The sequence below is a fragment of the Mycolicibacterium iranicum genome, from assembly GCF_002101705.1.
GTDB classification, from domain to species: Bacteria; Actinomycetota; Actinomycetes; order Mycobacteriales; family Mycobacteriaceae; genus Mycobacterium; species Mycobacterium iranicum.
This window is the reverse complement of the sequence record NZ_LQPC01000054.1, coordinates 173015-224015: the sequence shown is the minus strand read 5'-3', so window position 1 is coordinate 224015 and position 51001 is coordinate 173015. Positions and strand designations below refer to the sequence as shown.

Below are 51001 nucleotides of genomic sequence, written 5' to 3'. Positions count from 1 at the left end.
ACCAGGGGCTGGGGGCAGCGCGGCATCCGGCGGCGGCGCGGCATCCGGCGGCGGCGCGGCATCCGGCGGCGGCGCGGCATCCGGCGGCGGCGCCGCGGGAGGCGCGAGCTCGGGGGGTGCGGCCTCGACAACCGGCGCCTCTTCCGGAATCGGTGCCGCCTCCACCGGAACCTGTTCGACGATCGGAGCGGGAGCTGCGGGCGCAGCCGGCGCGGGAGACATCCGCGCGGGCCGAGGAGCCGGGGCGGGGGCCTCCGGCAGCGCTTCGGCGGCTGGGCGTGATTGCGGGGCGGCCGGTTCGGGTGTCAGCTGCAGGGTGATGGCAGCCGATACGGATGCCACGAATGCGATCGCACCCGCGCCCAGCAGCGCAGCGGGCCAGAACCGGGCGAAGCGTCTGGCCGGGGGCTTCGTCGCTGGGCCGGCGTCTGCGGTGTCCCAGGTGGTGAACTCGCCGGGTTGCGCACAGGCCAGTGCCGCGCCGCGGGCGAGAGCAAGGCGAGCCTCGTCCGGTGAGTACACCGGCACGGCAAGCGCGTCTTCGAGAACAGGCAGGAGGCCGTCGAGGTCATCGGCGGAGCCGACGAGCACCAGGGCTTCCGGTGCCCAGTCGGCCCTGGCGAAGACCGAACTGAGCCAGCCGACCAGGTCATCCTCGGTGACCACGGCGTGATTGACCGCCGTCTGCACCGCGCTGGCACCGTCCGAATCGTCGCGCGATGAGACGACCAGAGCGATGAGCTGCTCGGGCTCGATGACGCACACGGCGGTGGTCCGGAAGCCGAGGACCTGGGCGATCCGGCGGGCCAATGCATCGGTGGCCTCGGACAATCGCACGGGAACGATGTTGTCGAACCCGGAGTCGCTGAGCGACTTCAGCAGCAGCGAGGCTTCGGTGTCGGCGTCGTCGCTCCAGGTCACTCCGATGGAATGCACCCGGCAGCCGAGGTCGGCGGCCACGGCCTCGGTACGCAGCACGGCCGCCGCAGCCTGCGCGGACGTCTCCACCGCGTTCGACCGGCCGCGCCTGCGGACCTCGAAACTCTCGCCGTCCAGGGTGACTCCGTCGTCGTCCTGGCCTTCGACCAGCACCACGCCCACGGCGGACGGCGTCACCGACAAGCCGAGAACAGCGTCCACGAACACACTCCTTCAGATCCCGGGTGACCCTACCTGCCGGGCCCCCGAAATTGCACACCTGTCTAATCCGACTCGGTCAAGATCTGCGCGAGCATCCGCGGTTCGACGTTGCCGCCTGACAGGATCGCCACCGTCTGACCCAGCGGCGTTCGAGCCTTCCGGTAGCCGGCCAGCGCCACCGCACCACTCGGTTCGGCGACCAGATGGCCACGCGAGGCGAGTTCCCGCACGGCCGAACGTATTTCGGCCTCGGTAACCGTGATGATGCCGTCCAAGACGTGCTGCAGGTGGGCGAACGTCAACGCCGACGGCTGTGAGCGAAGCCCGTCGGCGATGGTCCGGTTGCGGTCGTGTATCGACCAGTCGACCCGATGACCTACGCGCAGGCTCTCGGCAGCGTCGGCGGCAAGTTCGGGTTCGACGCCGAAGATCGCCGCCTGCGGACACAACGCGCGTACCGCGGTGCCGATCCCCGACGCCAGTCCTCCGCCGCTGACCGGGATCAGCACGGTGGCCACCGTCGGCAGGTCCTCGGCGATCTCCAGGCCGATCGTGCCCTGCCCGGCGATGATGTCGGGATGGTCGAACGGCGGGATCATGACTCCCGCGGTCTCGGTGAGGATCTCGTCGGCAACCTTCTCCCGCTGGCCCGCGCCACACAGCACGACCCGCGCACCGAGGTCGCGGGTGGACTGCACCTTGACGTTCGGTGTTTCCTCGGGCATGACGATGTGGGCCCGCAGTCCGAACGTCGCCGCCGCATAGGCCACCGCCTGCGCATGGTTGCCGCTGGAGTACGCGACCACATCGATGGGGCCCTCGGTCCGTTCTCGCACCGCTGCGATGGCGTTGAACGCGCCGCGCACCTTGAACGCCCCGATGGGCTGCAGGTTCTCCGGTTTGATCCACAACGGTCGCTCGGCATCACCCCAGCGTGCGGGCAGCAGTGGCGTACGCACCACGTGGGGGCGGATCCGTTGCGCCGCCGACCGGACATCGTCGATCGTCACGAGCTCCATGCACCCAAGTCTGATGCACTACCGCCGGCGCGCTGTGGACTGGTCCGTAGGGTGTTGCGCGTGAGCGAGCTCTCCACCCCTTTCTCGCTGCCGATCGTGCCCCGCTACGCCGAGGTGGACCAGCAGGGCGTCGTCTTCAACGGCCACTACCTCACCTGGTTCGACGAGGCCTGCACCGGTTTGCTCGACGCGCTCGATGTCGCGTATCCGGACCTGATGGCCGGCGGCTACGACTTCCAGGTGGTCCACAGCGACATCGACTTCGTCGCATCGGTTCGATGGCGAGACACGGTGCGGGTCACCGCCGAGTGCGCCCGCATCGGTACGACGAGCTTCACGATCGAATTCGAGGTCCTCACTCGCCGTGTTGGGACGCAGGAACACGTCGCGGTCCGCGGACACAACGTATACGTCGTGGTGTCGACCGACGATTGGCTCAAGCGCCCGGTCCCTGAGGCGTTGCGGATCGCATTGGAGGGGTCAGGAGACCGGTGAGCGAATAGGGTCGTCCGTATGGGTCACGATCACGGACACCAGAGGGATCTCCCTCCGGGAATGCTCGAACAGCTGGAGCTCGCGTACGCCGGCGTCGCATCCTTCGGGCACCGTCCGTTCCTCACGGAGGCCGAGCAGTTGGACACGTGGAAACCCGACGTCGCGATCGTCGGGGCCCCGTTCGACATCGCGACCACCAACCGGCCCGGGGCGCGCTTCGGGCCTCGGGCTATTCGCGCCACGGCGTACGAGCCCGGCACGTATCACATGGACCTGGGGCTGGAGATCTTCGATTGGCTCGAAGTGGTCGACTTCGGTGACGCCTACTGCCCGCATGGGCAGACCGAGGTGTCGCACAACAACATTCGTGAACGCGTACACACCATCGCCTCGCGGGGGATCGTCCCGGTGATTCTGGGCGGCGATCACTCGATCACCTGGCCCGCAGCCACCGCAGTCGCCGACTACCACGGTTACGGCAATGTCGGCATCGTCCATTTCGACGCCCACGCCGACACCGCCGACGAGATCGAGGGCAACCTCGCCAGCCACGGAACGCCGATGCGAAGGCTGATCGAATCCGGCGCGGTCCCCGGTTCGCACTTCGTGCAGGTCGGGCTGCGGGGCTATTGGCCGCCGCAGGACACCTTCGAGTGGATGCTCGAGCAGAAGATGACCTGGCACACCATGCAGGAAATCTGGGAGCGCGGCTTCAAGGCAGTGATGGCCGACGCGGTCGGTGAGGCGCTGGCCAAGGCGGACAAGCTCTACGTGTCGGTCGACATCGACGTGCTGGACCCTGCGCACGCCCCGGGCACGGGCACACCGGAGCCGGGCGGCATCACCAGTGCCGACCTGCTGAGGATGGTGCGGCAGCTCTGCTACGAGCACGATGTCGCGGGTGTCGACATCGTCGAGGTGGCGCCTGCATACGACCACGCCGAACTGACGGTCAACGCCGCGCACCGGGTGGCGTTCGAGGCGCTTGCCGGCATGGCGGCGCGGCGACGTGACGCGGCCGAGGCGGAGCCGGGACAGCCCGCCAAGTCCTATCGGGACCGGGGCGTCACTTCTCCAGAGTGAACTGGCAGATGTCGGTGTAGCCCTCGCGGAACAGGTCCGCGCAGCCGGTCAGATACTTCATGTACCGGTCGTAGACCTCTTCGGACTGGATCGCGATCGCGTCGTCCTTGCGCTTTTGCAGCGCGTCGGCCCAGATGTCCAACGTCTTGGCGTAGTGCTCCCGAAGCCGCTGCTCGCGGGTCAGGCGGAAGCCTGCCTTGCTGGCGTGCTCGGCGACGGTGGTGGGCTTCGGCAGATCTCCGCCGGGGAAGATCTCGTCCATGATGAATTTCGAGAACCGCAGGAGCTTCATCGTCAGCGGCAGCCCGCGTTCGGCGAACTCTTCGTCGCTGGGCTTGATGATGGTGTGCAGCATCATCACGCCGTCATCGGGCAGCACCTGGTAGGCGCGCTTGAAGAACTCGTCGTAGCGGTCGCGGCCGAAATGCTCGAACGCTCCGATCGACACGATCCGGTCGACGGGCTCGTCGAATTGCTCCCAGCCCTCCAGCAGCACCTTCTTGCTGCGCTTGCTGTCGCTGGCCTCGAGCGCTTGTTGGACATGTGCCTGTTGATTGCGGCTCAGGGTGAGGCCGATGACATTGACGTCATACTTTTCGATGGCGCGCAGCAAAGTCGCACCCCAACCGCAGCCGATGTCGAGAAGTGTCATTCCGGGTTCGAGGCCCAGTTTGCCCAGCGACAGGTCGATCTTCGCGCGCTGAGCTTCTTCGAGCGTCATGTCGTCGCGCTCGAAGTATGCGCAGCTGTACGTCTGCGTCGGATCGAGAAAAAGTCGGTAGAAGTCGTCTGACAGGTCGTAATGCGACTGGATGTCCTCGAAATGAGGTTGCAGATCCGCAGGGCCGCTCGGAGTTTCTGGCAAAGTACAGACCTTTGGCATTGAAGATACTGGTCGGTTTACAGGACCCCCGGGTTTGGAGGCCTAGTCAGTCCCGCTGTTCGCGCAGTTTACGCAGCGTACCCGAGAGGTACGTGAATGGGTGAATCCCCGGCTCACACCCGTAGCAACGACAGGAGACGACGAATGGGAGAGGCCACCCGGCTCTGCGACAGTACTGCCGGACTGGATCGTGCCTATCGTGTGACGTGCTGCCCCAACAACGGAGGTTCCCGATGACGACACCTGACCGCAGCCCCTACCGCGACGTGCCGGACGCCTCCGAGGCCGACCTCGCCGAACAGCAGCGCGCCGTCAGTGACGTCGACGAGGATTCCTGGCAGGACGCCCAGCGTGTCAGCCTGGACCGCGACTGGCAGGCCAACGAGGCCGATCTCGTCGAGCAGGCTCTGGTCGTGCCCGACGACGACACGGAGTTCGATCGCTGACGGCAGCGGCCGACCGCTTGCTGAAGGAGCGCGATGATGCAGGGAATGCACGGCGCGGTGACGGTGTCGATGGCGGCTCCCCCGGAACGGGTCTGGGATCTGATCGCAGATGTCCGCAACGTCGGGAAGTTCTCGCCAGAGACTTTCGAGGCGGAGTGGCTCGACGGTGCCACCGGCCCGGCGCTGGGTGCGCGGTTTCGCGGGCATGTGCGCCGCAACGAGATCGGGCCCGTCTATTGGACGACGTGCCGAGTGACGGCGTGCGAACCGGGCCGCGAGTTCGGTTTCGAGGTCCTCCTCGGCGACCGGGCGGTGAACAACTGGCATTACCGGCTGAGCCCCGCAAATGGGGGCACCGACGTCACGGAGTCCTTCCGGCTGAACCAAAGTCCGCTGATGGCGGCGTACTCGTTGCTCGGCGGCCAGTTGCGTCGGCGGCGCAATCTCAGGGATATGAGGAGGACGCTGGAGCGGATCAAGGCGGTAGCCGAGGGCGGAGCCCCAGAGTAGATGCGGCCGGGTCCGGAGCTCGGGACTAGATTCGAAGCGTGATTGCCGCGCTGTCGGGGTGGGTATCTCGCATCGGTGACTGACGCGAGTGATGCCACGGTGGACGCCGTCGGCAAGGTGACCGAAGCGCTGGAGTTCGTGGAGCGGGCCCGCGGCCATCTGTATTCGTTCCATCAGTTGATGGGCCACGCCGACCTCCTGCTCGGCGAGGCGTGCGACGCGCTGCGCGAGGCGGGCAACGAAGCGGTCGCGGAGAGGTTGAGCACGGAACTGGTCGGGCGCAACGTCTTGCAGGGTCGGTGGACGTTTCAGGTCGTCGAGGAGTTCGACGACTCGTATTGGTCGGTCTTCCGTGAGCACGAGCGCCGAGTACGCGACGAGTTGCTCGACGGTGCCCGCCATCTGCACGAGGCGCGGATGAAAGAAGACCGCCGGACACACGGCAGAAAGGGGCATGAAGCCCGGCCGTGAGGCCTACGCTTGTGCCGCATGGGTGTGGAATTGGGTGGTGTCACCCGTGTAAACGGGATCGCCCCGCCGCAGGTGCCGCTAGCCGATGTCGATCTGGGGTCTTGGGACTTCTGGGGTCAAAACGATGACATGCGCGACGGCGCGTTCGCGACGCTACGCCGCGAGGCGCCGATCTCCTTCCATCAGTCCTATGTCGCCGACCCAGAGGCCGAGGTCGCCGGGCATTGGGCGCTGACTCGCTACGACGACGTGTTCTACGCAAGCAGGCATCCCGAACTTTTCAGCTCGGCGCTCGGCATCACGGTGGGTGACCAAACCCCGGAACTGGCCGAGTATTTCGGTTCGATGATCGCGATGGATGATCCGCGGCACACCAGGCTGCGCAACATTGTCCGCAGCGCGTTCACGCCCAGGGTCCTGGCCTTGATCGAGGACTCAGTGCGCCTGCGAGCCCGCAGCCTGGTCGAAGACATGATCGCCGCCCATCCCGACGGCCACGGCGAGCTCGTCGCCGAACTGGCAGGCCCGCTGCCGCTTCAGATCATCTGCGACATGATGGGCATCCCGGAGCAGGATCATCAGAGGATCTTTCACTGGACCAATGTGATCCTAGGCTTCGGTGATCCCGACATTGCCACCGATTTCGACGAATTCGTCTCCGTGGCAATGGGTATCGGCGCATACGCTACCGAGCTCGCCGACGACCGCCGTGTCAATCCCGGCGATGATCTGACCACCGCGTTGGTGGCGGCCGAACTCGACGGTGAACGGCTGACGTCTGCCGAGGTGGCGTCGTTTTTCATCCTTTTGGTGGTGGCGGGCAACGAGACGACTCGCAACGCGATCAGCCACGGTGTGCTGGCGCTCAGCCGTTATCCCGAGGAGCGGCAGCGCTGGTGGTCGGATTATTCAGGCTTGGCGCCGACAGCGGTGGAGGAAATCGTCCGGTGGGCCTCCCCCGTCGCGTACATGCGACGCACCGCCACCGCGGACATCGAAATGGGGGGCGTGAAAATCGCTGCCGGGGACAAGGTTTCGCTGTGGTACGGGTCAGCCAACCGTGATGAATCGAAGTTCGCCGATCCGTGGCGGTTCGACGTGAGCCGCCACCCGAATCCGCACGTGGGATTCGGGGGCGGCGGCGCCCACTTCTGCTTGGGTGCCAACCTCGCACGCCGGGAAATCACGGTGGCGTTCGAGGAGTTGCACCGACTTGTTCCCGACATCCAGGCGACCGCCGAGCCGGATCTGCTGCATTCGGCGTTCATCCACGGCATCAAGCGGTTGCCGGTGACCTGGACGCCCCCGGTTTAGCGCGTGCCGAGGTCTGGGCGCATGCGCTCGGCGTCGGCGTTGCGGTAGTTCCCCCGTCCGGCAGTGTCTTCTCCGACGCCGTCACGGACGTCCTTCTGTCCGTTCGTGTCGTCGTGCTTGACCCGGGGGTCGAGCTTGTCGGCGTGCTGACGGCGTTCGTCGAGATGCTCCTGCGAACTGGTCAGCGCATCGCGGCGGCTGGCCGCGGTGTCGGCGAGCCGGGCGGCCTCGGCCGCCTTCGCCTCGGCTTCAGCCTGGGCCGCACGGGCTTTCGCTTCGGTCTCCTCGACGATCGTGGCCTGACGCTCGACACGCTGGGTGTCGTGGTGAACCTCTTCCCGGATGCGATCCGCCTCCTGCGCGCGGCGGCGGTTCCGACTCTTGCGCCCCGCAAACACGACGGCGCCGATCAGAATGATCGCGACGACAGCGACCACGATCCATACGACGGTGTTGGTGTCCATGCCGATTCCTTCGCTCGCGGGGGCGGTCGCGGTTGACGACCCCGTCGATCGCCGGATGCCCGGGCCGTGATGTGCCTAAACCGGAGCAATCACAGCGTGGCGGTGAGCGGTCCGTTCTCGTTGCAGACCGTTTGCGGCGGGTTTCCCGTCGACGCACATCCGCGACCGGTCGCGGTATAGGTGGCGCCCGGTCGGTAGGGCTGGAAGAAGACCTGCGCGGGCCGGATGCCGCGCCCTTGTGTGCATTGGCCTGGGCCTTCGGCGCCCTGCATCTGGATGCAGGCCGCCGTCTCGAAGGTGGTGGCTCCGTTGCACGCCCCGATGTTGAGGATGGCGGTGACCATGTCGGTGCCCGAGACGTTCACGACGCTGGGTGCTGACAAGTTGTAGGTGCATCCCGAGGATGCCGGTTGCGTTGGCTCCGGCTCGGCGCCTGCGGCCACGGCGGTGGTTCCCAGCAGTGACGCGGCGGCGGCCAGGACGGCGAACGTGCGGAGCATTCCTGGATCGTAGAGCAGCGTCGGGCGCGTCAACCGGCGAATCGGCCGGGCTAGCGGACCTGCAAAGCGCTGAGCATTCCCGCGGCCGAGCGCGGCCAGGTGAACTGTTCTGCCCGTCGTCTCGCGGAGTGGCGCCGGTGGGACTCGGGCCGGGCCAGCAGCGTCGTGACGGCATGCGCGATGGCGCGCGGGTCGTTGTCCGCGGTTGCGCCACTGTCGTGGGTGAGGATCTCGGCGAGTGCCGAGGTCCGCGAGACCACGGCGGGTGTGCCGCAGGCCAGCGCTTCCAGCGCCGCCAGGCCGAACGTCTCATGGGGGCCTGGGGCCAGCGCGATATCCGCGCTGGCCAGGATTCCCGCAATGGTGTCGCGGCAGCCGATGTAGCCGGTGAAGTCGACGGGCAGTCGCCCCGCCTGCCGTTCCAGCCGGGCCCGCAAAGGGCCCTCCCCCACGACGACCAGTCTGGCGTCGACGCCTGAATCACGAAGTGCGGCAACGGTATCGATGCTTCGATGGGGATGCTTCTCCACCGAGAGCCGGCCGCAGTGCACCAACAGGAGTTGATCCGGCCCCGCCCACCGTTCGCGTACCGCCGCCGACCGCCAGCGGGGGTGGTATTGATCGAGGTCGACTCCGAGTGGCACCGTCATCAGGTTGGTTGCGCCGATCCGGTCGAACTCTTCGCGCGCGAACGCCGTCGTGCACACCACGGCGTCGTAATTGGCCGCCGTGCGGCGGTTGGCCACGTCGGCAACCGCACGCGCCACCGACATCGGAAGGATCTGTGCGGCAAGGCGATCCAGCCGCTCGTGGGAGATCATCACGGTGGACACGCCGTGTCGCTGTCCCCACGGCCCCAGCGACCGCAGGGTGAGCCGGTCGGAGACCTCGAGCGCGTCGGGCCGAAGCTGTTCCAGCAGATCTGTCACGGGCCGTGGATGCACAGCGCGATAGCCGCCCGTGAACGGGATGAGGCGTGCGGGCAGGCTGACACGAACGACGCCCGACGGCAGTGTGGTCCACTCGTGGTGTCGTCCCGGCACGATCAAGAAGACCTTGTGACCTGCGGCGCAGTACTCGGCGCCCAGTCGGTCCACGGCGGTGCGCAGTCCACCCGAGCGGGGGCCGTAGAAGTTCGCCACCTGAACGACCCGCATGGCTGCATCACAGCCTGTCGGGGTGTGCTGAGGGCAACGGCGAGTCAGCGGGTCGCTGAACAGGAGGTTGACGGCAACCGTGAGCGCGCGTGCGAGGGGGCTGCTAGCCCACGTGGGTGGCCAGCCAATCGATTGTCCGCGTCCACGCGTCGGCGGCGGCGGTCGGGTCGTAACGGTCGCCGGTGTCGTTGAAGAACGCGTGGTTGGCGCCAGGTTCGGTGACGAGCTCGTGCACGAGTCCCGCCTTCTCCAGTGCGGCCTTGGCGACGGGTTCGGTGGCGTTGACCCGCTGGTCGAGTTCACCGTAGAAGCCGAGCACCGCGACGTCCCTGGACCCGGCGAAATCGGGGTTGTCCGGCGTTGACCCGTAGTAGGGGAAAGCCGCGGCGAGTTCCGGGCTGCCTGCTGCCAGTAGTCGCCAGACGAGACCGCCGCCCATGCAGAAGCCGATCGCGGCGACTTTCTGGCCTGGCGTGCGGTTCTGCACTTCGGCGATGCCCGACTTCAGGTCCGCAACCATGTCTTCAGGTGCCCGGTTGCCGAGAGCAGCGGTCGCCTCGGCCGGATCGGCGAACGTCGCGGTGCCGCCCTGTTCTGACAGCAGGTCGATCGCCAGGCTCGAGTACCCCGCCCCGGCCAGCCGGCCCGCCACCGATCGCACCCAGTCGTTGAGGCCCTTGTTCTCGTGGATGACGAGGATCCCGCCCCTGGGGCTCGCGGCCGCACTCCAAGCTCCCTGCAGCTCTCCATTGGGACCCGTCCATGTCACCGGGGCGGTGGGAAGCGCCTTGTCCATGCCGGGCGGAGGCCCGGCGGGCTCCGTGGCCGACGGCGCCGGGGACTGCGACTCGGTCGAGGCCGCCGTGGTCTGGGTCTGTTCCTTGTTCTGGCCGCATGCAGCGATCAGCGCGGTCGCGGACGCCGTTCCGATACCGAGCAGCGCAAGCCGGCGCAGCGCTTCCCGCCTGGACAGCAGGCCGTCCACGTGGTCGGTGGCGATTTCTTCTGCGATGTAGCGCTGCAGTGGCGTCACGACTCAAACGTACGCGCCTCTGTCCTGCGTGCAGCCAAGAGTAGACAGACGCGGAAATCTGTTCACCGATTTCGTTGACACGTGACTTCGTGGACTGTTCGATGATGTTGTGACTTACGACACGATCATCCGCAACGGCCGCTGGTTCGACGGCTCGGGCGCCCCGTCCGCGGTGCGCACCATCGGCATCCGGGACGGGCACGTCGCCGCCATCGTCGATGGCGAGCTCGACGAGGCCGGCTGCCCGCAGGTGATCGACGCCGAGGGGCAGTGGGTGCTGCCCGGCATGCTCGATATCCACACGCATTATGACGTCGAGGTGCTCGGCGGACCGTCGCTGTCAGAGTCGCTGCGCCACGGAGTGACCACGGTGCTGCTCGGGTCGTGCTCGCTGTCCACGGTGTACGTCGGCGGCGAGGACGCCGGCGACATCTTCGGCAGGGTCGAGGCCATTCCCCGTGAACATGTCATCGCCGCAGTCGATCGGCACAAGACCTGGTCCAACGGTGAGGAGTACATCGCCGCGCTCGAATCCCGTCCGCTCGGCCCCAATGTCGCGGCGTTCATCGGCCACTCCGACATGCGGGCGGCGACGATGGGACTCGATCGCGCCACACGTAAGGACCAGCGCCCGACCAGGGCTGAACAGGCCCAGATGGAGCGCATGCTCACCGAGGCGTTGCGGGCCGGATTCGTCGGAATGTCGTCCCAACAGTTGCTTTTCGACAAACTGGATGGCGATGTGTGCCGCTCGCGAACCTTGCCGTCCACCTACGCCAAACCTCGCGAACTGCGGCGTCTGAAGTCACTGCTGCGCCGATCCGGACGCATCCTGCAGTCCGGGCCCGACATCGAAAACCCGCTGAACGTGGCGTCTCAGGTGTTCCAGTCCCTGGGCATCGTCCGCAATCCGCTCAAGACGAGCCTGTTGTCGGCCGCCGACGTGAAGTCCAATCCGTTCGCAGTGAAACTCATGGGACCTCTTGCGCGCCTTGCCAACCGGTTCGGTGGCGACTTCCGATGGCAGCACCTGCCGGTGCCGTTCGAGGTGTATGCCGACGGCATCGACCTGGTGATCTTCGAGGAGTTCGGCTCGGGAGCGGCCGCATTGCACCTCAAGGACGAGGTGGAGCGCAACGAGCTGCTGCGCGACGAGAACTACCGCCGCGCCTTCCGCAAGGACTACGACGCAAAATTCGGGATGCGGGTATGGCATCGCGATTTCTTCGACGCGACCATCGTCGCCTGCCCCGACGCATCGGTGATCGGAAAGTCGTTCGGTGAGGTCGGTCGACTCCGGGGTGGTGTGCATCCCGTCGATGCGTTCCTCGATCTGGTGCTCGAGCACGGTAAGGAACTGCGTTGGCGCACCACGATTTCCAACCATCGACCCGACGTTCTCAAAAAGCTGGCACGCGATCCCGGCATCCAGATGGGCTTCTCCGACGCCGGCGCCCACCTGCGCAACATGGCGTTCTACAACATGGGCCTGCGCCTCCTGCGTCACGTGCGGGATTCGGGGAGGGCCGGGCAGCCGTTCATGACCGTCGAGCAGGCAGTGCACCGGCTGACCGGTGAGCTGGCGGATTGGTACCGGATAGATGCGGGCCACCTTCGCCTCGGCGATCGCGCCGACATCGTGATTCTCGACCCCGAGCGGCTCGACGCGACGCTCGACGACTACGCCGAGGAGCGCGTGGACCAGTACGGCGGACTATCACGGATGGTGAACCGCAATGACGACACCGTGACGGCGGTGTTCGTCGGGGGCGAGGCGGTGTTCCTGGACGGGGAACTGACACCCGTTGTGGGATCGCAACGGACCGGCCGCTTCCTGCGCGCCGCCCACAAGGCCCCGGCGCTTGCCGCACGGCCACCGGTACGGAAAGAGGTACTCGCACATGTCGGTTGACCAGATGACACGGACCGGCGAGGTCGAAGCCGTCGTCCACGGCATGTGGGAGGCGCTCTCAGCGCGCGACTGGGACGGGCTCAAGACGTTCCTGGCGCCGGAATGCATCTACCTGGACATGCCGGTGGGCCCGTCGGCCGCCGCGCGGGGACCCGAGGACATCGTCAAGCGGCTGAAGATCGGTATCGAACCGCTTGCCTCATACCAGAACTTCACGGGCCTGATGGTCAGCAACGGTGTCGATGTCATGTACGAGCACCACGAGGAATGGCATTGGACCACAGGCGAATCCGCCGTGCTGCAATTCGTCACAGTGCATCGCGTCGAGGGCGGCAAGATCACGCTGTGGAAGGACTACTGGGACATGGCGGCTCTGGCCAACCACGCCCCACCCAGCTGGTTGGACGACTTCGCCAACGCCGACATGTCGTGGGTGTTCGACGCGACCGGACTTGTGTGAGGAGAGATGCATGCTTGACGTGAAGATCACCGGTGGCACCGTGGTGGACGGCACCGGCGCCGACCGTTTCCGCGCTGACATCGGCATCAAGGACGGCCGCATCGTCGAGGTCCGCCGCCGCAGTGAATCCGGGGTGGACGACGTCGGCCTGCAGACCGAGGCGGCACAGGAGATCGACGCGACAGGACGCGTCGTCGCCCCCGGATTCGTGGACGTCCACACCCATTACGACGGGCAGGTCAGCTGGGATGCGACGCTGGAACCGTCCAGCCTGCACGGGGTCACCACGGTGGTCAGCGGCAACTGTGGCGTCGGCTTCGCGCCGGTACGGCCAGGCAAGGAACAGTGGCTGATCGAGTTGATGGAGGGCGTCGAGGACATCCCGGGTTCCGCGCTCGCCGAAGGGATCACGTGGGAATGGGAGAGTTTCCCGGAATACCTCGACGCCATCGGCAAGCGCGAACTCGCCATCGACTACGGCACGCAGATCGCCCATAGCGCCGTCCGCGGCTACGTGATGGGTGACCGCGGCGCCCGCAACGAAGATGCCACGGCTGAGGACATCGACGCGATGGCGCGCCTGGTGCGAGAGGGTATCGAGGCTGGGGCGCTGGGCTTTTCGACGTCGCGCACTGAAGCCCACCGTGCCCTGGACGGCACCGTGATGCCGGGAACCTACGCCGTCGAGGCAGAACTGCTGGGCCTCGGCCGCGCGATGGCCGCAGGTGGTCAGGCGGTCTTCGAGTGTTCGCCCGCGGGTACCGCCGGTGAGAACGATGCCGCGTCTTTGACCGAACTCGACCTGCTCACGCGCATCGCCGAGGACATCGACCGGCCGGTGTCGTTCACACTGCTGCAGACCGGTGGGGCTCCGACGCTCTACCGCGAACAGCTCGACCGGATCGGGAAGGCCCACGACAACGGGATCGCGGTGTACGGCCAGTTCGCTGCGCGCCCGTTCGGAATGCTGTTCGGCTTCCCGGGCTACCACGCCTTCACCCACCGGCCGACCTATCGGGCGTTGAAGGCGAAGTACACAACCGACGAACTCGCAGTGAAGCTGGCCGAACCAGCGGTGCGGGCGGCGATCCTGGCCGAGGACGATCTGCCGCCGCAGCCGGTGCCGATGTTCGACGCGCTGTTCGCGCTGGTGCAGAACGCTCTCGACCGCATCTATCCCATGGGGAATCCGCCCGACTACGAACCGACACCGGACATGACGGTGGCCGCGATCGCAGAACGCACCGGCGGCGACCCCCTGGCGACTCTGTACGACCTCATGCTCGAGGACAACGCGACCGCGATGCTGATGCTGCCGTTCTTCAATTACGCCGACGGCAACCACGACGCCATCTACGAGATGATGTCGCATCCGGGCACGGTGTCGGGCCTGTCCGACGGCGGCGCGCACTGCGGTCTGATCTGCGACGCGTCCTATCCCACGTTCCTGCTCACGCACTGGGCCCGCGACCGCCACCGCGGTCCGAAATTCTCGCTCGAAACCGTGGTGCGCAAGCAGACCCTGGACACCGCAACGCTTTTCGGGTTGTCCGACCGGGGTGTGATCGCTGTGGGCAAGAAGGCCGACATCAACGTGATCGACATGGACGCGCTGCGCTTGGATGTGCCTCGAATGGTGTACGACCTGCCCGCGGGCGGGCGCCGGCTCATCCAGGGCGCCTCCGGTTATGAGGCCACCATGGTCAGCGGTGTGGTCACGCGGCGCCACGGGATCGATACCGGCGCCAGGCCGGGCCGGCTGCTGCGCGGAGTCCGCTAGTCTCCTTCGCCGAAACTGCATTCCGCGCGCACTTTTCACGATTTTTACCGCGCGGAATGCAGTTTCGGCGGGACTAGAGCTGGTAGACGCGCGTCGCGTTCTGATGGGCGATCAGGTCGACGACCCGGATCGCGTCGGCCTCGCTCCACTCGCCCGCGTCGACAAATTCTTGCAGTACTCGTCCTACCCCGTTGCGCCACAGGCGGGCTCCGAGGTAGTGCAGCTCGGCGGGCCCGAAGCCGTCGGAGGAGTACAGAATCTTGCGGAACGGCGCCATCTCCAGCAGCCGGCCGATGAAGGCGGTGGAGCGGGCGCCGAGGTAGTTGATGGACAGCCCGCCGTCGAGATAGACGTTGTTGAAGGCCTGGGCCAGGTAGCCGGCTTCGCGCTCGTACGGGTAGCAGTGCAGCAGCATCACCGGGGTCTGACCGCTGACGCGCAGAAAGTCCAGCAGGTGAAGGGGGTTGGCGGCATGCAGGTCGCAGTCGCGGTCTCCGAAGCCGACGTGGAACTGCAGCGGCTTGCCCAGCGTCAGCGCCCTGTGTAAACCGAAGCGAAGCAGAACCCGGTCCATCAGCCGGGTGCCGCCGGCTTCGCGCCAACGTGCGGCGGCATGTCTGACTTCCGCCGGTGACGGTTCGGAGAGATCTCCGTTGAAACCGCCACGGTAAGCGAGCACCGACTTGGTGGCGACCGCGGTTCGGGCGTGCCGCGACAGTGCTTCGTCGAATGCCGCGGCGTATTCCCCTGTTGCCGCCGCGGCTTCTTCGGCGACCGTCTCCAGCCGGACCACCTCGTGCACCCGGCCCGCGCCGAGTCCGGCAAACTCCCCCAGATCAGCAACCCCCGCCGCGAATCCGGTGTCGACCAACCAATCCGAGACGTTTGCACCGCCGAGCAACCGCCGCGCCAAATCTGCTTCCGGGATCGCGCTGCGCGCAGCCCAGTACGTGTCTGCATCGGTGTGCCGCTCGAGGCTGATCGCAGGGGCACAGTGCGCGCGGACCGCGAACCCGAGCTGGGTGTCGAATGCGGTATCCAAGTCGGCGATCGGTTCGGTGTTGGCCTCGTTGAGCGCATTCTCGAACCGCGCGCGGTTCACCGGATTGAGCCAGCAGCCGTGCACGTGGTGGTCGATCAGCGGCACTGTCTCGACGTGTTCGCGCAGCGCCGTCACTCACACACTCCCGAACATCCAGATAATCCGGAACATTCAGACGCTCCAGGCGAGCCGGAACTTATCGGCGAGTTCGTCTGGTGTGAGCTCGCCGTAGTTCTCGATCTCATAGCGGCGCACTGCAAGCACCGCGTCGACGACCGCATCGCCGAGGATGCCACGCATCTTGGTCGACGCGTCGAGGGTGTCCAGAAGTGCCGACTGATCGGTGCCGAGCACGGTGATCCCCGCCTCGGCGCGCGCCGTATCGGTCAGGCTCGACGGGTCGACGGCGACCTCGTCGGGCAGTGTGAGGCCGCTCTCGATGCCGTCGAGCGCCAGCCCGAGAATGGCCGCCGACGCGAGGTAGCTGTTGGCGGACGGGTCGACGATCTTGACTTCGACGTTGGCGCCGTAGGGGTTCGCGTCGCCACCGGTCAGGTACCGTACGGCCGCTTCCCGGTTCTCCGTGCCCCAGCAGGCATACGCACCCGCCCAACTTCCCGGCTGCATGCGGAGACCGGACAGAATCGACCCACTCAGCACGCCCTGGGCATCCTCCAACCCGGCCAGCACGCCCGCGACGGCGGCCGCGCCTTCCGAGGTCATCCCAGCGGGGCCGTCCCCACCGGAGAGAAGGGGAACGCCGTCGCGGACGAGCGAAAAGTGTTGATGAGCACCGGAACCGACGCTTCCGGCGAACGGAACGGGCGACATGCTGACACGCATGCCGTACTTTCTCGCGACGCGGCCGATGATGATGCGCATCAACGTCAGCTGATCTGCGGCTGCCACCGGGGGCTGCGGTGCGAGTGAAATCTCGAACTGATTCATCCCGTACTCGGGATGGAATTGCTCGACCGCGACCGCCGATGCCGTTGCAGCCGCGGTGACGTCACAGACAAATCCCTCGTGCTCCAGTACGCCGGCCAACCCGTACTGCGCCCACAGGTGCGCGGGCAGTCGCGCGCCGTCGGGTCCGACTAGCACGAACTCGATCTCGTGTCCGACTACGGCGCTGAGTCCGGCGTCGGCCAATCTGTTCTCAACTCTGCGGAGCGCGCCGCGGCTGCAATACGGATCGGGGTTTCCCGCCTGGTCGAAGAATGACCCTGGCGCCCAAGCGAATCCGTCTCCGAGAATGCGCAGGGCGCCGAGGTCGATGCGAATCCTCTGGTCACCGACCACGCCGGTGGAATCGCCGAAGACGATGCCCGTCTGGTCGATGGTGAACACGTGCCACACCGGACTCGCCCCAAGCCCGGGGTCGGCGAACGACCCCATTCTGCGTAGCGGAACGGTTTTGGCATGGGTCAATCCCGCCGGATTGACGACGGTGCCGATGAGTGTGGCGACACCGTCGGCCTCGAGTTGGGCGATCGCTGCGGCGGCGAGTGGTTTGGCGGCCATATCAGCCATTCTGCCGCCGAGCGACTCGCCTTACAGGGTGATCTTGCAGCTCTGCCCGATGTCGAGGGTCCGCAGCATGCGGCCCATACCGACCCACATCGCACACGAGATCGCCAGGTCGGTGAGCAGTTCGTCGTCGAAATGCACGGCGGCGCGCTCCCAGAAATCCTCATCGTCACGAAGCCCGGTGTGGTCGGTGGCGAAGCGGTGTGCGAACTCCATCGCGATCCGTTCGGCGTCGCTGTACCCCGGCCACGTCCGCCACTGGGTGGCGTAGTCGTAGAACTCTTCGCTGATGCCGTTGGCTTCACCCTGGGAGTCACGCGTGTTCTGGCACACCACGCATTCGTTGGCGTAGGCGATGACGATCCGCGCCGCCTCCCGCGTCCGCATCGGCAGGCGGCTCTTGGTGTACACCGCGTTCGTGAATTGGGCCATCGCGGTCCCCAACTCGGGCGATTTCACCGCGAAGCCGGTGACGTCATCGTCGGCGAAATTCCCGATTCGGCTCATGGGGGCAAATTGTAACGTGTTTCACTTTCCCGCCGTGGCGAGTTCTGTGCGGTCGTCGTTCCAGTCGCGCTGGACCAGGAGCCGCTGCGCGATCCGCTCCAGCGCCGCCTCCACGTCGGCACGATCCGGGCGTCCCTCGAACGTCGGCGAGGTTGCCAGCTTTTCCACGATCCTGCCCACCAGCGCCGAGGTCGCGCACGACACTTGCCGTGCACCGGACTGCGTCAGCCAGAGCTGGTCGCCGGTGCGCAACGCGTGCCCGCATTCGACGAGCCGGTCGAACGTCGGCGCGAGCACCTCGGGCGGCACCCGCAGGCGTTCGGCCATCTCGGTCAGCCGGGCCGAGCCGAAGACCTGGCTCTGCCGATAGATCTGGATCAGCGCCCACAGCAGCGCGATGTCCGATTCGCAACCGTGGGTGCCCGCGATGCTGCGCAGCTTGATCTCCGGAGAGTGCCGCACGAGTCGACCCACGGCCGTCTCCAGCAGCTTCTCGGGGTCTTCGGAGGACGGCATGCCGAAGCCCTCACCCATGTCCAACGCGGTGGTGGTTTCGATGTCGCGCAGTGGCACTTCCTTGAGCGTCAGCGCCACGAGAAAGCCGATCACCGCGACCGGTGCCGCGCACAGGAACACAAGACCCAGCGAGTCGGAGTACGCCTCGACGATCGGTGCTGCGACGGAATCGGGCAGCTGGTGGAGCACCTGCGGCGATTGGGCGGCCGCGGGCGGAGCCCCACTCGCGGCCAACGCTCCAGCGATCCGGCTGTCCAGGAAGTTCGCAAACAATGACCCGAAAATCGCTGCGCCGAAAGAACTTCCGATGGTCCGGAAGAACGTGACGCCCGACGTCGCGACGCCGAGGTCGGAGAAGCTCGCCGTGCTCTGCACGATGAGTACGAGAACCTGCATGCACATCCCGATGCCGGTCCCGAGGATGAACAGATACGCGCTCTGCTGCAGCACAGGGGTGGTCGCATCCATCTGCGACAGCAGGACGAAGCCGAGCGTCATCACCGCCGTGCCCACGACCGGGAAGACTTTGTAGCGACCGGTCCGGCTCACCAACACCCCGCTGCCCATCGAGGTCAGCAGCAGCCCTCCGACCATGGGCAGCGTGCGAAGGCCGGATTCGGTGGCCGAGACGCCGTCGACGAACTGCATGAACGTCGGCAGGAACGTCAGCGCCCCGAGCATCGCGAAACCCACGATGAACGACAGCACGCAGCAGACGGTGAAGACGGGGCTGGCGAACAGCCGGATCGGCAGCACCGGCTCCTCGGCGCGCAGCTCCACGCGAACGAACGCGGCCAGTGCGATTACCGAGCCGACGAACAATCCGATGATCACCGGTGATGACCAGGCGTAGGTGCTGCCGCCCCAGCTGGTGGCCAACGTCAGGCCTGAGGCGCCGAGACCGATCAGGACGATCCCCGCGTAGTCGATGACCGGTTTCCCGCGCTGGCTCAGTGACGGAATCGTCGCGAGGGCCACCCCGAGCACGACGATGCCGATGGGCACGTTGATCCAGAATGCCCAACGCCACGTCAGATGGTCGGTGAAGTAGCCACCGAGCAGCGGCCCGATGACCGTGGTGACGCCGAAGACGGCGCCGAGGGCACCCTGGTAGCGGCCGCGGTCGCGCAGTGGGATCACCTCGCCGATCAGCGCGGCGGCCGTGACCATCAGCGCGCCACCGCCGATTCCCTGCAGGGCACGCGCTGCGACCAACATTTCCATCGACGAGGCGATGCCGCACAGGATGGAGCCGACGAGGAAAAACAGCACCGCCGCGGCAAAGATGACCTTGCGACCGAACAGATCACCGAGCTTGCCGACGATCGCGGTGGCGATCGTCGAGGCGAGCAGGTAACTGGTCACGACCCACGACTGGTGCCCGGCACCGCCCAGATCGGCGACGACCGTGGGCAACGCCGTCGCGACAATGGTCTGATCCAGCGCCGCGAGCAACATGCCGAGCACCACCGCGACAAAGATGACGTTCCGGCGCTGGACGCTGACGGGTGCCGGCTCGGAACGCGCTGAGGCTTCGCTGGTCTGAGGACCTGCTGCCGGCGACGCTGTCATACCTGCCCTCCCGGTGAACCGTTTACTCCCTCTACATCATCGTTAGACGACCTATGGAAGTTACGGTACTCGGGGCACGGCATTCCCCCGGCTGAGGGACCTGAACCTCTGTGGTTACTGCGGCGGCCGCGACACGCACTGCGCGAGGTAGAGCTCCTCGCCGAGCTTGCCCATCAGCTCCAGCTGAGTCTCCAGGTAGTCGATGTGGAGTTCCTCGTCGGCGAGGATCTCCTCGAACAGGTTCGCCGAGGTGGCATCGCCCTTCTCGCGGCACATGATTACGCCCGGCTTCAGGCGCGCGACGACCTCGTACTCGATGGCCAGGTCGGCCTCGAACTGCTCGCGGACCGTCTGTCCAACGCGCAGCGAGAACAGACGCTGGTAATTGGGCAGACCGTCGAGAAGCAGAATTCGATCAGTGATCTTTTCCGCGTGAACCATTTCCTCAAACGATTCTTTGCGGGTGTGTTCAGCCAATTCGGTAAAGCCCCAATTGTCCTGCATCTTGGAATGCAGAAAATACTGGTTGATCGCCGTCAATTCGCTCGTCAATTGCTCGTTGAGCAATTTCAGAACTTCGGGATCGCCTTGCATGGCTTGCTCCTAAGAACATCGTTGGCTGATGGCGTGCGCTATCTGCACCGACTGCGTGCAGGCCCTCTCAATCTAGTCCATGAAGGGCTGTGAAAGGTCGTCGGTAAGCCTGTCGGAGCCGGGTTTTCGGAAACTTAGTCCACCTTGAGTGCCAGATCAGGCCCACACTCTGGACTGCCTACGCTAAGTAAGGTTAGACTGCGCTAACTGTTTGGCCGGGTTGATAGGTAAGGGTAACCGATGGGTGAGTACGACCTCCACTCATTCATCCTTGCCTGCGATTTCCGGGTCGACGATCTCGAGGCCATGTGGGAATGGCTGCAAAAACACCGCGACGGGCTTTCTTCCATCGGCGCGCACCACGTAGTTCTGTACGAATCGATCTGGGAGCCGCGCCGCGTCCTGGTAACTATTGGAATTCGGCAGGCCCGGTCCATTCGGGACGTCTTACGGTCCCCGGCGATTTTCGAATGGTTCAATATTTCCGGCGCGGACGACATTCCACCGATTTTCGGAGGGGAGGTCGTCGAGAAGATCGATCTCGACGGCGCCACTCCCGAGGGTCACGTCGGGCGGGTCGTCGTCGGCATCATGTCATCCGTCGACGACGTCGCCACGCTGATGGAGAAGGTCCACGACGGTCTCGAACGATTCAAGCGCGGCGGCGTGCGCAAGATTTGGGTCTACCGCGCCCTCGACGACGGCCATGAAGTCCTGATCCTGCAGGAGATCGCCGACGAGTCCAGCGCGCGGCAGTGGATCGAGCATCCGGACGCCGCCGCGGAGTGGATGACCAACGCGGGTATGGGTGCCTACCCGACCCGCTTCGTCGGCAGGTTCGCACACCTGATGAGTGTCGGCGGGGGTGATTAGCGGTGTTCGTCTGCCTGTGCACCGGCACTACGAGCCACGTGGTCAACGAGGTCGTGGCCAATGGGGCACGCACATCCAAGGAGATCGCCGAGGCCTGCGGTGCCGGCGGGGATTGCGGTCGGTGCCGCCGCACTCTGCGCGCCATCATCGAAGCGCATTTCAGAGTCGTCGACAACAGGCGCGAAAGCGTGCGCTGATCCTCGTGCCGTACGAGCGTCAGCTCTTGTCGGTGAATGCGGCCAGGGCGGCCGCATTCGCGGCACCGCCGAGCAACTCCTGGAAGTGCGCGTTCTCCCTCTGGGTGGCTGCGGCAATCTCGGCCCGGTAGGGCGCCACGATTGTCTTCTTCACGGCGACCAGGCTCGGAATCGAGCGCGAGGCAAGGATATCGGCGTGCCTGCGAGCTTCCGATAACAGATCGTCAGGCTCACAGACCTTCCATGCGATGCCCATACGCTGGGCTTCCTCGGCATCGACCCACTCCGACGACAGCAGCAGCCATGCCGCATTCTGCCTGCCGATCAGCTGCGGAAGCAGGTATGACGATGCAGCTTCGGGCGCGACGCCGAGACTGGTGAACGGGCACTTCAGCCGGGCCGTCGTCGACATGAAGACCAGATCCGCATATCCCAGGATCGTGGTCCCGATGCCGAGGCCGACGCCGTTGACCGCGCAGATCAGCGGCTTCGGCAATTCGGTGAGTGCGTCGATCATGGTGGTGAAATGACTTCCCTCGGAGGTCAGCGACCCGTCGGCGATGCCCGCCTGCATCTCCTTGAGGTCGTTGCCCGCGCTGAACGCCCGGCCGGCGCCGGTGATGAGCACGACTGCGACCTCGGGGTCGTCGGCTGCCTCACGGATCGCCGTCGCGGTGGCCAGGTAGAGCTCCTGGTTGAAGGCGTTGAGTGCTTCCGGCCGGTTGAGGACGAGGGTGCGGACCCGGTTGTCGTCGCTGATCTGCAGAGTCACGGCTGCACTGTATCGAAGGGATCGCGCAATACGTAGCGGCTCGTCGGCACGGTGTCGACATTCTTGTTGGCGCCGAATGCCGTTGTGCTGGCGACCATCTTGGTCATCCGATCGTTGAGGTCGGCATCGTCGGCCGCACCGAAGAAGGCGTGCAGATCGGAGATTGCCTCGATCGGGAAAAGTTCTTCGACGATGGCATCCACCCGGGGAGCGTCGTCGGTCAGCGCACGCACCACGGTGTTCTGCACGTAGCCGAACGTTGACTGCGTGTCGATCGCGACCTGGGTGTGGTCACGGTGCCAGCGATGCAACCACGTCCGCTCATCGAGATCCTCGGGCCTGCGCAGCAGCGCGACATTCGCAAAACCCGGGGTGCGTTCCCCCGGTTCGGTGCGCGGGGCTGCAAGTGGTACCGACTCGGTCACCAGATATGCGGCGAGTTGATCACACGTATCGCCCAGAACTTTTGTGGCCGTGTTGATCTGGTCGCCGTAGTACTGCGAGGTCCACACGCTCACCAACGCGATCACCGGCGGGTCCAGTGTCGTCAAGGTCATCAGTGAGTCGGAGACTGCCGCGTCGCGGACGTTGACGGTCAATCCGAAGACGCCGGCGTCGAGCAAGCTACGGGCGGCGTCGGTGCGCAGCCGGGTGCACCAGGCGTCATCGCCGGGCGCGCCCCGCAGAGCGATGATGACTTTCTCCACTCCGCGAACATAGCCGGGTCAGAATGGAGTGATGTTGAAGGGTCTGGCGCTACGGCCGCTGCTGCCGGACCTCGTTGCGCTCTCGCGCAGTCTGGCCGCCGTCGCAATTGTCGCCGTGGTCGCCGTGCAGTGGGGTCCGACGGGATCGGTGCCCGCGGTGGTGGGTACGGCCGCGTTCGCGGCTGCGACCGCGTTTCAGGACAGTCCGCGCTCGCGGGTGCCGCTCGTGTATCTAGTGTCGGCACTGTCCGGCGCGGCGGTGCTGCTCGGAGCCTTGACGTCCGCATACCCGGTGCTCTTCGTCGCGGTGGTCGCCCTGTGGTGCTTCGGTGCGGCGATGCTGTGGGTGCTCGGGCCTAACGCCGGACTGATCGGCGCTGCGTCGGCGGCGCTGCTTGTGGTGGCGCCCCCCGTCGCTCCGACGATCGCGACCGCACTTGTCACGACAGCCCTCGCCGTCAGCGGCGGGTTGATCCAGGCGCTGGTGATCTCGTGGTGGCCGCCCCAACGCTGGCGCACCCAGCGCGATGCTCTCGTCGCCGCATACCGCTCGCTGGCCGCCGACGCCCGAAAACTGGCCGACGGCAGCACAGGTGAGGGATGGGCGGTCGACAGCGAACCGCTGGTCGCGCTGCGCGAGGCTTTCACGACCGGCGACGGCGTCAACCGCCGGCGTTCGGCTGTCTACCGTGGTTGGTATGCGCTACCGGAGCGGATCGCCGCCACACTGACCGACGCAGCCGGGGTGCCGCGATCGGATGCACTGTCCCGCGTATTGCAGGAAGCCGCCGACACGATGGTCGCGGTGGCCGACACCGGCCGCTCAGGTCGCGTTGGCACCGACGTGGCGATCACGCGTTTCGACAGCGTGGCCAAGGATGCGATCGGCTCCGAAGCAGGAGTGGTGCAACGACTCTCGGCGCTCCTGCACGAAGTCGTGGCGATGCGGCTCGGCGATTTCGTGCCGTCGACACCCGACGCCGTCCGGTTGCGGCGCCCCGAGCTGCCGACGTCGGTCCGGTCGGCAATTCGCGGGGTGCGCGGCCATCTGATGTGGCACTCCCCCGTGCTACGCCACGCGGTGCGGCTCTCGGTTGCTGTCGCGCTCGCGTGCGCTATCGATCGCTATTCCGGCGGCGACTACGGCTACTGGATCCCTCTGACGGTTCTGATGGTGCTCCGCCCCGAGACCGCACACACCTACACCCGCTGCGTCGGCCGGGTGGCGGGCACTGTTGCCGGGATCGTCGTCGCCTCGACCCTGCTGTTCGTCGTCGATTCCTCCGTCGCGATGGCGACAGTGTCGGCCGTGGTCGCCATCGGCATCGCCTATGTCGTATCCGGTTTCGGCTACGTCGCGATGTCCGCGGCGGTGACCACGTCGGCGGTGCTTCTTCTCGACGCGGGCCGCGCCGGTGTTCCGGCATCGATGAGCGATCCGCTGTTGGCTGCTCTCGTGGGCGGTGGGCTGGCCGTGATCGCCCATGTGGTGCTGCCCGACGACGAGCTGACTCGACTCGCTCAGCGGGCAGGAGAGTTGCTCAAGACCGAGATCGATTACGCCGCAGCGGTGATCAAGGGCTACGTCCACGAACTCGACAGCCCGGCCGACGAGGTGGCGGCGGCATGGCAGCGCGCCTATCGGGCGCGGGCGGCTTTTGAGGCGACGACGGGGGCGATGCGGCTGGAGTCTCGCGAGCTGCGTCACTGGCTGCGGTCCTACCGCACCGCGCTGAATGCGGTCACAAGTTCGTGCACGACCCTGGAGGCGCACCTGCCGGTTCGTCCCTCGACAACCGAGCGCGAGTTCGTGCTCACCGTTGACGAATACGTCGAGGCGCTGTGCGGGGATCCGCCGACGGCCGCGTCGCCGTGGACCGTCGACGCAGCCGAATTAGGGGCCGCTGAGCAGCGGTTGCGCGAGGCCATGCCTAGGAACGGCTCCGACGACGGGCCGATGCGCGTCCTCGTGGCCGAGGTCGGCGCCATCACGCGCAGTCTGTCGGCGATCTCGGTCAGCCCCGCGCCCAGCGCGGCTCGATGAATACCGCCTCGGCTTCCACGGTGATGCCTGTGTCGTCGGCGATGTGGCCCGTCGCGTAGGTCTTGAACCCGTCCGTGTGGGTGATCCGGGCTTCGGAGTGCAGCCGGCCCAGCGGAGTCAGCCGTCGATAACGCACTGTGATCGTTCCTGTCAGCCGGTGCACGCCCGGCTTGCTCGCCGCGTCACCGAGCACATGGTCGAGGATCTTGGCCGACACGCCGCCGTGCACGTGCCCCGGCGGACCCTCGAACGCAGCACCCAGATAAAAGTCACTCCAGGCCGATCCGTCCGGCTCCTTGTGGATCACCAGCGGTGGCGCCGTGGGATTGCGCACGCCGATCACTGCGTTACCCCATGGCATCGACTCCCCCTCCGCGCCGAACTGGATTCCGAAGGAGCTTTCGCGCTGCACTTCGCGCAGTCGAGCGGTCGCAGATTCGATCTCGGCCTTGGCGGCGGCCACGACATCGGCGTCCACCTCGGTTCGGATCGTCGCATCGATCAGTTCGCGCACCGACCCGGTCAAAGGTTCATAGACGGCTCGCAGCCGGGCGATGTCCTCGGCGCTCAACCCGTCGACGTGGGTGTAGTCCAGCACCCCTCGACTAGAACACGCGTCGAGTTTCGCGTCACTTCGGGGGTGGTTCGACCGCGAACGACGAAAGTCACCGAGTGTTGACATCTCCGTGCGAAGGGCTAAATTGGAAGTCAACAGTTGTTGATTTACCGGAGGAGCTCCAGTGCACGATTCCAAGGAAGTCCCCATTCCTGTGCTCATCGTCGGCGCAGGACCGACGGGCCTGACCGCGGCGCTGGAGCTGTCCCGCCTCGGCGTAGCGGTGCGCATCGTCGACCGAGCGGCCGCCGCGTCGCCGGAGTCGCGCGCGCTGGCGGTGCAGGCCCGCACGCTCGAGCTCCTGCGCGTGCGAGGCGTCGGTGAAGAGATGCTGCCGCTGGGCAACAGGGCCCGCGCTGCGGCGCTCTACGCCAATAGGCGTCGGCTCGCTCCCATCGAATTGCACAGGATGCCAAGCGATTTCAACTACATTCTGATGCTCGCCCAATCGGAGACGGAGCGGTTGCTTGCCGAGAGCATGGCCCGCCAGGGAGTCAAGGTCGAACGCGGCGTCGAGGTTACCGCGGTGCGCGAGCTCGCGGATTGCGCAGAGGTGAGGTTGCGCAGGTCTGACGGCTCAGAGGAGTCGGTGCGTGCGTGCTATGTCATTGCTGCCGACGGCCCGCACAGCACGTTGCGGAAGGCCCTGGGCCTCCCATTCCCGGGCCGGACCCTTCCTCATCACTACGTGCTGGCCGACCTACACATCGACGGCGACATGGTCGAGGATCAAGTGTCGATATTCCTGGCGGCCAAGGGATTCATCGCACTGTTCCCGATGGGTAACGGTCGCTTCCGCTTGATGGCCACCGACCCGGCGCGCGTCTCCGGGGCGGGTGAGCCGACAGTCGAGCACATTCAGTGGCTTTATGACCGGGTGGTCCACATTCCAGCCCGATTGCATTCGCCGAACTGGAGCTCGCGCTTTCGGATCAACAGCAGACACATGAAGGCGCTGCGATCTGGGCGGGTCTTCTTCGGTGGCGATGCCGCTCACGTGCACAGCCCCGCGGGCGGCCAGGGAATGAACCTTGGGATCCAAGACATGGTCAACCTGTCGTGGAAGCTTGCGATGGTGCTCGACGGACGGGCGAGGCCGGAACTGCTCGACACGTATTCATCGGAGCGCCTGCCGGTGATCCGAAAACTGGTCCGTATCACCGAGATCGGAACCCGGGTGTTCAACTCGACGAACCCTCTCGTACACGCCATCAGGATACGTATGGCGCCGAAAGCATTGGGGAGGAACCGGATACAGAATGCCGCGGCATCGATGTTCGGTCAGCTGTCGGCCGATTACCGAGGCGGCGTCTTCGGTGACGGTGACCGAGTGCCCGACGACGACGGGCTGTACGACGCGCTGGACCTCAATGCCCTGACGCTGTTCAGTGACGACGGCGCTGCCCTCGAGGTGGCGCGGCGGTGGGACGGCGCGGTGTCGGCACGAGCCGGCCGCGGCGACGGATGGCGCCTCGTCCGGCCGGACGGATACCTCGCGGCGGCGGGCGGCCCCGGTGACGTGTCCGCGCTGGAGCGGCTGCTCCAGCGTTGGTTCATTCCGCCGTTGTGAGTCACTGGAATTTCTTCTGTCACTCGGGTTTCTCTGGTCACTTTTTGAGGCCATCCTGTCAGTTCTTCGAACTAGTGTTCGATATGTGGATGTGGTGTCGGAGGCGGTGGCCGGGATGAGCGAGCAGATCGCCGTTCTATCGAAGGCGTGTGACGAGTTGTCGCACCGGGAGCTGATCGGGCTGCTCGCCGAATTGGCGACAGTGACGCGGTCGGTTCCGACTCTTGAACACAAAGTGCTGGCGCGGCTGCTGGCAGAGACTGAGCCGCACCGTCTCGGGGAGGCGACGTGGAAGAAGGTCCTCACCACAGCACTACGGGTGTCGGGGCGTGAGGCGACCCGGCGGTTGGTGCGGGCCAAATCGCTGGGGCCGCGCCGCTCGCTCAGTGGTGAGCCGTTGGCGCCGCTGTGGGAGGCGACCGCCACCGCCCAAGCCGACGGGCTCCTCGACGAAGAGCACGTGAGCGTGATCGCGAAGTTTCACAAGGCGCTGCCCACCTGGGTGGACGCCGTAACGCGGGCCCAAGCCGATGCGGCGTTGGCGCGTCAGGGTGGGGGGCTGGATCCAGAGAATCTGGCGGCAGCGGCGCGGTATCTGCTGATCAAGATCGACCAGGATGGGCCGGAGCCCTCCGAGAAGGAGCGCGGCCGCAAGCGCGGCCTGACGTTCGGGCGCCAACAAGCCGATGGTTCCAGTTTTCTCTCTGGCTGGGTGACAGCCAAGTTCCGTGCGGCAGTGGAGGCGGTGTGGGCGAAAGAAGCCGCACCCGGCCACCACGTCCCCGACTACGAACTCGACGAGCCTGCCGACGAGGCACCAGTCGCCGACGAGGCCGCCGAGTCTGCCGCCGATCACGATCCGCGGCCCGAGCCGCGCGGCTCTGATCCGCGCACCCAGGAGCAGCGCAACCACGACGCCCTCGAAGCCGTGGCCTTCCGTGCCCTGGAATCCGGCCAACTCGGCACCCACAACGGCCTTCCGGTCACCGTGATCGTCTCCACCACCCTCCAAGACCTCGAAAAAGGCGCCGGGGTCGCGGTCACCGGCGGCGGCACCCTGCTGCCGATCCGCGATCTGATCGCCATGGCCGCCAACGCATTCCACTACCTGTATGTCTACGACAAACACACCGAACAATCGCTGTACCTGGGTCGAGCCAAACGGCTGGCCAACGCCGCCCAACGCCTGGTGTTACACGGCAAGGAACGCGGCTGCACCCGGCCCGGCTGCAGCGTGCCCGGCTACTGGGCCCAGGTGCATCACGCCGCCGCGGACTGGAAAGACGACGGCCAAACCAACATCGACGACCTGACCTTCGCCTGCCCCGCCGATCACCGAATGCTCGACAAGACCAGTTGGCGCACCCGCAAAAACGCCAAAGGCCAGACCGAATGGCTCCCACCGCCCGACCTCGACACCGGCCAACACCGCATCAACGGCTACCACCACCCCGAACGCTACCTACTCCCCCACGACCAAGAGGACGAAGATCCGTGAGAGATGTTGCTGTGCAGTCGTTTACGCGACGTCAAGTCGCTCGTGGGGCGGCGGCGTCAGCGCGTCCGCCGGGGCGCCTTGCTGCGCGCGTTGCCTTTAATGCCTACCCTGGGGTGCCATGGCAGCACCGACGGAAGGGCCCTCGAGGCTTGTGCTGCCCGCGACCCTGGTCGAAGTCACCGCCGATCGGCTTCGAGATGCCATCCTCTCGGGCGAGCTCGCGCCGGGCGAAAAGATCGTCGAGGAGCAGCTGTGCGCAGACATCGGGATCAGTCGGGCGCCGCTGCGGGAGGCTCTCCGGCTGCTCGCGCAGCAGGGCCTTGTCGAACACCTCCCGCGGCGCGGATCCCGAGTCGCCGAATGGTCACCCACCGACATCCTGCAGCTGTTCGAACTGCGCAATGTCCTGGAACGCCACGCCATCGAATCCGCCATTCCCCTGCCCGACCCCGGCCGCGACCTTGAGCCGGTGCGCGCTGCCCTCGACCGCATGAACGCCGCGACTGACGCCCTCGAGCGCGACGACGCCCACCGTGCATTTCATGCCGCCGTCGTTGGGCTCGCCAACAACCGCCAGCTCGACATCGCACTCGAACCCATCCTGCTCAAGCTGCAACTGCCGATGGCGAGAAACCTCCGCGAAGAAGCACGCCTGCACGCCGAGGACGATGGAATCGGCCGCCACAAAGCAATTCTCGCCGCCTTGGAAACCAACGAGCCCGGCGTGGTCGTCGAGGCGATTCGAGACCATGGGCACCTGGACTACCTGGAGCTCGACTAGCGCCACCTCTGCAGCGCTAACACGATCGACACACGGTTGACAACAGTTCGCCACGATTCTGTCGACAATCGACAGATGTGTCCACCAATTTCCTCGGACCGGCAATCGGGCCCTCTGTGTCGGAAATCCTTGCTTCGCACGCAAGCGGAACGGGTTCGCCCACCAAGACCGCCGCCCGTGTCGCCGACACCATAGCCGCCAGAGGTGACGACGGGACCTGGCTGTCCACCGTTCCTCGCGACGAGCTGATTGCCGCCGCCGAGGAGATCGAACGCCGGCCCGGGGCCCACGCTGCCGCTCTACGGAGTGCCCTTCGGCGTCAAGGACAGCATCGACGTCGCGGGCTACCCCACTACACTCTCCTGTCCCGACTACTCCTACGTCGCCGCCGCCACCGCACCTGCGGTTCAAAGACTCATCGACGCCGGTGCGCTGTACGTCGGCAAGACGAACCTGGACCAATTCGCCACCGGCCTCAACGGCACCCGCACGCCTCACACCATCCCGCGCAGCGTGTATGGCAACGAAACGATCTCTGGTGGTTCGAGTTCGGGCTCCGCCCTCGCGGTCGCGCTGGGCGAGGTGCCCTTCGCGGTGGCCACTGACACCGCCGGATCCGGCCGCGTTCCCGCCGCACTCAACGGTGTCGTCGGTTTCAAGCCCTCGCGCGGGCTCATCAGCACCGTCGGACTTGTCCCGGCCTGTAAATCCCTCGACTGCCTCAGTGTGATGGCCGGCTCCATCGACGACGTCGACCGGGTGCTCGACATCATGATCGGCCGCGATGACGGTGACCCGTGGTCCCGCGACCGTGGTCCACGATTCGCCGGCGGCGAGATTCGCGTCGGTCTGCCACTCGAGTCTGAGCTCGAATTCTTCGGCAACGACGACATGCGCGATGCACACCTGGCGTTTCGCGAACAGTTGTCCCGCACCCACACGACTGTCGAAGTATCACTCGAACCCTTCTTGGCGGCGGGAGAGCTCCTATATCAGGGTCCGTGGGTCGCTGAACGACTCGTCGAATTCGGTGATTTCCTGGCGCAGCAGCCCGAATCGATCCATCCGGTGGTCCGGCAGATCTTCGAAGGCGGGCACAAGTACACCGCCGTCGACGCCTTCGCAGCGCTGCAAAAGCTGCAGGAGCTCAAGGCGTGCGTCGGTCGGCTGTGGCAACAGATGGACGTGCTGGTGGTGCCCACCATCGGCACCACGTTCACCGTCGACGAAGTGCTCGCAGCGCCGATCGACTGCAACACGATGCTCGGCCACTACACCCACTTCGGGAATCTGCTCGACCTGCTGGGCGTTGCGATACCGCTCGGTGTCACTGCAGCGGGAAGTCCCTACAGCGCAATGCTTCTCGGCAACGCGCTCACTGACGACACGGTGCTCCAACTGGCCGCCCAACTCCTCGACGAACCACGTCCCATCCGAACCTCTCAACCGGCCGTATCGCCGTCCACCGTTGATTCCCACGCTCAGGAGCGCCTGTGAACCACATCGTCGAGATCCCCGCCGAACCGTCCTCCTTTCGGCTCGTCGAGGACAAAACCGCGCTCGTCGTCATCGACATGCAGCGGGACTTCCTGCTGCCGGGCGGCTTTGGCGAGAGTCTCGGCAACGACGTCGGTCAGCTTTTGAAAGTGGTTCCGCCCCTGACTACGCTGATCGCGGCGGCCCGCGCGGCCGGCATCATGGTCGTCCACACCCGCGAAGGCCACCGACCCGATCTGTCGGATTGCCCACCGGCGAAGCTTAACCGCGGTGCGCCGTCGAAACGCATCGGCGACCCCGGCAAGTACGGTCGCATCCTGATCCGCGGCGAGTACGGCCACGACATCGTCGACGAACTCGCGCCAATCGATGGTGAAGTCGTCATCGACAAGCCCGGTAAGGGCGCCTTCTATGCCACCGAGCTATCCGACGTTCTGACTGGGGCCGGCATCACCCAACTGCTCGTCACGGGGGTGACCACCGAGGTGTGTGTGCACACCACCACGAGGGAGGCCAACGACCGCGGCTACGAGTGCCTCGTCGTATCCGACTGCGTCGGCTCGTATTTCCCGGAGTTTCAGCGGATCGGCCTCGAGATGATCAAGGCCCAGGGCGGCATATTCGGCTGGGTCGCCGACACCTCCGCCGTGATTCCCGCACTCTCCAACCTCACCACGACAGCAGCCTGAGAGGACCCCGATGAGCACCGACGTCACCACTCCGCCTCCTGCCGATCCGATGGAACCGCCTGTGGCCAAACCGGTCTCGCTCGCCTGGTGGACCAAGGGCGACACCAACGCGTTCTTCGGGCTGGGCTTCAACATCCTTGTCAACGTCCTGACTCTAACCGGCTTGATGATCGGCGTGATCGCGGTCCCTGCCGACGACGTCCTCGGTACGGTGCTCCCGGCGCTCGGGGTCGCGCTGATACTCGGCAATCTCTACTACACATTCCTCGCCCGGCGGCTGGCCAAGCGGGAAAGCCGAACCGACGTCACTGCGCTGCCGTACGGCCCGAGCGTCCCGCACATGTTCATCGTGGTGTTCGTGGTGATGCTGCCGGTGTATCTCGCCACCGACAACCCGATTCAGGCGTGGCAGGCAGGACTGGCGTGGGCTTTCCTGATCGGCGTCATCGTCATGATCGGCGCATTCGTCGGACCCTACATTCGCAAGCTGACGCCGCGTGCTGCGATGCTGGGCACCCTCGCGGGCATCTCGATCACGTTCATCTCGATGCGCCCCGCCGCTCAGATGTGGGAGGCGGCCTGGATCGGTCTGCCCGTCCTCGCCATCATCCTGATCGGCTTCTTCACCAATGTGAAACTGCCAGGCGGCATTCCGATCGGCCTGGTGGCGCTACTGGTCGGCACCGCGATCGGGTGGGCAGGCGGTTACATGTCGGCGCCCGATGTCGGGGCAGCCTTCAGCAACATCGCCATCGGTATCCCCGACCTGCGAATCGACATGCTGTTCAACGGTCTTGCCGATCTCGCGCCACTACTCGGTACAGCGATTCCGCTGGGGGTCTACAACTTCACCGAAGCGATGAGCAATGTCGAGAGCGCCGCGGCCGCCGGCGACAACTACTACCTGCGCAGCGTTCTTCTCGCCGACGGGGCGGGTGCGGTGATCGGTTCGGCGTTCGGTTCGCCGTTCCCGCCGGCGGTATACATCGGCCACCCGGGCTGGAAGGACGCCGGAGGGCGGGCCGGCTACTCGCTCGCCAGCGGTGCGGTCATTGGGATCTTCTGTTTTGTCGGTCTTTTCGGTGTCCTGGCTGCCTTACTTCCGGTGCCTGCCATCGTCCCGATTCTGCTCTACATCGGTCTGTTGATCGGCGCACAGGCTTTCCAGGCGGTCCCCAGGCTGCACGCCATCGCGGTCGTTGCCGCGCTGCTGCCCAATCTTGCCGAATGGGGCAAGACGCAGATCGACAATGCTCTTTCCGCTGCGGGGACGACCGCCACCGAGGTGACAGCTGAGGCCCTCAACGGTGCCGGCGTCGTCTACGAGGGTCTGAAGACACTGGGCGAAGGCGCGGTGCTGAGCGGAATGCTGCTTGGCACCATGGTCGTGTTCATTTTGGAGAAGAAGTTCCTCTACTCCGCGACCGCGGCGGCTGTGGCGGCCGTGCTCTCGTTCATCGGCCTGATTCACGCGCCTGAGGTCACCTGGGCGGCGAGTCCGTCGGTTGCGCTGGGCTACCTGTTCTTCGGCCTTGTGTGCGTGGCGTTCTCGTTCCTGCCTGGCGCGAAGGACCCCGTGGATGTCGATGAGTCAGATGTAGTGGCGGGCCACTGATCTGATCACAGTGGCGGGCCACTGATCTGATCACAGTGGCGGGCCACTGATCGGCTACTCCGGCAGTCCGGCCTCAATGGCGGCCGCCTGCTTAGTGGCGATCTCGGTGGCGATGTCCGGCTGAACAGGGTCACCGGGTGCGCTTTCGAAGCTCAGGCTCACCAGCGCCGTGCCCTGAGTGAAGAGGATGACCGTCACCTCGGGCGCCATCGGGAGATGTGCCCCCGGCCATCACGCCCTGGCCCCGGAAGGAGCAGAGAGCCGTCATCGCTGGGCTCTGCCGGTGCGCTCGTCTCGTCGGCTGCCGTCGTCTCGTCGGCTGCCGTCGTCTCCGACGGAGTGGCGTCGGCGGACGTGGTCGAGGACGCGGCCGCGATGTCCACAAGAGCCCTTCCTCTGACTGGCCCGCGTCGGGACCCAAAGACTCCGTTATTGGCACAGTCGTAGACGAAATGGTTCGAAGGCGGAATATCTGCCCGGTCACAGCCCGGCGCGAGGGTGTCATAGATAACCTAATCTTTCGTATACAAGTGTAAACAAAGTCTCGTAGGCTCGTGCCCATGTCAGAAAGAGGTCGCAGTGCGGATCCCCGCGCGGAGCGGGTCAGAAGCCGCCTCCGCCAGGCGGCGCTCTTCCTCGCCGACGAACGACCGGTCGACGAGATCTCCGTCGGCGACCTTGTGTCCCAGGCCGATGTCAGCCGTCAGGTGTTCTACCGTCATTTTCGCGACCGCGACGACGCGATCGCCGCAGCGTTCAGCCACCTCTTCTGCAAGCGACCCGCTCAGGCCGAGGATGCGAAGGCCCGGATCCTCGAGCTGTTCGGATTCGCCGCAGAACACGCAGCCCTGTTCCGGCACGTCGTTCCCAGCACCGTCAACCAGTACGTTCTGGTCACCTACCGCGACGCACTGCGCGCGCCCTGCGAGCAGATCGCCCGTCAGGGCATGGCCGTGCTCGACACCATCACATCCATCTCCGCAGATGCCGTAACCCGGTTTCTGGTCGGCGGGTTCACCGAGGTCCTGCGGTCGTGGATGGAGGACCCGGAAGCCACCGACCTGTCCCTCCGAATCGGCGCCGCGCTCGACACCGTTGATGCGCTGCTCGGCATCACGTCAGCTCAGAAAGGACCCTCCCGTGGGTAGACATCAGACCCAAGACATTCCGGCGTTCCGTAACCGCTCGACCATCCGCACCACGGTGCTTGCGCTGGCCGGTCTGACCGTGTTCGTGCTGGCAATGGTCGCCAGCTATTCCGGCGCCTTCGCCAAGCCGACACTGCACCATATGACCGTCGCAGTGTCGGCGCCCGCGCAGCTTGTCGACGGGCTTCGCGAACAAAATGCGTTGACTGTCAACCCAGTTGGTGATGCTGCGGCGGCAAGGAACCAGGTGCTCGAACGGACGGCCGACACCGCGTTCGCCGTCACGCCGGACGGGCACATGACCGTCTACGTGGCAGGCGGCGGCGGACACAGTGTGGCCGCGGCCGCCGAAGTGGTCGGCCGCACTACGGCCGAGCGCGCAGGCCTGACACCCGTCGTCGAGGACGTCGCGCCGACGTCTGCGGGCGATCCGTCGGGCACCGTCGAGTTCTATGCCGTCATCTTCATCTCGATCGGCGCCTCATTGGGTGCCGCACTGCTCGGGCGGTTGATGGGCAGCGTCCGCACGCCGACGACCCTGGCGCTGCGCACCGTCTCGCTCGCCGCGTTCTCCGCAGTGCTGGCCGGCGCGGTCACCGTCTACGTCGGTCCGGTGTTGGACGCGCTCACCGGCCATCCTTGGCAGGTGTTCGGCGTGCTGTGGCTCTACGCGATGGCCGTCGGCGGCGCCGTCACCGGAGTCGCAGCCGCGTTCGGCACTGCCGCGTCGGTGGTGCTCGGCCTTTTCCTCGTCGTCGTCGGCAACGCCGCGGCCGCCGGTCCGGTCGGACGGCCGCTGCTGTCGGGCTTCTACTCGACTTTCACGACGATTGTGCCGCAGGGCTCGGGGGTGTCGCTGCTGCGCAGCATCTCCTACTTCGGCGGCCACGGCGCGGCGACCCCGCTGGCCACACTGGCGATCTGGGCGGCGTCCGGGTGTTTCCTCGCAGTTCTCGCCACTGCCGCCCGGGTGAATTATCGTCCCCTCTATGAGCGAGTCCTACTACGACCTCGGCTCCTATCACCGACCGACTGACTCACCGTCGGAAGCGGCGCGCGTGTGGTTCGACCGCGGAATGGTGTGGTCGTATGCCTTCAACCACGAGGAAGCGATTCACTGTTTCGACCGCGCACTCGAACTCGACCCCGACTTCGCGCTTGCACGCTGGGGTGTCGCTTACGCCATCGGACCGAATTACAACAAGGGGTGGGAGGCCTTCGACCCCGTGGACCTCGGCGCGTCGCTGGCCCGAGCGCGGATGGAACTGCGACTCGCGGCCGCTGGGCGGGCTTCCGCCGTCGAGCAAGGGCTGATCAACGCCCTGGCAGCCCGCTTCCCCACCGACGATCCCGAAGACGCGCACGCTTTGACTGAAGGTCACACTGCGTATGCCGACGCGATGGCGGCGTTGGCGACCGCCTATCCGGACGACATCGACGTGGTTGCGCTTGCCGCCGACGCTCTGGTCAATGTCACCGCGTGGGCGTTGTGGGACAGCAGAACCGGTGAACCCGCTCCCGGGTCGCGCGTCGTGGAGGCCAAGCGCCTCCTCGACGACGCGCTCGCCACCGGCGTCGGACGTGAGCATCCGGGAATTCTGCATCTGTACATCCACGCGATGGAGATGTCGACCACTCCGCAGGCCGCGCTGCCCGCCGCCGACCTGCTACGCGGCCTGGTGCCCGACGCCGGGCATCTTCAGCACATGCCCAGCCACATCGACGTGCTGTGCGGCAACTACCGCGACTCGGTGGTGGCAAATCAGTCCGCGGTGCGCGTCGATCGACGTTTCGTGGAACACCAAGGCCCGCTGAACTTTTACTCGCTGTACCGCGCGCACAATCTGCATTTCATCGTGTATTCGGCGATGTTCGAGGGCAATTCGGCCGTCGCCCTGCAGGCCGCCGACGAGCTCGCCGAACAGCTGACGCCCGAATTGCTCGCCATTGAGTCACCACCGATGGCGGACTGGCTGGAAGCGTTCGTGCCGTTGCGGATACACGTGCTGGTGCGGTTCGGTCGATGGGACGAATTGATCGCGACACCGCTGCCCGAAGACGCCGAGCTGTACTGCACGACAGCAGCGACCATTCACTACGGGCGCGGGGTGGCACACGCCGCGAGCGGGCATCTCGATCAGGCCAAAGCCGAACGGGATCACTTCGTGAGGGCCTACGAACGGATCCCGGACAGCAGATACCTGTTCAACAACACCAGCCGCGACATCCTCGCCGTGGCGGCGGCCATGCTCGACGGCGAAATCGAATATCGCGCAGGTGAATTCGACGCGGCATTCGCCCATCTGCGGCGTGCTGTCGAGCTGGACGACAATCTGCCGTACGACGAACCCTGGGGGTGGATGCAACCCACGCGGCATGCGCTCGGGGCGCTGCTGCTCGAGCAGGACCGTGTCGAGGAGGCCGCGCAGGTGTACGCGGCCGACCTCGGGCTCGATCCGACGCTGAGCAGACCGTGCCAGCACCCGGGCAACGTGTGGAGTCTGCACGGGTACCACGAATGCCTCACCCGACTGGGCCGCGATGCCGAAGCGGTGATCGTCGGCAAGCAGCTCGAACTGGCTTCCGCGCGGGCCGACGTGCCGATCACGGCGTCCTGCGCATGCCGGATCGACGAGCGCTCGCGCGAGGAGTCGGCCGCCGAGCACGCACGGTGCTGCGACTGAGATCAGGCGAACGCGACCCGTTCCATCCAGAAGTCGACCAGGTCGGCGTCCCCACGGATCTGCACCGTCGACACGGGCTTGCGGCGATACAGCACGAGCAGCACATCGGTGACCGGCCCGCGCAACTCCGCGGCGGTGGGCTCGGGCCCCCGGCGCCAAGCCAGCGCGTCGCCTGTGAAGTCCAGTAGCCAATCGTCGTTGGTGTCGGTGGTGTGCAAACCGATGGTGCGTCCGGGCCCCAGCAGCTCCCGCATCCACGGGTGTACCTCGAAATGGAAGGGCATACAGCCCAGTTCGAGCCACTCCTGCACCCCGTCGACGGCGAGGAAGTTCGGCAGCGTGTAGTCGACGTCGAGTGCGAGGGCGGCGTCGGCTCTGTGCATCGCCGTCTCGTGCGCGAAGCGGCGGGCGAAAAACCCGCTGCCACCGCCGGGCACCGGACACCACATCTGCTCGGCCGGCCCCGCTTCGCGCAGTGTGCGCGCCAGTCCGGTCGCAGAACCGCGCAACGCCGCCGCCAGCTCTGCCGCGTCCTCGTCATCGACCCCCGCCAGGTCGCGCAGTTCCGTGTCCGACGGCGGGGACTCGGCGCGCGTCTCGACGACCTCCCGCGCCCAGCGCAGCCCGGCCTCGACGTGACAGGCGAGCTGTGCGACGGTCCACCCCGGACAGGACGGTACGGCCGTCGTCAGGTCGGCCCCGTCCAGATGATCTGCGAACAGGTCGGCCTGAGCCTCGATCTCGTTGCAGTGCCATACGAACTCGCGCATGTCCCCTCCCGCCTGCTGCGTAGACTCCGCCGTGTGGCAGTCACCGATGTCGACCTACGGTACTTGCGGCGCTGTGTGCAGCTAGCAGGCCGGGCGCTCGAGGACGGCGATGAACCTTTCGGCTCGGTGCTGCTCGACCCCTCGGGCACAGTCCGCTTCGAGGACCACAACCGGGTCAAGGACGGCGACGCCACCCGTCACCCCGAGTTCGCGATCGCGAAGTGGGCCGTCGAGCACCTGTCCCCCGCCGAACGTGCGCTGTCCACGGTCTACACCTCGGGTGAGCACTGCCCGATGTGCGCCGCCGCGCATGCGTGGGTAGGTCTGGGGCGGGTTGTCTATGCCGCATCGGCAGCGCAGCTGACACAGTGGCTGGGCGAGTGGAATGCCCCGCCCGCCCCGGTGGCCGGGCTGCCGATCACGACGATCGCTCCCGGCATCGTCGTCGACGGACCGGCGCCCGAACTGACGGAGGAGATGAAGGCGTTGTACGCAAAGGCATTTCGGCCATGACCGCGGGTTGGGTCGAGCACGTCATCTGGTGGCAGGTCTATCCGCTCGGCTTCGTCGGAGCCTTTCCGGCCGATCCCGCGCCGACCGCCGATCAGCACCGGTTGCGCCGCGTCGCGGACTGGCTCGACTACGCAGTCGAACTCGGGGCCTCCGGTCTGGCATTGGGTCCGGTGTTCGCCTCGCAAACCCATGGCTACGACACCGTCGACCACTACCGCATCGATCCCCGCCTCGGTGACGACGCGGACTTCGACTACCTCGTCGGCGAAGCGCACCGCCGCGGCCTCCGGGTGCTGCTCGACGGCGTGTTCAATCACGTGGGAACCGACTTTCCGCGGTATCGCGAAGCCGTCGACGGCGGTGACCGGTCATGGTTTCGGGTGCGCGGCCACGAGTTCGCGACATTCGAGGGGCACGGCGGCCTCATCGCGCTGAACCACCGCAGCGCGGAGGTCGTCGACTACACGGTCGACGTGATGAGCCACTGGCTCGGCCGCGGAGCCGACGGCTGGCGACTCGACGCTGCCTACGCGGTTTCCGATGCCTTCTGGTCGCAGGTGCTCCCGCAAGTTCGCGACAGACATCCGGAGGCGTGGTTCGTCGGCGAGGTGATTCACGGCGATTACGAAGCGCGCGTTCGTGATTCCGGGTTCGACTCCGTCACCCAGTACGAACTGTGGAAGGCAATCTGGAGCAGCATCAACGACGCCAACTTCCACGAGCTGGACTGGGCGCTCAAGCGGCACAACGAGTTCCTCGACACCTTCGTCCCGCTCACCTTCATCGGCAACCACGATGTCACCCGCATCGCAAGCCAACTGACCAACACCGACCACGTCGAGCATGCACTTGTGATCCTGCTGACCACCGGTGGCACTCCCAGCGTTTACGCCGGTGACGAGGTGGCCTACCGCGGTGTCAAGGAGGAGCGTTTCGGCGGTGACGATGCGGTTCGGCCCGAGTTCGGCGCGCCTTTCGAGGGAGTCGGCGAACATGGCCATCAGGTCTTCCGGTCCCACCAGCACCTCATAGGGCTGCGGCGCAGGCATCCGTGGCTGCACTCGGCCAGAACCGCTCCGCTGGCGGTGACCAACACGTCGTACGTCTACACGACGCGTTGCGGTGATGACGCCCTTGTGGTCGCCCTGAACGTGGGCGATGAGGCCGTCTCGCTCTCCCTTACCGATCTTGGGGTGCAGCGTGCTGAAGTGGTTGCCGGTTCGGGTGCCCCACCCGCCGAGATCGTCACCGAGACCTCGGTTGCGCCTCACGGCTGGCTGATTCTGGCGCCGCGCTGACCGATCAGGCGAGCAGGTCCACTGTGGCCGGATCGTCGTCTCCGTTGTAGAAGGCATCCAGCACCGCGCGGAATGGTGCGGCATCGTCGGCGGCATTCGCGAACAGCGTCATCGACGAGCGAACTTTCAGATCGTCTGGGTAGCCGAGGATTTCGGTCGCCGACCGTCCGGCGTGCGTCGCGAGGACTTCCGCGCACTCTCGCAGCCTCGGCCCGAGCACAGGGTGAGCGAGATAGGCACGCGCCTCCTCGAGCGATGCGATCCCGAACCGCTGGGCTGTCGAGCTGTGCCCCAGGCCCCGGAGCTGAGGGAAGACGAACCAGATCCAATGACTGCGCTTGGACCCCGCCCGAATCTCAGCCAGGGCAGTTGCGTATACGCCGTCCTGTGCCGCGACGAAGCGGTCGAGGTCGAACGGTTGCTCGTGGAACATCTCAGCCACCCCCTTTTGCGCCGATCTGTCCAAGCTACTGCCGGTGCCGGCCGCCACGACATGGACCGGTGAGGCGCGCAACAGTGGATCGCAACCTCAGAAATCGCACTATTCACACTGGTCACAACACTTTGTGAAGACTCGACGAGTCCGGCCTGAGTCGCAATCGTTAGCCAACCGCGACCGGCAGTCCCTGTGTCGGGCCGCTGATTACCTGGTCTGAGCGTGTTCCATTAGCCCTGAAACCAGACGGCATGTTTGCGAACCAGGCGGACGTTGACGAGAAAGGTGTGGATTGCCGTTATGAAGTGGAAAGAGAAGTTTCAGGGCACGACGCGGAGGGCGCTTCGGCGGGTGGCTGCTGCCGCCCTGGCCGCGGCTACGTTGCCCGGGCTGATCGGCTTCGCAGGAGGTTCGGCGACTGCCGGCGCGTTCTCGCGCCCCGGTCTTCCCGTCGAGTACCTCGACGTGTTCTCGCCCTCGATGAACCGCAACATCCGTATCCAGTTCCAGGGCGGTGGCCCGCACGCCGTGTATCTCCTGGACGGCCTACGCGCGCAGGACGACTACAACGGCTGGGACATCAACACCCCGGCGTTCGAGTGGTTCTACCAGTCCGGGTTGTCGACGATCATGCCCGTCGGCGGCCAGTCCAGCTTCTACACCGACTGGTACCAGCCCTCTCGCGGCAACGGCCAGGACTACACCTACAAGTGGGAGACGTTCCTGACCCAGGAGCTGCCGACGTGGCTGGAGGCCAACCGCGGCGTCTCGCGGACGGGCAACGCCGTCGTCGGCCTCTCGATGGCCGGCAGCGCTTCGCTGACCTACGCGATCTACCATCCGCAGCAATTCATCTACGCTGCTTCGCTTTCGGGCTTCCTGAATCCGTCGGAGGGCTGGTGGCCGATGCTGATCGGTCTGGCGATGAACGACGCAGGCAAGTTCAACGCCGAAAGCATGTGGGGCCCGTCGTCGGACCCGGCGTGGAAGCGCAACGACCCGATGGTCAACATCAATCAGCTGGTGGCCAACAACACTCGGATCTGGATCTACTGCGGCACCGGCACCCCGTCAGATCTGGACACCGGCGGTGGCCCGAACCTGATGGCGGCGCAGTTCCTCGAAGGATTCACGCTGCGGACCAACATCGCCTTCCGTGACAACTACATCGCGGCCGGCGGCACAAACGGCGTCTTCAACTTCCCGACCGCGGGAACGCACAGCTGGGGCTACTGGGGACAGCAGCTGCAGCAGATGAAGCCGGACATTCAGCGGGTCCTGGGCGCTCAGGCCACCGCGTAAACCCACCACACTCAGAGAGCCTGCCGTTTCCCCCGAGCGGCAGGCTCTCTGCTGTGTGGGGCAACGATGACCCACAAAGATGACCGACCCACAAAAATGACCACAGTGTGACCACGGCGCTGCGGCGCGTTTTGTGCGGGGCCACGCCCGGGTACCGAGAGAGCGAACCGGCGCGTCGACCACGCCGATGCCGGACTGCGACCCTGGAGACTGCCGTGATCCCTTTCATCTGCCCCACCTGCGGCGGCGTCGACATCGACTCGGCCGACTGCATTCAATGTGCCGACTCTGAGGGTGCCGCGGCCTGACCTGTTGCAGCCCAGCTGTCCCGCAACAGATTTGGCGAAACTCGTCTCGCCGGTGCCGGATGGGCCGATGTCAGCCCTGGCGGGTGGGGCGGATGGTGAGGTCGCCGATCTCGACGTCGTGGGGCTGCTCGATCGCGAATGCGATGGCCCGGGCCACGGCGTCCGGCTGCAGGCCGAACGCATCCATATCGGCACGGATCCGCTCCCGCAGCGCCTCGTTGGAGATCGACCCGTCGAGTTCAGTGTTGACGAACCCCGGCGAGATCGACGTCGTGCGGATGACGCCGTCCGTAGATTCCTGACGCAAAGCCTCCATCACGGTGCGTATCGCGTTTTTCGTGGCCGCGTAGACACCCATGTTCGGAACGATCTTCAGCCCCGCCGTCGACACCGTCGTCACGAAGTGACCCCTGCCCTGGCGGCGGAAGACGGGAGTGGCCGCGGCGATCCCGTAGAGCACCCCGCGCAAGTTGACGTCGATCATCGCGTCCCAGCCGGCCACGTCACCGTCGCCCAACGGACTGATCGTGCTGATCCCGGCATTGCTGACGAGCACGTCGAGTCGACCGAACCGCTCGACGGCGGTGTCGACGAGCCGCTGTGAATCCTTGGCAGCGGTGACATCGGTGGCGACGGTCGCCACCTCGGCGGTGCCTAACTGATCGGCGAGCATGTCGAGGCGGTCGGCGCGGCGGGCGCCCAGTACCACGCGCGCACCGCGGGCGGTCAGCAGGCGCGCCGTCGCCTCACCGATACCGCTGCTGGCGCCGGTGATCGCGACGACCTGGCCTGTAATCGGATCTGAGGTCATGGTGGCTATGACCGTCCACCGACGGTGGTTATTCCGCTGTGAGCCGAACAGCCCCAGGGAACAAAGGGCGCTCCGACAGAGTTGAGCGCATCAGGTTCAACTTTCAGTTGAATGAGCCCAGGAGGTCTGATGCCTGAACCCACAAATGCGTCGCGCGCTGTGCCGGTGCTCTTCGCGAGCGAGCCGATCGTGCTGCCCGGGATGGTGGTGCCGATCGAGCTCGACGATGCAGCACGCGCCGCCGTCGATGCCGCGCAAGCCAGCGAATCCGGCAAGTTGCTGATCGCGCCGCGGCTCGACGACCGCTACCCCACCTACGGTGTGCTGGCATCGATCGTGCAGGTCGGCCGTGTCCCCGGAGGTGGGGCCGCCGCCGTCGTCAAGGGTGAGAAGCGCGCCCATATCGGATCCGGTACCACCGGACCCGGCGCGGCTCTGTGGGTGCTCATCGAGGAAGTGGTCGACCCCGTCATCACCGACGAGACGAAAGCCCTTGCCGCCGAATACAAGAAACTGCTACTGGCAATGCTGCAGCGTCGCGAAGCGTGGCAGATCATCGACGTGGTCAACAAGATCACCGACCCGTCTGCATTGGCCGACACGGCCGGCTACGCGTCGTACCTGACCGACGTCCAGAAGCGCGATCTGCTGGAGACCGAGGATGTGTCGGCACGGCTGCGGCTGCTGATCGACCTGACCGGTGAGCATCTCGCCGAGGTCGAGGTGACCGACAAGATCGCCGAGGACGTCCGCGCAGGAATGGACAAGCAGCAGAAGGAATTTCTGCTCCGCCAGCAGCTGAACGCCATCCGCAAGGAGCTCGGCGAATTGGGTCCTGATGGCCAGGAAGGGGAAGCCGATTACCGCGCCCGCGTGGAGGCCGCCGACCTGCCCGAGAAGGTGCGCGAGGCTGCGCTGCGCGAGGTCGGCAAGCTGGAGCGGTCCAGCGACCAGAGCCCCGAAGGCGGCTGGATCCGCACATGGCTGGACACCGTGCTCGACCTGCCGTGGAACATCACCACCGAAGACTCGACCGACCTGAAGGCGGCCAGGGAGATCCTCGACACCGATCACCACGGACTCGACGACGTCAAGGACCGCATCGTCGAATACCTGGCGGTGCGAGCCCGTCGCGCTCAGCGCGGCATGGCCGTCGTGGGTGGGCGCGGCTCCGGCGCCGTCATGGTGCTGGCCGGTCCCCCGGGTGTCGGCAAGACGTCGCTGGGTGAGTCTGTCGCGCGTGCGCTGGGCCGCAAGTTCGTGCGTGTCGCCCTGGGCGGTGTGCGCGACGAGGCGGAGATCCGCGGGCACCGGCGCACCTACGTGGGTGCGCTGCCCGGCCGCATCGTCCGCGCAATCGGCGAGGCGGGGTCGATGAATCCTGTTGTGCTGCTGGACGAAATCGACAAGGTCGGCTCCGACTACCGAGGCGACCCGTCTGCGGCTCTTTTGGAGGTGCTCGATCCCGCGCAGAACCACACGTTCCGGGACCACTACCTGGACCTCGACCTGGACCTGTCCGACGTCGTGTTCCTGGCGACCGCCAACGTGATCGAGAACATCCCGTCGGCGCTGCTGGACCGGATGGAGTTGGTCACGATCGACGGCTACACCGAGGACGATAAGGTCGCGATCGCCCGGGATTACCTGCTGCCCAGGCAGTCCGAGCGCGCGGCGCTGACGTCCGAGGAAGTGACGGTGACGGACGCGGCGCTGCGCAAGATCGCCGCGGACTACACCCGCGAGCCGGGCGTGCGCCAGTTCGAGCGGCTGTTGGCGAAGGCGTTGCGGAAGGTGACGACCAAACTCGACGCGAATCCTTCGCCGATCATCGTCGACGAACCAGATCTCGTTGAGTACCTGGGCCGTCCGCGGTTCACGCCGGAATCGGCGGAACGCACGGCGGTGCCGGGCGTGGCGACCGGCCTGGCTGTCACGGGCCTCGGGGGTGACGTCCTCTACATCGAGGCCGGGTCGACTCCGTCCTCCTCGGGTGACGGGGCCCTGCAGCTGACCGGTCAGCTGGGCGACGTGATGAAGGAGTCGGCGCAGATCGCGCTGTCCTACGTCCGCTCGCACGCTGCCGAACTCGGTGTCGACCCGAAGGCACTCGACCGTCGAATCCACGTGCACGTGCCCGCGGGTGCGGTGCCGAAGGACGGCCCGTCGGCCGGCGTGACGATGGTGACCGCGTTGGTCTCGATGGCGACCGGACGTCAGGTGCGCTCGGATGTCGGCATGACCGGCGAGGTCACGCTGAACGGCCGGGTGCTGCCCATCGGCGGCGTCAAGCAGAAGCTACTCGCCGCGCAACGCGCCGGGCTCTCGACGGTGTTCATCCCGCAGCGCAACGAGGCGGACCTGGACGACGTCCCCGCCGACGTGCTGGAGGCTCTGAACGTCAGGCCGATGACCGACGTGGCGGAGATCGTCGCGCAGGCCCTCGAGCCGGCGGCAGAGGCGGTGACCGTCGCCGCCTGATTCGGCACCTTGCACCGCGAGCGCGCGTGTTTGTACACAGTTGACCGGCGTGTCACCGTACAAATGCGCGCGCTCGTCGCGCCATCCGTCGCTAGCGTGAAGCCGTGGCCTACGACGCCGAACTCGCCGACCGCATCCGCGAACTCATCGCCGCCGAACGGGGTGTCGAGGAGAAGAAAATGTTCGGCGGGCTGGCATTCCTGATCAACGGCAACATGTCGGTGGCTGTCAGCTCCCAGGGCGGGCTCCTGGTACGGGTTCCTCCCGACGAGACCGAGAAACTGCTGGCGCGGGCCCACGTCGAGCCGATGATCATGGCCGGCCGAGAGACCCGCGGCTGGCTGCGGGTCGCCGGCGACGGGGTCAAGACAACACGACAGCTGTCGCCCTGGGTCACCCGTGGCGTCGCCTACGCGAAAAGTCTGCCCGCCAAATAGCGGATTCGTCGCTTTCCCACCGGGTAGCCGAGGCTGATGAGCTCCGACGAATTGACCCGCCGCCTGCTGGACGAGGCTGGGACGACCTACGCCGAGCAAGCCGGCATCACCCTGGCCGACAAGCCCATGCCGCTGTTCGAGCTTCTGGTGTTGTGCATGCTGGCCAGCAAGCCGATCGACGCGACGATCGCCACCAAGGCCGCCAAAGAGATCTTCGGTGAGAAGCTCCGCACGCCCGACGCAGTGCTCAACGCCAACCGCAAGACGGTCATCGACGCATTCGGCCGCGCCGGGTACGCCCGCTACGACGAGAGCTCGGCCGACCGGCTCGTTGACATCGCCACCTTCGTCCGCGACGAGTACCGCGGTGACATGCGCACTCTCGCGTCCCGCGCGGACTACGACGTCGACAAGACCAAGCAGCTGCTGAAGGACTTCAAGGGCATCGGCGACACCGGTGCCGACATCTACCTGCGCGAGGTGCAGGGCGTGTGGACTTGGGTCCGCCCGTACTTCGACGAACGGGCCCGCGGAGCCGCCAAGGATCTCGGGCTGCCCGACGACGCCGCGAAGCTGGGGCAACTTGCCGGTGACAAGTGCGCACCCCTGGCTGCGGCGCTGGTGCGGGTCTCGCTCGACGATGAGCTGCGCAAGAAAATGGCAACCTAGCCGGATGGTCCAATGGGCGTATGCGTTTCCCGATCTCTATCGGCCTGGCCGCGGTCATTCTGACCGCGGGATGCGGCGCGCCCAGGGTGATCACCACCGAGGACGCTTCGCCATCGCAAAGCACCGCCGCAGCGCCTCCGCCGACCACGACGACCCGACCGAGCAATGCGCACCTGGCGAATGCGTTCCACTTCGCCGCCGACGTCGCCGGGCGGACCGGCTACTATTTCACCTCGCCGAGCGGCCGATGGGAGTGCGCGATCATCCCCCGCACCAGCGCCGGATGTCAGAGCGCCCAGTCGGCGAGCATCGGGATTGACGGCGCCCCCGACGAGGTGCCCGGACCCGACGGGGACCTCACCACACCCAACGCCATCGTGGTCGAACGCACCGGCGAGGCCCGCTTCGTCGCGCAGCAGGCACCCGGTTTCACACTGGACCCCGGCCCGGCCACGGAACTCCCCTTCAACCGGATCCTCGCCGTCGCCGGGTTCCGATGCAATATCCAAGAGACAACCGGCATTTCATGCCTTTCCGAACTGAGCGGCGAAGGCTTCACGTTCTCGGCTGAGAGCTACACCACTACCTATACCGACGTTCCTGCCGACGCCCCCTGACTAGGGTTGGCGCCATGACCTCCACCCCTGTCACCGTCGCTGTCACCGGAGCCGCAGGCCAGATCGGGTACGCTGCGCTGTTCCGCATCGCGGCAGGGGCAATGCTCGGCCGGGATACCACGGTGAATCTGCGACTTGTGGAACTGCCCGATGCCGTACGCGCCGCCGAAGGCGTCGTGATGGAACTCGACGACGGCGCATTCCCCCTACTGGCGAACACCGAGATCTACGACGACCCGGTGCGGGCGTTCGACGGCGTCGACGTCGCGTTGTTGATCGGCGCCAAGCCGCGCACGAAAGGCATGGAACGCGCCGATCTTCTCAGCGCCAACGCGACCATCTTCGCGGCGGCGGGCAAGGCGCTCAACGCAGGTGCGAGCGAGGACGTGCGGGTGCTCGTCGTCGGAAACCCCGCCAACACCAACGCGCTCGTCGCCTCGGCGCACGCCCCAGACATCCCCGGCGACCGCTTCACCGCGCTGACTCGCCTCGACCACAACCGTGCCGTCTCGGCGATGTCGCGGCATGCGAAGGTGCCGGTCACCGAGATCAGCAAGATCATCATCTGGGGCAACCATTCCCCGACGCAGTATCCCGACATCTTCCACTCCGTCGTCGGTGGGCGCGCCGGTGCCGACTACGCCGCCGACACCCGTTGGCTCACTGATGATTTCATTCCGACCGTGGCCCGAAGAGGCACGGCGATCATCGAGGCGCGGGGCGCCAGCTCCGCCGCGTCTGCCGCCAACGGCGCGATCGACCACATCGACGACTGGGTGCACGGGACACCCGACGGTGAGTGGACCTCGGTGGCGCTGCCCTCGCCCGGTGTCTATGGCATCGAGGAGGGTCTCGTCTGTTCGTTCCCCTGTCGCTCGGTCGGTGGCCGCTGGGAGATCGTCGAAGGCCTCGACATCAACCCGTTCTCACGCGCCCGCATCGACGCATCGGTCGACGAACTGCGCTCCGAGCGAGCAGCAGTCGCTGCGCTGGGCTTGCTGTAGTCAGACCAGCGCGGCGGTACCGTCGTCGTTCACCCGGACCCGTGCCCCCGCGATGTCGTCCTGCACCGTCGCCGCCGCGCCGTCAGGATCCGGGATGACTGCGAGCACGCGGGCGTCCTCAGGGGTGCGCACCGCGAGGAAAGCCTTCTCCGGCTGCCCGTCGCGGTCGACCGGCGTCGTCCATGTCTCCACGGTCCCCACGCCGCTCCAGTCGACGATTGCCGTGCGCGTCGGCTCCCGGTCGACCTCGGATTGCACATCCTCCCAACGGAACTCGTGGCTGGGCGGCTCGGTGCCATAAACCCCGAAGCTGTGCTTGGTGAGGTAGCCGCCGTTGGCGGTGATCAGACCGCGCCGGCCGGGCTCAGAGGTCAAGTGCTCGGCCATCGTCGCAATAGAGTGCGTGACGTAGTTGTTCCACGGTCCGCCTGCGAATGTCAGTCCGCCGGTGACCGTGAGCGGCCGGTTCGGGTCCCCGATCGGGAGGCCGAGTTCGTTGGCCGCCACCTGCACCGCCGACGGGAAGCACGAGTACACGTCGACGAGGTCCATGTCGTCGATGTCGGCACCCGCCAACTCCAGCGCTCGCTTCCCTGCGACGCGGATCGCCGGCGACGTGTGGAACTCGGCTCGCTCGCCGATGGCGTAGGTGTCGTGAGAGTCGGCGCCGGCGTAGGGGAAAACCCAACGTTCTCTTGGGATCTGCAGGTACGTCGCCTTCTCCACCGATGTCAGGATGAGCGCCGCGCCTTGATCGACCATGTTGTTGGAGTTCATCAGCTTGGTGTAGGGCCAGCTGATCATCCGGTTCTTCGGCGACGGCTGCCAGATCTGCTCGGCGGTGAGCTTTTCCCGGCTCCAGGCATTCGGATTGTCTGCCGCCACGGCAGAGAATTGTGCCCACAGTTCACCGATGCGGCGGCGGTGGTCATCCGGTGACTCGCCCGCGGCGATGCGCACCGCCTGCTCGAACATCGGGTACACGTATGCCGGCCGGTCGAGGTGGATCTTGAGGTCACCGGGTCCCGCCATGGGCATGTTTTCGTCCGAACCCGCTGCCAGCGGCACCGATTCGTCCTGACGTGTCCCCTGCAGCTTTCTGCCCTGCGCCCGCATCCGGGTTCGGGTGCGCCAGGTCTCGGCGCCCGCGATGAGGACGGCGTCAGCACGGCCCTGCTGGATGTCCAGACAGGCCAAATTCACCAGGGTTTGCGGCACATTGCCGCCGATGCCGGTGTAGCGGGTGGCCGCTTTGGTGGCCCGGATCTGTTGCGCCACGAGCAGTCCGGGGTCGCGATACCGCCACGACAGCAGGTTGACGATGCGCACGGCATCGATGGCCTCGAGTACACGGGGATCGGCGGCGGCACGCGCGGCGGAGACCATCAGATCGACAGGTTCCACCGTGGGATCCTCGGTGCGCTGATTCACCTGGCCGTAGCCGACGAGTACCGGTGTTCTTGGGTCGATGGGCATTGCGGGTGAGCCTCCTAATTGTGCTCGTCATAGGCGAACAGGGCGCCATCACGGATCAGATCGCCGGTCTGCTCGGCGCTCAACCCGAGCACTCGCCGGCAGATCTGGTAGGTGTGTTGGCCCGGCATCGGAGCTGGGCGAAGGTCGGCGCGCGGAATGCGTGTGAACGCGGCGGGCGCTGTCTCGGCTGGAATCGGCCGGTCGAGCAACGGATGCACCATGTCGGTGAACAACTTCCGGAAGACGACCTGGGCATCTGCGGCGACATCGGCGGCGCGGTACATCGGCGCAGCCGGCACGCCGAGCTGTTGCAGCGCATCGGCGACGGCGCGCTTGTCCCGCGTCGCGGTCCAGTCCGACACCGTCGCTCTCAGTTCGGCGCGCGAGGTGGGCAGCTCCGTCCGTCCGAGCAGGGCGGCGAGCGCGGCGTGGTGGGAGGGTGACCGCAGCGAGATGACGCACCACTCGTCGTCCCCCGAGCACGGGAACACCCCGTCGAGTGCGGTGTCCCCGGTATCGACGGAATGACCCGCGGCCCGGGCGGATTCGGCGACAAAGGTGGCGGCGAGCTGATTGATGGCCGCCTCTGCCTGCGAGATGTGCACGTGTCCGCCCCTACCGCGGATCAAGGCGGCCAGCGCAGCGATGGCGGTCAGCCGCGCGACGACATGGTCGGGGAAGATGGTCGTCGCATCGTAGAACGTCCCCGGTTCGGCGTCCGGTGATGTCCACAGTCTCGTGACGCCGGTGGACGCCCGGACAAGGGGGCCGTAACCCATCTGGGCGCTCCACGGGCCGCGGTCGCCGAATGCGCTGCTCTCGGCAAGGACGATGCCGGGTTTGAGGTTGCGCAACCGATCGTAGGAGAAGCCGAGTGCGGCCAGCGTGCCCGGCTTGAAGTTGGCGAACACCGCATCGGCGCCCTCGACGAGCCTGCAGAACAGCTCGGCGCCCGCGGGATGGCGCAAATCGATACCGAGGCTTTCCTCGTTGCGATGGGTCAGCGCCCAGGATCTGCTGATCTTCTTGCCCGGCGGGCTCTGCCGGAGCCCATCCGGATAGTTCGGGCTTTCGATCTTGATGACCTCGGCGCCGAGGTCGGCGAACAACCTACCGAGCTCACCGCCGGCGACGATGACGCCGAGGTCCAGAATCCGCAAACCCGCGAAGGGACGCGATGAGGATGAAACCGCCTCGCGCGGAGCGGTTTCGGTGGATCGACGGTCGAGCCACGCCGGCCCGTCCGAACCGGCGGCCGGCGGTGCCTGCCGATATCCGTGGTGAACGCCGTCGATGGTGAGAGGTCCGACAGGCATGGTGATGGCGGTGCCCGGCGCGAGGACCTCGTCCCGCAGCGCGCCCACCTCGCGAAAATGGTCGGCCGACAATGCCTCAGCGGGTGACAGCACGGCCGCGACGGGCACACCCCGGGTCTGACCTTGCGTGACGAGATCGGCCATGGCCTGCGGGGCGAACAGTTCGGCCATCGCGGCGTTGAGTTCTCTTGATGCCGCGTAACGCGCGGCGATGGTCTCGAACTCCGGCCCGGCGAACTGTGCGGGCTCTCCCAGCCAGCCCCACATGCCCCGCCACTGGCGAGGGGACAGCAGGCAGATCCGCACATGCCCGTCTCGGCATTCGAAGATCGGGTAGATTTGCTGGTTGCGCGGCCTGCCCCGCCACAGTTCGGCGGGTGGTTTCAGCCCGACGGCGGCCTGGCCTTCGGATCCGAAGGGCGGATCCAACGCCTGCACAACCCC

General features: G+C 66.3%; 49 protein-coding genes and 1 pseudogene (1 of these 50 only partly in view). 29 read left to right on the top strand and 21 right to left on the bottom strand.

From position 1 onward, the window contains the following. Positions 1–1140: DUF7159 family protein (locus AWC12_RS26960; RefSeq protein ID WP_085178059.1), on the bottom strand; the 1140-nt coding region annotated here is incomplete at its 3' end. Between the two features lie 62 nt (positions 1141–1202). Next, positions 1203–2159 (bottom strand): threonine ammonia-lyase, encoded by a 957-nt coding sequence (locus AWC12_RS26955; protein WP_085178043.1) that lies wholly within the window; start codon positions 2157–2159, stop codon positions 1203–1205. 60 nt (positions 2160–2219) lie between these two features. On the opposite strand from AWC12_RS26955, the gene AWC12_RS26950 reads away from it, so the two are divergent. Next, positions 2220–2654 carry an acyl-CoA thioesterase gene (locus AWC12_RS26950; RefSeq protein ID WP_085178058.1) on the top strand — a complete coding sequence of 145 codons (435 nt, stop codon included), beginning with the start codon at positions 2220–2222 and terminating at the stop codon, positions 2652–2654. An 18-nt stretch (positions 2655–2672) separates the two neighbouring features. Further along, positions 2673–3737, top strand: a complete 1065-nt coding sequence (speB, locus tag AWC12_RS26945; protein WP_085178042.1) for an agmatinase — start codon at positions 2673–2675, stop codon at positions 3735–3737. Here speB and AWC12_RS26940 read toward each other — a convergent pair. Further along, positions 3721–4602, bottom strand: a complete 882-nt coding sequence (locus AWC12_RS26940; RefSeq protein WP_024444888.1) for a cyclopropane mycolic acid synthase family methyltransferase — start codon at positions 4600–4602, stop codon at positions 3721–3723. The two genes, speB and AWC12_RS26940, sit on opposite strands and share 17 nt — an antisense overlap. 251 nt (positions 4603–4853) lie before the next feature. On the opposite strand from AWC12_RS26940, the gene AWC12_RS26935 reads away from it, so the two are divergent. The 4 genes from AWC12_RS26935 to AWC12_RS26920 all read left to right on the top strand — a co-directional run bounded on the left by AWC12_RS26935 (position 4854) and on the right by AWC12_RS26920 (position 7361). Beyond that, positions 4854–5066, top strand: a complete 213-nt coding sequence (locus tag AWC12_RS26935) for an Rv3202a family protein (RefSeq protein WP_085178041.1) — start codon at positions 4854–4856, stop codon at positions 5064–5066. A 45-nt stretch (positions 5067–5111) separates the two neighbouring features. Further along, entirely contained in the window at positions 5112–5576 is a 465-nt protein-coding gene (locus AWC12_RS26930; protein WP_024444886.1) for an SRPBCC family protein, read from the top strand. Between the two features lie 75 nt (positions 5577–5651). Next, complete coding sequence (locus AWC12_RS26925; RefSeq protein ID WP_036464116.1) at positions 5652–6047, top strand: hypothetical protein; 396 nt, start codon at positions 5652–5654, stop codon at positions 6045–6047. Positions 6048–6065: 18 nt separating this feature from the next. Further along, positions 6066–7361 (top strand): cytochrome P450, encoded by a 1296-nt coding sequence (locus AWC12_RS26920; protein ID WP_207576484.1) that lies wholly within the window; start codon positions 6066–6068, stop codon positions 7359–7361. Here AWC12_RS26920 and AWC12_RS26915 read toward each other — a convergent pair. From AWC12_RS26915 to AWC12_RS26900, 4 genes are all read right to left on the bottom strand, one after another. After that, a complete protein-coding gene (locus AWC12_RS26915; protein ID WP_085178040.1) occupies positions 7358–7825 on the bottom strand; it encodes a hypothetical protein in 468 nt (155 codons plus the stop codon). The two genes, AWC12_RS26920 and AWC12_RS26915, sit on opposite strands and share 4 nt — an antisense overlap. An 89-nt stretch (positions 7826–7914) precedes the next feature. Next, positions 7915–8325: a hypothetical protein gene (locus AWC12_RS26910; RefSeq protein ID WP_085178039.1), complete on the bottom strand. Its 411-nt coding sequence runs from the start codon at positions 8323–8325 to the stop codon at positions 7915–7917. A gap of 50 nt (positions 8326–8375) precedes the next feature. Beyond that, positions 8376–9482: a glycosyltransferase gene (locus AWC12_RS26905; RefSeq protein WP_085178038.1), complete on the bottom strand. Its 1107-nt coding sequence runs from the start codon at positions 9480–9482 to the stop codon at positions 8376–8378. 103 nt (positions 9483–9585) lie between these two features. Next, positions 9586–10515 (bottom strand): dienelactone hydrolase family protein, encoded by a 930-nt coding sequence (locus AWC12_RS26900; RefSeq protein WP_085178037.1) that lies wholly within the window; start codon positions 10513–10515, stop codon positions 9586–9588. Between the two features lie 109 nt (positions 10516–10624). Here AWC12_RS26900 and AWC12_RS26895 point away from each other — a divergent pair, with 109 nt between their 5' ends. Genes AWC12_RS26895 through AWC12_RS26885 form a run of 3 tightly spaced genes read left to right on the top strand, consistent with a single transcriptional unit; the run spans position 10625 to position 14667 of the window. Next, complete coding sequence (locus AWC12_RS26895; RefSeq protein WP_024444879.1) at positions 10625–12427, top strand: N-acyl-D-amino-acid deacylase family protein; 1803 nt, start codon at positions 10625–10627, stop codon at positions 12425–12427. Next, positions 12417–12887, top strand: coding sequence for a nuclear transport factor 2 family protein (locus tag AWC12_RS26890; protein WP_085178036.1), 471 nt, complete (start codon positions 12417–12419; stop codon positions 12885–12887). The genes AWC12_RS26895 and AWC12_RS26890 overlap by 11 nt, the downstream gene beginning before the upstream one ends. Positions 12888–12897: 10 nt before the next feature. Continuing rightward, the gene (locus tag AWC12_RS26885) at positions 12898–14667 is read left to right on the top strand and encodes an N-acyl-D-amino-acid deacylase family protein (RefSeq protein ID WP_085178035.1); all 1770 of its coding nucleotides are present in this window, start codon (positions 12898–12900) and stop codon (positions 14665–14667) included. A gap of 73 nt (positions 14668–14740) precedes the next feature. On the opposite strand, the gene AWC12_RS26880 is transcribed toward AWC12_RS26885, so the two are convergent. The 5 genes from AWC12_RS26880 to bfr all read right to left on the bottom strand — a co-directional run bounded on the left by AWC12_RS26880 (position 14741) and on the right by bfr (position 20428). After that, positions 14741–15844: an amidohydrolase family protein gene (locus tag AWC12_RS26880; RefSeq protein ID WP_085178034.1), complete on the bottom strand. Its 1104-nt coding sequence runs from the start codon at positions 15842–15844 to the stop codon at positions 14741–14743. Between the two features lie 36 nt (positions 15845–15880). Continuing rightward, a complete protein-coding gene (locus AWC12_RS26875) occupies positions 15881–17242 on the bottom strand; it encodes a type I glutamate--ammonia ligase (RefSeq protein ID WP_085178033.1) in 1362 nt (453 codons plus the stop codon). Positions 17243–17263: 21 nt separating this feature from the next. Beyond that, the gene (locus AWC12_RS26870; RefSeq protein WP_085178032.1) at positions 17264–17746 is read right to left on the bottom strand and encodes a carboxymuconolactone decarboxylase family protein; all 483 of its coding nucleotides are present in this window, start codon (positions 17744–17746) and stop codon (positions 17264–17266) included. A 21-nt stretch (positions 17747–17767) separates the two neighbouring features. Next, positions 17768–19834 carry an MDR family MFS transporter gene (locus AWC12_RS26865; RefSeq protein ID WP_085178031.1) on the bottom strand — a complete coding sequence of 689 codons (2067 nt, stop codon included), beginning with the start codon at positions 19832–19834 and terminating at the stop codon, positions 17768–17770. A 114-nt stretch (positions 19835–19948) separates the two neighbouring features. Continuing rightward, positions 19949–20428: a bacterioferritin gene (bfr, locus tag AWC12_RS26860; RefSeq protein WP_024444872.1), complete on the bottom strand. Its 480-nt coding sequence runs from the start codon at positions 20426–20428 to the stop codon at positions 19949–19951. A 240-nt stretch (positions 20429–20668) separates the two neighbouring features. On the opposite strand from bfr, the gene AWC12_RS26855 reads away from it, so the two are divergent. Both AWC12_RS26855 and AWC12_RS26850 read left to right on the top strand, forming a co-directional pair. Further along, positions 20669–21301: a fatty-acid--CoA ligase gene (locus AWC12_RS26855; RefSeq protein ID WP_085178030.1), complete on the top strand. Its 633-nt coding sequence runs from the start codon at positions 20669–20671 to the stop codon at positions 21299–21301. Between the two features lie 2 nt (positions 21302–21303). Next, positions 21304–21498: a (2Fe-2S)-binding protein gene (locus AWC12_RS26850; protein WP_085178029.1), complete on the top strand. Its 195-nt coding sequence runs from the start codon at positions 21304–21306 to the stop codon at positions 21496–21498. A 19-nt stretch (positions 21499–21517) separates the two neighbouring features. Here the strand turns inward: AWC12_RS26850 and AWC12_RS26845 are convergent, their stop codons facing one another. Further along, positions 21518–22270: an enoyl-CoA hydratase/isomerase family protein gene (locus AWC12_RS26845; RefSeq protein WP_085178028.1), complete on the bottom strand. Its 753-nt coding sequence runs from the start codon at positions 22268–22270 to the stop codon at positions 21518–21520. Further along, positions 22267–22977 carry an EthD domain-containing protein gene (locus AWC12_RS26840; RefSeq protein ID WP_085178027.1) on the bottom strand — a complete coding sequence of 237 codons (711 nt, stop codon included), beginning with the start codon at positions 22975–22977 and terminating at the stop codon, positions 22267–22269. The genes AWC12_RS26845 and AWC12_RS26840 overlap by 4 nt, the downstream gene beginning before the upstream one ends. Positions 22978–23008: 31 nt before the next feature. Here AWC12_RS26840 and AWC12_RS26835 point away from each other — a divergent pair, with 31 nt between their 5' ends. Then, positions 23009–25021 carry an FUSC family protein gene (locus AWC12_RS26835; RefSeq protein WP_085178026.1) on the top strand — a complete coding sequence of 671 codons (2013 nt, stop codon included), beginning with the start codon at positions 23009–23011 and terminating at the stop codon, positions 25019–25021. On the opposite strand, the gene AWC12_RS26830 is transcribed toward AWC12_RS26835, so the two are convergent. Continuing rightward, positions 24993–25619 carry a PaaI family thioesterase gene (locus AWC12_RS26830; protein ID WP_024444866.1) on the bottom strand — a complete coding sequence of 209 codons (627 nt, stop codon included), beginning with the start codon at positions 25617–25619 and terminating at the stop codon, positions 24993–24995. The two genes, AWC12_RS26835 and AWC12_RS26830, sit on opposite strands and share 29 nt — an antisense overlap. A gap of 142 nt (positions 25620–25761) precedes the next feature. On the opposite strand from AWC12_RS26830, the gene AWC12_RS26825 reads away from it, so the two are divergent. The 6 genes and pseudogenes from AWC12_RS26825 to AWC12_RS26800 all read left to right on the top strand — a co-directional run bounded on the left by AWC12_RS26825 (position 25762) and on the right by AWC12_RS26800 (position 33287). Beyond that, the gene (locus AWC12_RS26825) at positions 25762–27207 is read left to right on the top strand and encodes an FAD-dependent oxidoreductase (protein WP_234814169.1); all 1446 of its coding nucleotides are present in this window, start codon (positions 25762–25764) and stop codon (positions 27205–27207) included. A gap of 85 nt (positions 27208–27292) precedes the next feature. Beyond that, positions 27293–28705, top strand: a complete 1413-nt coding sequence (locus tag AWC12_RS26820) for an HNH endonuclease signature motif containing protein (protein WP_085178025.1) — start codon at positions 27293–27295, stop codon at positions 28703–28705. 118 nt (positions 28706–28823) lie between these two features. Beyond that, positions 28824–29486: a GntR family transcriptional regulator gene (locus AWC12_RS26815; protein ID WP_024444863.1), complete on the top strand. Its 663-nt coding sequence runs from the start codon at positions 28824–28826 to the stop codon at positions 29484–29486. 77 nt (positions 29487–29563) lie between these two features. Beyond that, positions 29564–30983: pseudogene (locus AWC12_RS26810) on the top strand (allophanate hydrolase). After that, positions 30980–31672, top strand: a complete 693-nt coding sequence (locus tag AWC12_RS26805; RefSeq protein WP_085178024.1) for a cysteine hydrolase family protein — start codon at positions 30980–30982, stop codon at positions 31670–31672. Before AWC12_RS26810 ends, AWC12_RS26805 begins: the two are co-directional and overlap by 4 nt. A 10-nt stretch (positions 31673–31682) precedes the next feature. Further along, entirely contained in the window at positions 31683–33287 is a 1605-nt protein-coding gene (locus AWC12_RS26800; RefSeq protein WP_085178023.1) for a SulP family inorganic anion transporter, read from the top strand. A gap of 54 nt (positions 33288–33341) precedes the next feature. On the opposite strand, the gene AWC12_RS31245 is transcribed toward AWC12_RS26800, so the two are convergent. Further along, positions 33342–33497, bottom strand: a complete 156-nt coding sequence (locus tag AWC12_RS31245) for a hypothetical protein (protein ID WP_165762859.1) — start codon at positions 33495–33497, stop codon at positions 33342–33344. Between the two features lie 350 nt (positions 33498–33847). On the opposite strand from AWC12_RS31245, the gene AWC12_RS26790 reads away from it, so the two are divergent. From AWC12_RS26790 to AWC12_RS26780, 3 genes are read left to right on the top strand one after another with little or no spacing between them, the layout of a single operon-like run. After that, the gene (locus AWC12_RS26790; RefSeq protein ID WP_085178055.1) at positions 33848–34435 is read left to right on the top strand and encodes a TetR/AcrR family transcriptional regulator; all 588 of its coding nucleotides are present in this window, start codon (positions 33848–33850) and stop codon (positions 34433–34435) included. Beyond that, positions 34428–35471: an ABC transporter permease family protein gene (locus tag AWC12_RS26785; RefSeq protein WP_085178022.1), complete on the top strand. Its 1044-nt coding sequence runs from the start codon at positions 34428–34430 to the stop codon at positions 35469–35471. Before AWC12_RS26790 ends, AWC12_RS26785 begins: the two co-directional genes overlap by 8 nt. Beyond that, entirely contained in the window at positions 35425–37119 is a 1695-nt protein-coding gene (locus AWC12_RS26780) for a tetratricopeptide repeat protein (RefSeq protein ID WP_024444856.1), read from the top strand. Before AWC12_RS26785 ends, AWC12_RS26780 begins: the two co-directional genes overlap by 47 nt. A 2-nt stretch (positions 37120–37121) precedes the next feature. Here the strand turns inward: AWC12_RS26780 and AWC12_RS26775 are convergent, their stop codons facing one another. After that, a complete protein-coding gene (locus AWC12_RS26775) occupies positions 37122–37889 on the bottom strand; it encodes a maleylpyruvate isomerase family mycothiol-dependent enzyme (protein WP_024444855.1) in 768 nt (255 codons plus the stop codon). 33 nt (positions 37890–37922) lie between these two features. Between AWC12_RS26775 and AWC12_RS26770 the strand changes: the two genes are divergently transcribed. Then, a complete protein-coding gene (locus AWC12_RS26770; protein WP_024444854.1) occupies positions 37923–38402 on the top strand; it encodes a nucleoside deaminase in 480 nt (159 codons plus the stop codon). Further along, positions 38399–39700, top strand: a complete 1302-nt coding sequence (locus tag AWC12_RS26765; protein ID WP_024444853.1) for an alpha-amylase family protein — start codon at positions 38399–38401, stop codon at positions 39698–39700. Before AWC12_RS26770 ends, AWC12_RS26765 begins: the two co-directional genes overlap by 4 nt. 4 nt (positions 39701–39704) lie before the next feature. Here AWC12_RS26765 and AWC12_RS26760 read toward each other — a convergent pair whose 3' ends face one another. Next, positions 39705–40133, bottom strand: a complete 429-nt coding sequence (locus tag AWC12_RS26760) for a DUF1810 domain-containing protein (RefSeq protein ID WP_085178021.1) — start codon at positions 40131–40133, stop codon at positions 39705–39707. A gap of 303 nt (positions 40134–40436) precedes the next feature. Between AWC12_RS26760 and AWC12_RS26755 the strand changes: the two genes are divergently transcribed. Further along, the gene (locus AWC12_RS26755) at positions 40437–41438 is read left to right on the top strand and encodes an esterase family protein (RefSeq protein WP_085178020.1); all 1002 of its coding nucleotides are present in this window, start codon (positions 40437–40439) and stop codon (positions 41436–41438) included. 378 nt (positions 41439–41816) lie between these two features. Here the strand turns inward: AWC12_RS26755 and AWC12_RS26750 are convergent, their stop codons facing one another. Beyond that, complete coding sequence (locus AWC12_RS26750) at positions 41817–42557, bottom strand: SDR family oxidoreductase (protein WP_024444850.1); 741 nt, start codon at positions 42555–42557, stop codon at positions 41817–41819. Between the two features lie 129 nt (positions 42558–42686). On the opposite strand from AWC12_RS26750, the gene lon reads away from it, so the two are divergent. The 5 genes from lon to AWC12_RS26725 all read left to right on the top strand — a co-directional run bounded on the left by lon (position 42687) and on the right by AWC12_RS26725 (position 47765). After that, positions 42687–45038, top strand: coding sequence for an endopeptidase La (gene lon, locus AWC12_RS26745; RefSeq protein WP_085178019.1), 2352 nt, complete (start codon positions 42687–42689; stop codon positions 45036–45038). Between the two features lie 104 nt (positions 45039–45142). Further along, entirely contained in the window at positions 45143–45475 is a 333-nt protein-coding gene (locus AWC12_RS26740) for a TfoX/Sxy family protein (RefSeq protein WP_024444848.1), read from the top strand. A 36-nt stretch (positions 45476–45511) separates the two neighbouring features. Then, entirely contained in the window at positions 45512–46144 is a 633-nt protein-coding gene (locus tag AWC12_RS26735) for an HhH-GDP family DNA glycosylase (protein ID WP_085178018.1), read from the top strand. A 20-nt stretch (positions 46145–46164) separates the two neighbouring features. Beyond that, positions 46165–46761 carry a hypothetical protein gene (locus AWC12_RS26730; protein ID WP_024444847.1) on the top strand — a complete coding sequence of 199 codons (597 nt, stop codon included), beginning with the start codon at positions 46165–46167 and terminating at the stop codon, positions 46759–46761. A gap of 14 nt (positions 46762–46775) precedes the next feature. Continuing rightward, on the top strand, positions 46776–47765 hold the full coding sequence (locus tag AWC12_RS26725) for a malate dehydrogenase (protein ID WP_024444846.1): 990 nt from the start codon (positions 46776–46778) through the stop codon (positions 47763–47765). Here AWC12_RS26725 and AWC12_RS26720 read toward each other — a convergent pair whose 3' ends face one another. Next, positions 47766–49241 (bottom strand): acetyl-CoA acetyltransferase, encoded by a 1476-nt coding sequence (locus AWC12_RS26720; RefSeq protein ID WP_085178017.1) that lies wholly within the window; start codon positions 49239–49241, stop codon positions 47766–47768. 14 nt (positions 49242–49255) lie between these two features. Beyond that, a protein-coding gene (locus AWC12_RS26715) for a CoA transferase (protein ID WP_085178016.1) crosses the window boundary here: on the bottom strand, positions 49256–51001 show its 3' portion. It continues 603 nt past the right edge of the window; 1746 of the gene's 2349 nt are visible here — the last part of the coding sequence; its start codon lies beyond the right edge, outside the window — the gene reads right to left on this strand; its stop codon occupies positions 49256–49258.

Excerpts from the sequence above, each read along its gene's own strand:
- AWC12_RS26760 (WP_085178021.1), bottom strand. The coding sequence starts at position 40,133 with ATGTTCCACGAGCAACCGTTCGACCTCGACCGCTTCGTCGCGGCACAG.
- AWC12_RS26915 (WP_085178040.1), bottom strand. The coding sequence starts at position 7,825 with ATGGACACCAACACCGTCGTATGGATCGTGGTCGCTGTCGTCGCGATC.
- AWC12_RS26765 (WP_024444853.1), top strand. The coding sequence starts at position 38,399 with ATGACCGCGGGTTGGGTCGAGCACGTCATCTGGTGGCAGGTCTATCCG.
- AWC12_RS26815 (WP_024444863.1), top strand. The coding sequence starts at position 28,824 with ATGGCAGCACCGACGGAAGGGCCCTCGAGGCTTGTGCTGCCCGCGACC.
- AWC12_RS26750 (WP_024444850.1), bottom strand. The coding sequence starts at position 42,557 with ATGACCTCAGATCCGATTACAGGCCAGGTCGTCGCGATCACCGGCGCC.
- AWC12_RS26885 (WP_085178035.1), top strand. The coding sequence starts at position 12,898 with ATGCTTGACGTGAAGATCACCGGTGGCACCGTGGTGGACGGCACCGGC.
- AWC12_RS26930 (WP_024444886.1), top strand. The coding sequence starts at position 5,112 with ATGCACGGCGCGGTGACGGTGTCGATGGCGGCTCCCCCGGAACGGGTC.
- speB (WP_085178042.1), top strand. The coding sequence starts at position 2,673 with ATGGGTCACGATCACGGACACCAGAGGGATCTCCCTCCGGGAATGCTC.
- AWC12_RS31245 (WP_165762859.1), bottom strand. The coding sequence starts at position 33,497 with ATGGCGCCCGAGGTGACGGTCATCCTCTTCACTCAGGGCACGGCGCTG.
- AWC12_RS26755 (WP_085178020.1), top strand. The coding sequence starts at position 40,437 with ATGAAGTGGAAAGAGAAGTTTCAGGGCACGACGCGGAGGGCGCTTCGG.
- AWC12_RS26865 (WP_085178031.1), bottom strand. The coding sequence starts at position 19,834 with ATGACAGCGTCGCCGGCAGCAGGTCCTCAGACCAGCGAAGCCTCAGCG.
- AWC12_RS26730 (WP_024444847.1), top strand. The coding sequence starts at position 46,165 with ATGCGTTTCCCGATCTCTATCGGCCTGGCCGCGGTCATTCTGACCGCG.
- AWC12_RS26870 (WP_085178032.1), bottom strand. The coding sequence starts at position 17,746 with ATGAGCCGAATCGGGAATTTCGCCGACGATGACGTCACCGGCTTCGCG.
- AWC12_RS26890 (WP_085178036.1), top strand. The coding sequence starts at position 12,417 with ATGTCGGTTGACCAGATGACACGGACCGGCGAGGTCGAAGCCGTCGTC.
- AWC12_RS26875 (WP_085178033.1), bottom strand. The coding sequence starts at position 17,242 with ATGGCTGATATGGCCGCCAAACCACTCGCCGCCGCAGCGATCGCCCAA.
- AWC12_RS26920 (WP_207576484.1), top strand. The coding sequence starts at position 6,066 with ATGGGTGTGGAATTGGGTGGTGTCACCCGTGTAAACGGGATCGCCCCG.
- AWC12_RS26725 (WP_024444846.1), top strand. The coding sequence starts at position 46,776 with ATGACCTCCACCCCTGTCACCGTCGCTGTCACCGGAGCCGCAGGCCAG.
- bfr (WP_024444872.1), bottom strand. The coding sequence starts at position 20,428 with ATGCAAGGCGATCCCGAAGTTCTGAAATTGCTCAACGAGCAATTGACG.
- AWC12_RS26735 (WP_085178018.1), top strand. The coding sequence starts at position 45,512 with ATGAGCTCCGACGAATTGACCCGCCGCCTGCTGGACGAGGCTGGGACG.
- AWC12_RS26780 (WP_024444856.1), top strand. The coding sequence starts at position 35,425 with ATGAGCGAGTCCTACTACGACCTCGGCTCCTATCACCGACCGACTGAC.
- AWC12_RS26905 (WP_085178038.1), bottom strand. The coding sequence starts at position 9,482 with ATGCGGGTCGTTCAGGTGGCGAACTTCTACGGCCCCCGCTCGGGTGGA.
- AWC12_RS26800 (WP_085178023.1), top strand. The coding sequence starts at position 31,683 with ATGAGCACCGACGTCACCACTCCGCCTCCTGCCGATCCGATGGAACCG.
- AWC12_RS26775 (WP_024444855.1), bottom strand. The coding sequence starts at position 37,889 with ATGCGCGAGTTCGTATGGCACTGCAACGAGATCGAGGCTCAGGCCGAC.
- AWC12_RS26835 (WP_085178026.1), top strand. The coding sequence starts at position 23,009 with ATGTTGAAGGGTCTGGCGCTACGGCCGCTGCTGCCGGACCTCGTTGCG.
- AWC12_RS26720 (WP_085178017.1), bottom strand. The coding sequence starts at position 49,241 with ATGCCCATCGACCCAAGAACACCGGTACTCGTCGGCTACGGCCAGGTG.
- AWC12_RS26910 (WP_085178039.1), bottom strand. The coding sequence starts at position 8,325 with ATGCTCCGCACGTTCGCCGTCCTGGCCGCCGCCGCGTCACTGCTGGGA.
- AWC12_RS26955 (WP_085178043.1), bottom strand. The coding sequence starts at position 2,159 with ATGGAGCTCGTGACGATCGACGATGTCCGGTCGGCGGCGCAACGGATC.
- AWC12_RS26935 (WP_085178041.1), top strand. The coding sequence starts at position 4,854 with ATGACGACACCTGACCGCAGCCCCTACCGCGACGTGCCGGACGCCTCC.
- AWC12_RS26790 (WP_085178055.1), top strand. The coding sequence starts at position 33,848 with ATGTCAGAAAGAGGTCGCAGTGCGGATCCCCGCGCGGAGCGGGTCAGA.
- AWC12_RS26855 (WP_085178030.1), top strand. The coding sequence starts at position 20,669 with ATGGGTGAGTACGACCTCCACTCATTCATCCTTGCCTGCGATTTCCGG.
- lon (WP_085178019.1), top strand. The coding sequence starts at position 42,687 with ATGCCTGAACCCACAAATGCGTCGCGCGCTGTGCCGGTGCTCTTCGCG.